Origin of the sequence: Bradyrhizobium tropiciagri (assembly GCF_001189845.1) — a bacterium.
Lineage (GTDB): Bacteria > Pseudomonadota > Alphaproteobacteria > Rhizobiales > Xanthobacteraceae > Bradyrhizobium > Bradyrhizobium tropiciagri.
The window spans coordinates 1-45,718 of the sequence record NZ_LFLZ01000070.1; the positions used below are offsets into that span (position 1 = coordinate 1).

At 64.2% G+C, this 45,718-nt stretch carries 36 protein-coding genes, 1 tRNA gene and 4 pseudogenes; 19 read left to right on the forward strand and 22 right to left on the reverse strand.

The window, feature by feature from the left end:
• Positions 1-324 precede the first annotated feature (324 nt).
• Positions 325-615 (forward strand): hypothetical protein, encoded by a 291-nt coding sequence (locus tag AKN84_RS35685; RefSeq protein WP_050425127.1) that lies wholly within the window; start codon positions 325-327, stop codon positions 613-615.
• A gap of 267 nt (positions 616-882) precedes the next feature.
• Here the strand turns inward: AKN84_RS35685 and AKN84_RS35690 are convergent, their stop codons facing one another.
• The gene (locus tag AKN84_RS35690; protein ID WP_050425128.1) at positions 883-1,746 is read right to left on the reverse strand and encodes an alpha/beta fold hydrolase; all 864 of its coding nucleotides are present in this window, start codon (positions 1,744-1,746) and stop codon (positions 883-885) included.
• A 313-nt stretch (positions 1,747-2,059) separates the two neighbouring features.
• Here AKN84_RS35690 and AKN84_RS35695 point away from each other — a divergent pair.
• Positions 2,060-2,149: transfer RNA gene (locus AKN84_RS35695), tRNA-Ser, on the forward strand.
• Between the two features lie 63 nt (positions 2,150-2,212).
• Positions 2,213-2,625 (forward strand): annotated as a pseudogene (locus tag AKN84_RS35700) (GNAT family N-acetyltransferase); the annotation flags it as partial.
• A 153-nt stretch (positions 2,626-2,778) separates the two neighbouring features.
• On the opposite strand, the gene AKN84_RS35705 reads toward AKN84_RS35700, so the two are convergent.
• The 5 genes from AKN84_RS35705 to AKN84_RS46495 form a co-directional block, all read right to left on the reverse strand.
• On the reverse strand, positions 2,779-3,456 hold the full coding sequence (locus tag AKN84_RS35705; RefSeq protein ID WP_244485680.1) for a hypothetical protein: 678 nt from the start codon (positions 3,454-3,456) through the stop codon (positions 2,779-2,781).
• Between the two features lie 113 nt (positions 3,457-3,569).
• Positions 3,570-3,770 (reverse strand): hypothetical protein, encoded by a 201-nt coding sequence (locus tag AKN84_RS35710; RefSeq protein WP_050425129.1) that lies wholly within the window; start codon positions 3,768-3,770, stop codon positions 3,570-3,572.
• Positions 3,771-3,961: 191 nt separating this feature from the next.
• Positions 3,962-4,546 carry a protein-S-isoprenylcysteine O-methyltransferase gene (locus AKN84_RS35715; RefSeq protein ID WP_050425130.1) on the reverse strand — a complete coding sequence of 195 codons (585 nt, stop codon included), beginning with the start codon at positions 4,544-4,546 and terminating at the stop codon, positions 3,962-3,964.
• A gap of 364 nt (positions 4,547-4,910) precedes the next feature.
• Positions 4,911-5,450, reverse strand: coding sequence for an SGNH/GDSL hydrolase family protein (locus tag AKN84_RS35720; RefSeq protein ID WP_244485681.1), 540 nt, complete (start codon positions 5,448-5,450; stop codon positions 4,911-4,913).
• 126 nt (positions 5,451-5,576) lie between these two features.
• On the reverse strand, positions 5,577-6,290 hold the full coding sequence (locus AKN84_RS46495) for a hypothetical protein (protein WP_128971458.1): 714 nt from the start codon (positions 6,288-6,290) through the stop codon (positions 5,577-5,579).
• 363 nt (positions 6,291-6,653) lie between these two features.
• Between AKN84_RS46495 and AKN84_RS35725 the strand changes: the two genes are divergently transcribed.
• Positions 6,654-7,883 (forward strand): RBBP9/YdeN family alpha/beta hydrolase, encoded by a 1,230-nt coding sequence (locus AKN84_RS35725; RefSeq protein ID WP_050425132.1) that lies wholly within the window; start codon positions 6,654-6,656, stop codon positions 7,881-7,883.
• Between the two features lie 889 nt (positions 7,884-8,772).
• On the opposite strand, the gene AKN84_RS35730 is transcribed toward AKN84_RS35725, so the two are convergent.
• The 3 genes from AKN84_RS35730 to AKN84_RS35740 form a co-directional block, all read right to left on the reverse strand.
• On the reverse strand, positions 8,773-10,362 hold the full coding sequence (locus tag AKN84_RS35730; RefSeq protein WP_050425133.1) for an ABC-F family ATP-binding cassette domain-containing protein: 1,590 nt from the start codon (positions 10,360-10,362) through the stop codon (positions 8,773-8,775).
• 130 nt (positions 10,363-10,492) lie between these two features.
• A complete protein-coding gene (locus AKN84_RS35735; protein ID WP_050425134.1) occupies positions 10,493-11,812 on the reverse strand; it encodes an Hsp70 family protein in 1,320 nt (439 codons plus the stop codon).
• A 155-nt stretch (positions 11,813-11,967) separates the two neighbouring features.
• Complete coding sequence (locus AKN84_RS35740; RefSeq protein WP_050425135.1) at positions 11,968-14,343, reverse strand: glucose/quinate/shikimate family membrane-bound PQQ-dependent dehydrogenase; 2,376 nt, start codon at positions 14,341-14,343, stop codon at positions 11,968-11,970.
• Positions 14,344-14,683: 340 nt separating this feature from the next.
• On the opposite strand from AKN84_RS35740, the gene AKN84_RS35745 reads away from it, so the two are divergent.
• On the forward strand, positions 14,684-15,433 hold the full coding sequence (locus AKN84_RS35745; protein ID WP_050425136.1) for a class I SAM-dependent methyltransferase: 750 nt from the start codon (positions 14,684-14,686) through the stop codon (positions 15,431-15,433).
• On the opposite strand, the gene AKN84_RS35750 is transcribed toward AKN84_RS35745, so the two are convergent.
• Both AKN84_RS35750 and AKN84_RS35755 read right to left on the reverse strand, forming a co-directional pair.
• Positions 15,430-15,909: an SRPBCC family protein gene (locus tag AKN84_RS35750; RefSeq protein WP_050425137.1), complete on the reverse strand. Its 480-nt coding sequence runs from the start codon at positions 15,907-15,909 to the stop codon at positions 15,430-15,432. The genes AKN84_RS35745 and AKN84_RS35750 overlap by 4 nt on opposite strands.
• A 7-nt stretch (positions 15,910-15,916) precedes the next feature.
• A complete protein-coding gene (locus AKN84_RS35755; RefSeq protein WP_050425138.1) occupies positions 15,917-16,873 on the reverse strand; it encodes a LysR family transcriptional regulator in 957 nt (318 codons plus the stop codon).
• A gap of 100 nt (positions 16,874-16,973) precedes the next feature.
• Between AKN84_RS35755 and AKN84_RS35760 the strand changes: the two are divergent.
• A pseudogene (locus tag AKN84_RS35760) lies at positions 16,974-18,154 on the forward strand (MFS transporter).
• Positions 18,155-18,177: 23 nt separating this feature from the next.
• Positions 18,178-19,212: an aldo/keto reductase gene (locus AKN84_RS35765; RefSeq protein WP_050425139.1), complete on the forward strand. Its 1,035-nt coding sequence runs from the start codon at positions 18,178-18,180 to the stop codon at positions 19,210-19,212.
• 36 nt (positions 19,213-19,248) lie between these two features.
• Here AKN84_RS35765 and AKN84_RS35770 read toward each other — a convergent pair whose 3' ends face one another.
• The gene (locus AKN84_RS35770; protein WP_050425140.1) at positions 19,249-20,151 is read right to left on the reverse strand and encodes a helix-turn-helix transcriptional regulator; all 903 of its coding nucleotides are present in this window, start codon (positions 20,149-20,151) and stop codon (positions 19,249-19,251) included.
• Between the two features lie 310 nt (positions 20,152-20,461).
• Between AKN84_RS35770 and AKN84_RS35775 the strand changes: the two genes are divergently transcribed.
• The 3 genes from AKN84_RS35775 (at position 20,462) to AKN84_RS35785 (ending at position 24,679) form a co-directional block, all read left to right on the forward strand.
• Positions 20,462-22,102: a flavin-containing monooxygenase gene (locus AKN84_RS35775; RefSeq protein WP_050425157.1), complete on the forward strand. Its 1,641-nt coding sequence runs from the start codon at positions 20,462-20,464 to the stop codon at positions 22,100-22,102.
• A gap of 141 nt (positions 22,103-22,243) precedes the next feature.
• On the forward strand, positions 22,244-23,437 hold the full coding sequence (gene acmB / locus AKN84_RS35780; protein ID WP_050425141.1) for a methyl acetate hydrolase AcmB: 1,194 nt from the start codon (positions 22,244-22,246) through the stop codon (positions 23,435-23,437).
• Between the two features lie 57 nt (positions 23,438-23,494).
• Positions 23,495-24,679 (forward strand): PLP-dependent cysteine synthase family protein, encoded by a 1,185-nt coding sequence (locus AKN84_RS35785; RefSeq protein ID WP_050425142.1) that lies wholly within the window; start codon positions 23,495-23,497, stop codon positions 24,677-24,679.
• A 48-nt stretch (positions 24,680-24,727) separates the two neighbouring features.
• Here AKN84_RS35785 and AKN84_RS35790 read toward each other — a convergent pair whose 3' ends face one another.
• Together AKN84_RS35790 and AKN84_RS35795 are read right to left on the reverse strand one after the other, a co-directional pair.
• Positions 24,728-26,095 carry a sensor histidine kinase gene (locus tag AKN84_RS35790; RefSeq protein ID WP_050425158.1) on the reverse strand — a complete coding sequence of 456 codons (1,368 nt, stop codon included), beginning with the start codon at positions 26,093-26,095 and terminating at the stop codon, positions 24,728-24,730.
• Between the two features lie 5 nt (positions 26,096-26,100).
• Complete coding sequence (locus AKN84_RS35795) at positions 26,101-26,775, reverse strand: response regulator transcription factor (RefSeq protein WP_050425143.1); 675 nt, start codon at positions 26,773-26,775, stop codon at positions 26,101-26,103.
• A 328-nt stretch (positions 26,776-27,103) separates the two neighbouring features.
• Between AKN84_RS35795 and AKN84_RS35800 the strand changes: the two genes are divergently transcribed.
• The 4 genes from AKN84_RS35800 (at position 27,104) to AKN84_RS35815 (ending at position 30,513) form a co-directional block, all read left to right on the forward strand.
• A complete protein-coding gene (locus AKN84_RS35800) occupies positions 27,104-27,682 on the forward strand; it encodes a class I SAM-dependent methyltransferase (protein ID WP_050425144.1) in 579 nt (192 codons plus the stop codon).
• 10 nt (positions 27,683-27,692) lie between these two features.
• Positions 27,693-28,352: a DedA family protein gene (locus AKN84_RS35805; protein WP_050425145.1), complete on the forward strand. Its 660-nt coding sequence runs from the start codon at positions 27,693-27,695 to the stop codon at positions 28,350-28,352.
• A 353-nt stretch (positions 28,353-28,705) separates the two neighbouring features.
• A complete protein-coding gene (locus AKN84_RS35810; RefSeq protein WP_430649961.1) occupies positions 28,706-29,473 on the forward strand; it encodes a UDP-2,3-diacylglucosamine diphosphatase in 768 nt (255 codons plus the stop codon).
• On the forward strand, positions 29,473-30,513 hold the full coding sequence (locus AKN84_RS35815) for a glycosyltransferase family 4 protein (RefSeq protein WP_050425160.1): 1,041 nt from the start codon (positions 29,473-29,475) through the stop codon (positions 30,511-30,513). Before AKN84_RS35810 ends, AKN84_RS35815 begins: the two co-directional genes overlap by 1 nt.
• Here the strand turns inward: AKN84_RS35815 and AKN84_RS35820 are convergent, their stop codons facing one another.
• From AKN84_RS35820 to AKN84_RS35830, 3 genes and pseudogenes are all read right to left on the reverse strand, one after another.
• Complete coding sequence (locus AKN84_RS35820) at positions 30,514-31,644, reverse strand: threonine synthase (RefSeq protein ID WP_050425146.1); 1,131 nt, start codon at positions 31,642-31,644, stop codon at positions 30,514-30,516.
• 6 nt (positions 31,645-31,650) lie between these two features.
• The gene (locus AKN84_RS35825) at positions 31,651-32,310 is read right to left on the reverse strand and encodes an HAD-IA family hydrolase (RefSeq protein WP_050425147.1); all 660 of its coding nucleotides are present in this window, start codon (positions 32,308-32,310) and stop codon (positions 31,651-31,653) included.
• Positions 32,311-32,327: 17 nt separating this feature from the next.
• Positions 32,328-33,487, reverse strand: a pseudogene (locus tag AKN84_RS35830) (alanine racemase).
• 101 nt (positions 33,488-33,588) lie between these two features.
• Between AKN84_RS35830 and AKN84_RS35835 the strand changes: the two are divergent.
• Positions 33,589-34,518 (forward strand): LysR substrate-binding domain-containing protein, encoded by a 930-nt coding sequence (locus tag AKN84_RS35835; RefSeq protein WP_347337382.1) that lies wholly within the window; start codon positions 33,589-33,591, stop codon positions 34,516-34,518.
• On the opposite strand, the pseudogene AKN84_RS35840 reads toward AKN84_RS35835, so the two are convergent.
• Positions 34,496-36,540, reverse strand: a pseudogene (locus tag AKN84_RS35840) (acetoacetate--CoA ligase). The gene AKN84_RS35835 and the pseudogene AKN84_RS35840 sit on opposite strands and share 23 nt — an antisense overlap.
• Positions 36,541-36,726: 186 nt before the next feature.
• Here AKN84_RS35840 and AKN84_RS35845 point away from each other — a divergent pair.
• Positions 36,727-37,728, forward strand: a complete 1,002-nt coding sequence (locus AKN84_RS35845; RefSeq protein WP_050425149.1) for a glycoside hydrolase family 3 N-terminal domain-containing protein — start codon at positions 36,727-36,729, stop codon at positions 37,726-37,728.
• A gap of 376 nt (positions 37,729-38,104) precedes the next feature.
• Here AKN84_RS35845 and AKN84_RS35850 read toward each other — a convergent pair whose 3' ends face one another.
• A complete protein-coding gene (locus AKN84_RS35850) occupies positions 38,105-38,536 on the reverse strand; it encodes a hypothetical protein (RefSeq protein WP_050425150.1) in 432 nt (143 codons plus the stop codon).
• Between the two features lie 612 nt (positions 38,537-39,148).
• On the opposite strand from AKN84_RS35850, the gene AKN84_RS35855 reads away from it, so the two are divergent.
• Positions 39,149-39,712, forward strand: coding sequence for a helix-turn-helix domain-containing protein (locus tag AKN84_RS35855; protein ID WP_244485682.1), 564 nt, complete (start codon positions 39,149-39,151; stop codon positions 39,710-39,712).
• A gap of 14 nt (positions 39,713-39,726) precedes the next feature.
• On the opposite strand, the gene AKN84_RS35860 is transcribed toward AKN84_RS35855, so the two are convergent.
• The 3 genes from AKN84_RS35860 to AKN84_RS35870 all read right to left on the reverse strand — a co-directional run bounded on the left by AKN84_RS35860 (position 39,727) and on the right by AKN84_RS35870 (position 41,720).
• On the reverse strand, positions 39,727-39,975 hold the full coding sequence (locus AKN84_RS35860) for a hypothetical protein (RefSeq protein ID WP_050425152.1): 249 nt from the start codon (positions 39,973-39,975) through the stop codon (positions 39,727-39,729).
• A gap of 133 nt (positions 39,976-40,108) precedes the next feature.
• Complete coding sequence (locus AKN84_RS35865) at positions 40,109-40,828, reverse strand: Crp/Fnr family transcriptional regulator (protein WP_050425153.1); 720 nt, start codon at positions 40,826-40,828, stop codon at positions 40,109-40,111.
• A gap of 181 nt (positions 40,829-41,009) precedes the next feature.
• On the reverse strand, positions 41,010-41,720 hold the full coding sequence (locus AKN84_RS35870) for a Crp/Fnr family transcriptional regulator (protein ID WP_244485683.1): 711 nt from the start codon (positions 41,718-41,720) through the stop codon (positions 41,010-41,012).
• Between the two features lie 545 nt (positions 41,721-42,265).
• Here AKN84_RS35870 and AKN84_RS35875 point away from each other — a divergent pair.
• Both AKN84_RS35875 and AKN84_RS35880 read left to right on the forward strand, forming a co-directional pair.
• Positions 42,266-43,864 carry a flagellin N-terminal helical domain-containing protein gene (locus AKN84_RS35875; RefSeq protein ID WP_050425155.1) on the forward strand — a complete coding sequence of 533 codons (1,599 nt, stop codon included), beginning with the start codon at positions 42,266-42,268 and terminating at the stop codon, positions 43,862-43,864.
• A 378-nt stretch (positions 43,865-44,242) separates the two neighbouring features.
• The coding region (locus AKN84_RS35880; RefSeq protein WP_162240924.1) for a chemotaxis protein CheA at positions 44,243-45,718 on the forward strand (1,476 nt) is incomplete at its 3' end.

The following is a 45,718-nucleotide window of genomic DNA, read 5'->3' on the forward strand; positions in this document are numbered from 1 at the left end:
GCTCGGCGATGCGAAGCATCGTCCGGAGCAATCCGGGTGAGGGTTCTCGCTCCCTCGATAGACCATAACCCCTCACCCGATTTGCTGCGCAAATGACCTCTCCCAAGGGAGAGGTGAACCTTCGACGCCGTTCCAGCTAAACCTAATCTCATCAGGCTTTAGGCGTAGTGGAAAAGACTTGGAGCACCGCCCCGCTTGTTGACGCAGCGCTAACTGTGGCCCCTGCGCTGCCCACGAAGACGCCTCCGGATCGGCGTCGGAAGTTCGTGGTAATCGACGGCGTCAAATCTTAAGATAAGCTCGCCTCAGTTGGCGGCTTTACCCATGAAAAAAACGCCTCTCATTCTGATGATTCTCAACGGTCTCGTATGGGGCGGTTTATCTTGGGTGGGCTGGAAACTCATGACGGCCAAAGAGGCGCAACATCTAGCCGGCTACCCAAACACGGACCAAATCGGTTACTTCTTTGCCGCCCCACTTTTGATGCTCACAGCATCTTTGGTGCCTGTCGCTCTATTGGGGCAAACCAAATGGTCAACAATAGCCAACTGCTGGGGTTTCCTCACCCTGTTTGCTGTCCTTCCTTATTTAGTTCCGTACACGGGCGGCGTCTAAGATTCAGTGGCCTGTTTCGGCATAGCTAGTGGCCTATTTCGGCCAGTCCCCCCTTTTTCAAGGGGAGGCAGGAGCGTGCGCAGCCCGGATCGCGGTAAGGTTGACCGGTTAGGTTAAGATCGGCTTCGCGTTGCCGTTTCGGCACCGGCCGCTACCGTGGACCGTGTCGCTCCCGCCGACCGGCGAAGCCGCACTTCCCGGCCAGCAATACTGAAAAGCGGCACGGGACCGCCAGTTTTTGTCGCGTCCTGGCGGTCCCACCACTTTCTACCTCCAATTGATCCGTTCGAAGAAGCCGGCGATCTCGGCCGCCGCGCGATCGGGGTCCTCGCGATGCGGGAAATGCCCGACATCGGGAAACATCTTCAGGTCCAGATTGGAGAAGGTCTCGCCCAGCCGGTCGGTCCATTCATAAGGAAACAGCGGGTCGTGCTCGGCCCAGCGGATGCAGGTCGGCACCGCGATCGGCGGCAGTGCAGGCGCTTCCCCTTGCATCATCTTGACGCGCCCCGCGTGTGAGGCGCGATAATGCGCAAAGCCGCCGGCGAGGTTGCCCGGCTTGAAGAAGTTGTCGGCGAAGTCCTCGATCACGTCGTCGAATGCGGTCTTGCGGTGCGTCCAGTTGTGCAGGAAATGGCCGATGTAGGTGCGGCAGCTGTCCCTGTTGGCGCCGACCAGCGCGGGCGCCATCTCCATCTGGTGGAACGACTGGTACCAGATGTGGTTCAGCCGGTCGGGCGCCGCCATCCGCGGCCCGATGCCGGGATAGACGAAATCGAAGAACATCAGCCCGGCGATGCGCTCGGGCGCCTTGCGCGCCAGCGGCTGCATCACCGCGCCGCCGACGTCGTGGCCGACCACGCCGGCCTTGTCGATGCCGAGCGCATCCAGCAGCGCCAGCATGTCGTCGGTATGCTGATCGGGGCCGTAAGGGCCTTGCGGCTTGTCGCTGTCGCCGAAGCCGCGCAGGTCGGGCGCGATCAGGGTGTAGCGGTCGGCGAGCCGCGCCATGACCGGCTTCCAGGTCAGCCAGAACTCCGGCCAGCCGTGCAACAGCAGCAGCGGCGGGCCGCTCCCGGTCCGCGCGACGTGGAACGCCGCGCCGTTGGCCCGAATCGTTGCATGATCCATGGTCCGCTCCTGCCTGCTTTGGCTAACGCATGCGCTGACCGAACCCGCAGTGTCCCGCTAGCGCCTTGTTTCCGCGTACTTTCTCACGTCGGCCCGGTGTTTCGGTGGTACGAGGCGCCAGATCATGATGCGTTTCCACGGAATCGCATCATGATCTCATCTCCTTGTTTGAGCATGATCTTTCGGAAAACCGGTTTCCACTTTTCCGGATCATGCTCTAGTGACGGAAATATTATTGCAGCGCCTTGTCTGTCCCGCCAACCTCGCCTAGAACACGCCCCGACCGCGGGTGGCGCAAATCACCCGGGCCACTGGAGAGGTGGCAGAGTGGTTGAATGCACCGCACTCGAAATGCGGCATAGGTGCAAGCCTATCGGGGGTTCGAATCCCTCCCTCTCCGCCACTCGCCAACTGTCCAGCCCGGACACATAGGTAACGGAACGTACCTAAGACATGGGTGACAATCTCGCCCCGATCGGCCGGCATGGGCGGACCGTTCGAGGCCCGCGCGGCATGGGGGATGTTTTGCCACGACCTGGCGTGCTGGCTCCTGTTCGGCCATGGCGCGCTGATGATCGAGCTCACGGTGTCGAAGCAGTGCATCGGCCAGGTCGGCATCAACCACGGGGCCGCTGTTTCCGGAGCAGGAGCTCGGCTGGCTGCTTATGACGGGCATGAGGGACACGGCTACGCCACCGAGGCGGCGCGTGCATTGCGCGACTGGCCTTTGCGACGCTAAAGCTGCCGACGCGGGTCAGCTACGTGGCGCCTGACAATGCGATGTCGGCCGCGGTGGCGAAACGGTTGGGCGGCGTGCCCAATCCGTCGGTGCCGAGGGAAGATCCCGACGATCTCGTCTATCGCTATCGGGCGCGCTGAACGGTCAGTTTCGCCATCCCGTCACGTCAGGCACGTTCTGCAACTTGTCGGGATTGTGGGTCACATAAACAGCAACGATCCACTCGCCTTCGACCTGCAAGGCGGTCGCTTGGACAAGGTCGTCCTCGATGGTGATGAAGCCGTGCGAGAAAACTATTGATCCGAAGCAGCCAACTGCGCCGTTTGGCGTCCGCCGTTCAACTCTCTCAACTGGTTCACGTATTCCTCAGGCTTCAACAAGTGGAATGGAGCCTTCAGACCCATGAAGTTAGCTATGCGACCAATAAAGGCCGTGCAATTGGTCGTTTCCGCATTCCAAACAGGCGAGGTCGCCTGGAGGTGCTTGATGTACGCGAAAACCTTCTTCGCGTCGGCCTCGCTCAAGTACACGCGATAGCTGGCCGTTAAATACTGCTCGTCAAGGTCACCGTAGCTCGCTCCGGTCTCGGAGGGCACCCAGGTAAGATGTCCCAGCACATAAGGCAGGACATCGCCCGCCGGGTGCAGCCCCGCAACTTCGACCTGCTTCTCGCTTGTCTTGCCGTACCAAACAAACGCATGCCCATAAGAAGCCGCCGTGCGGGCACGAAAGTCGACGTAGTACGGCCCTTTGGCCGAGGACCTTCGAACCGGCTTCGCGGCTGCTCCCGAAGCGGGACCGTTTGAACCCGTGACGGCCGTTGCCACAACCGATCTCGTCGACGGCTTACGCGGCTTGTCCTGCTGCTGCGGCGCTTGATCCGTTTGCGCAGCCAATTGCTGCGCATTGCCGATGCCGGCTCCCAAAGTCACGGAAGCCACGACGACACCAATTCCGGCAAGCAGCCGCAAGCCGCCCCGTTTCCGCTTGGATTCTGGCACGTTCAAGCCCTCACAAGGGAAGCCAAATCTCAAGCAGCGCCTTCAGCAAAGCTGAAGGGTGCACTGCTTGAGCGATCCTCGAGCTAACCCTTCGTTACGATCGGGGCAGGAGCTTTTCCAACCGGGTACTTGCCGACCGGGTACTTGCCAACCGGATACTTGCCGATCGGCATCTTGCCAACCGGAGCCGTTTCCGTAACCGGCTGCGGATGAGGGAGGTCTGCCGCGCTGGCAGCAGCCACGAAACCGAACGTCGCAACTCCAGCAACCAAGAACTTCAACATCGTGATCTCCGAGATGGGTAGCGTGAAACATGAACAGCTTACCCTCTAACGGCTACGGCGTAATTAACGCTCTCGCAAAGCTGGCGCTTGCGCGGTCGTTTCCTTGCCGAGTGTGGCAAAAACGGCACGGGGTTTTTGGTTTGCGTGAGTATCCGGACGTGAGTTCGGCGAGACCAGTCTTGTAAGCCGGCTTAGAACAGCTTCGGCAAAAGGCGTCCGGTCCGGGCCATGTACTCGCGATACTCGTCCCCGAAGGCTTCCAGCATCATCTGCTCTTCTCTGGCAATCCGCCCGAAGAACAAGATTCCGAATCCGATCAGGCCAGCGAATCCAGCCACCCAGTTCGGCAGGAGCAATGCTTGAGCAACAGCCCAAAGCCAGAATGCGGTATACATAGGATGACGAATTCTCCGATAAACACCGTCTGTGATCAGGCGATGATTTTCCCGCACGTCGAGACTTACGGACCAATTCCGACCCAGAGCTCGATGGGTCAACCGGAACATGACCAGCGCCAAAACGGCGACGAAACCACCCAGCCAGGCTTGAGCCGGCCGGAAGGAGTATGCTGCGAAATGAGGCAGGGCCGTTGCGATATAGATGAGCGGCACAATGCCAAGACCCGTGAGCGATATCAGCAGCAGGGTGTTTTCGCGCCTACCTCGGCCGGTCCTTGCGACTTTTTCACGGCGAGAACGACGCGCGTATCTGTAGCGGATGAGGTACCAACCGACCGCCATCATCACGAACACGAACTTGGCAATACCGGGTGTCATCGTAGACCACGCGCGTGTTTCGCTGGCGCGCCATCTTTGCCGATCATCGAAAGGGTACCATCCTTGGCGAGCGTCTGAGATCTGACAAAAACAGGTCCACAGACCGGCATGAGGTAATCATACAGGGCCTGCGGGTCGTTTCCACCGATTAGTTGGCAGTCCGACAGGTGGATCCAGGGCGGATGCGTTGCCGGGTTCGCTCCTTTGAGACGGTCGGACCGTTATGATCGCATTCAGCTGTCTCAAATGGCAGCCGTTGAGAAGAGCATCGACGGAGGCATTCTTGTGGGTTCCCGTGTCCGGCCAATGGTCTGCGACCGAGGGAACTGCCAACGCCACACCGGTCGGCATGGCAAAGCTCTTTCTATCTCGCGCGCGGCGAAGCCACGGTGGCTCTCCGATCTATCTCCAACACTCGCGGGAGCAACTGCGACGCTATGAAGGCATGCCCGGCATCCGTGAGGTGAATGAGGTCGAAAGCGTAATACTGCGCAGGAATCTCTTCGTCGTACAAAATGACTTTGATGGCGCGATCACGGAGCCGCCGCTCCATCGCAGCGATGTTGGCCGCCCGCTGCTCCTTCGTGACAAGGAAGCGCCTGTCGTTGCCTCCAGGCTGCAAGATTACGATGTCGGTTCCCTTTGGCACGTCGCTATCAATGCGCTTGAGCATGCCGGCGGTGGTGTCAAAGGGAACTCCGGCATTGGCGACGCTCGCGTTGACGCCCTTTTCTCTCAGCAGGGCTTCCAGCTTGGCCGGGTAAGCGCCTTGCTTCCCAACGTACCAGCCCTGGGTGTTGCTTGCGCCGACCGCCACGATATGAATCGGCTTTGCGATGGCTGCGCCCACGGTCGCCACGCAATACATGGCGATGGCGACTGAAAGTTTTCCAAATGGCGTCACTGACTGCCTCTCCCCGCTTGAAGTGCTAAAGAAAAACAACGCCGACACCGGGCTCCTGCAGGGACCGAATTTAAAGCCTCACATTTTGCGTCAACACCAACTTCAAACTGTCTTTTGGGCGGTATGCTAAGAGTTCGTCGAAGGTTGGGCTGCTGGTGAAACCAGGTTCGAGGGACCCGGATGTCTTCGTGGGCGCGCGACAGCCGATCCGATTGCCCTTATCTTTCGTATAACCATGCTATGCAACGCCGCGTCTTTATCGATGTTGAAGTGAGTGATGTTTACATCACGAACATAAAAGTTCGTCAGCTCGCCGCGGAAGCCGGGTCCGCGACTTATTCTAACGCTTTCATTTTTGTACAGATTCAGAACGCGCCCTACATTGGCCGATGCCATATGCGACGACGTTCCGTCGAATGGAACAACTAAAGCAACCGGCACGCCCATTTGGCCAAGGTACCCTGCCATGGACATCACGGCATCTGCACCAAGGGAGTGTCCCACCAGTATGATAGGCCCGCGCTGGCCGGCTCTATATTTCACGATGATGTCGTCGGCGACGCTTCTCCATTGGGTGTGATTTGCGACAGCCGCGGCAACGCCAGCCGCTTGCAGCTGAGCGGCAAGGTCGTCCATGCCCAAAGAAAAGACGTTCAATAGCCCGCGGAATAAATAAACGTGCGCCGCATAGGACTGCAGTCGAGCGGGCGAATTTGTCGATCTAAGCGCCACCGCCGTTCCGGGCCTCGCTTGAGCCCCGTTGTTTGAAAGCAAGCTGCTTGCAAAAAGAACCGTTAAGCCGGCGCACACGAGCGCCGCGCTGTAACGCAATCTCTCCATTGTCAGAATCCTCGCCACCTCAGGTCGAGCCGCATTAAATCAGAGTTACGAATCGTGACAATCATGAACGGTTTCGAAAACCGCGTTGAGGCGCGCAATTGGCTCACTGTCGCGGATCTGCCACACTGGCCATCAGGTCCTCCACGGTCAATGCTCCAATCATCCTGCACTATTTTGCTCGAAGCCAAACTCAACGAGTGCGACCCCGCGCACGAAGTGGTAATTTTATAGGCCGAGATCCGCATCATCCATGTCGGGTTCACCAAGGACTGCGGTTAACAAGGAGTGCCGCCAAAGTGTCCATGTATTTCCGTTTTACAGAATGAATGCCGGTCAATATCTTTACAGAATTCGAGTTGCTGGATGATCCGACGACGGCACGTCTTCCACATTGGTGGTTACGATCCAATCACCCCCGAAGAGCAGGTCGAACGCTTGCGGCGCTCGCTCTCGAGCTTCCAAAAGATTTGGGGTGCCTCTTCACGGCTGTCGGAAATATCGAACGCGTCTGCAATCGGTGCTTCATGCAGCCTGGAAGCATGGGGGCCAAACTGGAAAACTCACGTCACCTTCGAAATGCTTCGCTGGGATGATCTCATCCGGTGCGATTCGAAAGTCGGCTTCGTGCCTCGTCTCGTTCAATCCTTGAAAGCGCTATTCGATTTCATCGTAACGGGAACGATATTCAGATATGCGGTCGCAAGCTGGAAGTATGCTGTCTTTTTCATCTTTCCATATTGCTGTTTGCTCCTGATCGCATTTTGCAGCGTGGGACTGTCATTCCTGTTGATCAGGCTCATACACGCTTCATTTTGGATAGAACTACTGCTTGGATTTTCTTTGTCGTTGGCGATCTTCGTCGGCGCAATGCTCTGGATCGGACCAAAGCGCAGGATAAATCACATTCTCGATGATGCCATTTTCTCCCACCAATTTCTTTACGGGCAGAAAAACGAACTTGATAAGCGGCTCGACGCTTTTGCGAACCGGATATCAAGAACGGTTGGGGCCGCAGAAGTTGATGAAGTTCTGATTGTTGGCCACTCCCTTGGCGCAGCACTCTCAATTGCAGCGGTGGCGCGCGCGCTGAAATCGGATCCTCCGCTCGAAACGTGTGGACCCAAACTATGCATTCTCACGGTAGGCGCCACTATTCCTAAATTCGCGCTGCATCCGATGGGCGGCCAAATACGGGAAGCGGCGCAACTCGTGGCCGGAGCGCCGGCGATAGACTGGGTCGAATACCAGGCACGAGATGACGCAATCAGCTTCTATCGCTTCGACCCCGTCACTCTGAAACGTGTCAGTCGAGACCATTCAGGTGGCCACCCGAGGATTCGGCGCGTTCAAATACATTCAATGGTAAGTCCGATGCGCTTCAGGCGTCATCGCTTCAACTTCATGCAGATCCATTATCAGTTTCTGATGGGAAACGATCAGCGCTCGGCTTACGATTTTTGCATGATTACTTGCGGACCGCTCGGCTTCGACGTCGCGACTTCACCGTCTGGAGCGGTCGGGCTGTTCGAGGCGGACGGTTCGGTGATGACGACCGAAGTTGATGATCGGCTGGATCCGTCATGTCGAGACTAGCTTGGCCGGTCGCCAGCTGCCTTTGCCGGCATCAGGTTGGTTGAGCGGGACAGCCTGAAGACCTTGCGCGGCTATGTTGGCTTGTGATGCTGGCGCCCGGTATGGCGCGTAGGCGTCATGATAAACGATTGCCATCAGGATGCGACCGCCGCCGGTTCCGCTCGTGTGCATGATGTCCTCTGCTGCCATTGCAGAGGTTGAGACAATGCAGCGCGTCGAAACGACCTTTCGTCCGGCGGATATTGCTCCAGTTGACCGCCGCTCCGGCTGGCGCGGAGGCCGTGGGCTCCTCTGCATGAGGTTGTTTTCGATATTTTGGCGGGAGCCGGGCCGGTAACCTTAATTTTCCGTTTCGATTGTCGATAAAATTTTATCGATTATCCTCCTGGCCATTGAGCGGTGTGACGAACCGCACGATGAGTGGCGGAGAGCCGAGTGGCTCGGCAGCCTCTCTGAAATCGAAGGGTGGGCAGAGCGCAGTGCCAGCCACCTTTCGGGCTGTCCGGCGGCGGCCGGCGGGGCAAATCAATTTTGAAATGCATTTGATTGCCAGGTTGCGGCGCATATCGCGCCGCATGATGCTTCACAATTGGGATGTTCCAAATGACGTTCGCGCATTTATTGATCGCGGTCGGTGTCGGCTTTTTGCTGCTGGCAGGCTTCGTCGCATTTGCCCTATGGCGAAACGCACTCCATTCGACAGCGCGGATTTAGCAGCAGGCGAGATTTGACTCCGGCGGCCTCGCTCATGGGGGTGAGTGAAGCCTGCGGGGATGGCCGCACCGCCGCGCGGCCTGACAGCCGAGCACCGCGCCTACAACCTGCCCCAAGGCGATGCGTGCTCGGCTGTTCATTTTCCGATCAACCTTGGTCGGTTGATCCCTCCGCATCACTTCCGCGAAGCGAGCTCGAACCTGCGGGTGATCGCGATCGCCTCGAGGAAGGCCTCGTCATGGCTGACCACCAGCAGCGCGCCGTCATAGGCGCGCAAGCCGGCCTCGACTGCTTCCATGGATTCGATGTCGAGATGGTTGGTCGGCTCGTCGAGGATCAAAAGCTGTGGCGGCCTCACGCCACCCAGCACGCAGGCGAGGCCGGCGCGGAGCAGCTGGCCGCCGCTCAGGCTGGAGACGATCTGCAGCGCCGCATCGGCGCGAAACATGAAGCGCGCCAGCGCGGCGCGGCAGGCGTTCTCGCCGGCATCCGGATTGATGCGCCGGAAATTATCCAGGATGGAGGCCTGTGCGTCCAGCAGGCTGACCGCCTGATCGAACATCGCAAAGCGGGTCATCACCTCGACGCTGCCGCGCGCCGCGGTCAGCTCGCCGCCGATGAGCTTGAGCAGCGTCGTCTTGCCGGCGCCGTTGGGGCCGACGATGGCGACGCGCTCCGGGCCTGAGATCGAGAAGCTGAGACCATGCAGGACCGGTGTTTCCGCGCTGTAGCCGGCGTCGGCGGCTTCGATCCGCAGCACCATCCTGCCCGCGGGCAGATGCGTCGACGGCAGCTGCACCGAGAACGGCTGCAGCACCTCGATGCGTTGGCGTGCGGCGGTGGCAAGTTCAAGCGCTTGCGTCCGCCGCCGCTCGGCGAGGCGAACGGTCTCGCCACCGCTATCCTCGCTGCGATCCCTGCGCAGCCCGGCAGCGATCCGCGGCAGATCGCCCTTGGCGCGCTTCTTCGCGCCGGCGCCATCCTTCCGCGCCTTCCGTTCAGACGCCTCCCTTGCCTTGCGGTCGATCTCGGCGACGCGCTTGTCGGCATCATCCAGATCGTGTCGTGCCGCCGAGAGCTCGATGGCCTTGCGCGCGCGGTACTGGCTCCAATTGCCGCCATAGCGCCTGGCTTCCAGCGAGGTCAGCTCGACGATCGCGTCCATGGTCTCCAGCAGTTCGCGGTCGTGGCTGACGATGATGGCGCCGTGCCGCCAGCCGGCGAGCAGGTCGATCACCGCCTCGCGTCCGGCGCGATCGAGATTGTTGGTGGGCTCATCGAGCAGCAGGAAGTCCGGCTCTGCGAAAGTCAGCGCCGCGAGGCGCGCCCGGGTCGCCTGCCCGCCGGACAGCATCACGAGCGGCGTGTCGAGCACGTCGGGCAAATCGACGCGCGCGAGCGCAGCCGCGATCCGCGTATCGAGCGTCCAGTCGACATCCGCAAGCTCCTCAGTCGTCGCAAGCCCCTGTTCGGCACGGCGCAACGCGGCCAGCGCGCGGCGCGCGCCGAACAGATCGATCACGCTTTCAACCGGATTCACCTGAACCGTCTGGTGCAGCATCCCGACGCGTCCCTGCACCGAGACCGTGCCGGCGTGCGGCGCGTGCCGGCCGGCGATCAGGCCGAGCAGCGTCGTCTTGCCGACGCCGTTGCGGCCGACAAGGCCGGTTCGTTCGGGACCGAAGCTAAGATCGATGTTAGAAAGGAGAACCCGGCCGTCAGGCGCGGGCAGGGTCAGATGGGAGAGCGTGATCGATGCTGGCATGGATATCCCCGCGGGCAAGGCTGATGGGCATTGCGATCGGGGTGAAATCCATGGTCGTCGGCATCCTCAGGGATTAATGATTGAATTGATGTAGTCGCGTATTGCGCCGGGATCAAGGCGTGCGGCGCCGTCACGCCGCTTCGGCGAAGGTCCAGCGGTCGGGATCGGCCGTGTGGCCGATCAAGGCGAGACCATAGGCGATCGATTCGAATTGATCCGCCGAGGTCAGCCGCGCTTCGCCGAAGCGCTCGGCGAACAGGCGCTGCACGGCCGGCACGAACGAGGTGCCGCCGGTCAAAAACACCTTCTCAACGTCGCGCGCGGTGATGCCGGATTTCGCCAGCGCTTCGTCGACCGTGGCGCCCAGCCGCTCGATGTCGTCGGCGATCCAGGATTCGAAATCGTCGCGCGTGACGGTGGCGCCGATATCGATGCCTTTGCGGGCAAAGCGGAACTCGACGCGGTCGTTGCTCGACAGCGCGACCTTGGTGTCGGACACGGCGCGATACAGTGCGAAGCCGAGATCGTGGTCGACGATGGTGATGAAATCGTGCAGCGGCGCCGGATCGAGCGCGGTGCGCGCCAGCTGCTGCAGTTCGCGCAGATCGCCATTGCCCCGCATCATCGCGAGCTGATGCCAGCGCGCGAGGCTCGAATAATAGTGATTGGGGATCGGCAGCACCTTGTCGAACGAGCGGTAGTTGGTGCCCTTGCCGAGCCGCGGCGAGACGATGTGATCGACGATGCGGTAGTCGAAGGTGTCGCCGGCGATGCCGATGCCGGAATGTCCGAGCGGCTCGGCGCGCAGCACGCCGCCCTTGCGCGAGAAGCGCATCACGGAGAAGTCGCTGGTGCCGCCGCCGAAATCGGCGACCAGCACGGTGGCGTCGTGGTCGAGGCTGCGCGCGAAGGAGAACGCCGCGCCGACCGGCTCGTAGACATAGCGCGCATGGCCGGCGCCGAGCCGCTCGAACGCCGCGCGGTAGCGCTGCATCGCGAGCTCGTCATTCGGATTGCCGCCGGCGAACTTCACCGGGCGGCCGACCATGATGGTCGGCGCGCCGAGGTCGAACCCTTCGCCGGCATGCCGCGTCAGCGTGCGCAGGAACGCTGCGAGCAAATCCTCGAACTTGTAGCGCTGGCGGAAGATCTGCGTGGTGTTGAAGGCCGAGCTTGCCGCAAACGTCTTGAACGACTGGATGAAGCGATGGATCGTGCGTCCTTCGAGAAACTGCTCGATCGCCCACGGGCCGCCCTCGGCGCGCGGATGCAGGCCGGCGCCCGGCCGCTCCTCCCAGAAGCACAGCGCGGACACATAGACGCTATGCGTGCGGCCACCATGATCGAATCTGACGGCTTCGACGCGGCCATCGCCATCGGACAGTGCGACCACGGTGTTGCTGGTGCCAAAATCGACGCCAATCGAGACGGCGGGCGGGGCGCTCGACATGTCATGCTCGGAATTTGATGTGAAAGGGGGCGGACCTTTAGCGGCTTTGGCCTGACTTGCCAACCCTTGCCGAGGTCGCGGAACTCATTTTGAGCGCAACGTCTCATCACCGCTGCGTCATCGCGGCGGCGAGTTTTGTCGCATTCTGGATGAGTTCAGTCCTTCAATGCATAGGCAATGACATAGTCGCCGCGTTTGGTGCCGAACGAGCCGTGGCCGCCGGCCGCGGTGACGACATACTGCTTGCCGCCAGCCTCGTAGCTCATCGGCGTCGATTGCGCGCCGGCGGGCAGGCGGTCTTCCCAGAGCACCTTGCCGTCACGCACGTCATAGGCTCGGATCGTGTACTCATAGGTCCCGGTGTAGAACGCGACGCCGCCGGCGGTCGTGATTGGCCCGCCCAGCATCGGCACGCCCATCTTGAACGGAAGCGGCAGCGGCGTGGTGTCCCTGATGGTGCCGTTGGGATGCTGCCAGACGATCTTCATCGTCCTGAGATCGATCGCGGCCATCGAGCCCCAGGGCGGCCGGTAGCACGGCACGGAGAGCGGCGAGAGGAAGCTCGATATATCGACGCCAAACGGCGTGCCGTACATCGGCTGCGTCCCGACCTCGCTGCCGACCGGCTTCTCGGCGGTTGGCGCCGGAGGATTTTGCGGGCCACGTGGAACGAGCTTTGAAGCGAACGGCAGCGACATCGGATTGGCGATCGCGATCTGTCGCACGGGGTCGATCGCGATGCCGCCCCATTCGAACATGCCGAGATTGCCCGGGAAGACCAGCGTGCCCTGTAGCGACGGCGGCGTGAACGTGCCTTCGTAACGCAGCCGGTGGAACATGATCCGGCACAGCAACTGATCGAAGATGGTGCCGCCCCACATATCGGCGCCGGTCAGCTTCGCCTCCGGGCGGAACGTCAGTTCGGAAAATGGCTGCGTCGGCGCGCTGCGATCGCCGGGCGCGGGCCCCTGCGGCACCGCACGTTCCGGCGCGGGCACGATCAGCTCGCCGGTCCTGCGGTCGAGCACGAAGATGTTGCCCACCTTGGTTGGCTGAATGATCGCGGGGATCACGCCCTTGTCCGTTGTCACATCGACGAGGCTCGGTTGCGAAGGAACATCCATGTCCCAGAGATCGTGATGCACGGTTTGGTACGACCAGGCGCGCTTGCCGGTGTTGACGTCGAGCGCGACGATCGAGCTGGAATAGCGTTCGACCAGCGCATCGCGATTGCCGCCCCAGATGTCGGGTCCGTTGTTGCCGGTCGGGATGTAGACCAGGTTCAATTTCGGATCGAACGAGGCCGTGATCCAGGAATTCGGCGAGCCATTAGTGTAATGCCGCGTCGGCGACGGCAGTGCGTTCTCGTCCGCCGCAGCGGAGTCCCAGGCCCAGGCCAGTTTGCCGGTGTAGACATCGAAGCCGCGGATCACGCCCGACGGCACCTCGACCGCGTAATTGTCGATCACCGCGGCGGCGACGACCAAAATCTTGTCGCTGACGACAGGCGGTGACGTCGGCTCGAAGAAGCCGGCGGTTGTGATCCCCATCCCCTGCTGCAGGTCGAGCACGCCGTGATCGGCAAAACTCTCGCAGAGTTTGCCGCTGTCGGCATCGAGCGCGATCATGCGGCCGTCATTGACCGGCAGGAAGATCCGCCGCGGGCACTCGGCAGGTGCCGGGCTGCCGCTGGAGTCGACGGCGCCCTGCGCAGTCTCGTGATAGGAGACCCCGCGGCAGGTCATGTGCTGGAACGTCTTGTTGTGCACGAGCTTGGGATCGTAGCGCCAGCGCTCGGTGCCGGTCTTGGCGTCGAGCGCGAACAGCACCTGATGCTGCGAGCAGAGATAGAGCGTGTCGCGCACCTTGATCGGGGTCACCTCGAACGTCGTCTCGCCGGAATCCTCCGGCGTCTTGACGTCGCCGGTGCGGAAGGTCCAGGCGACCTTGAGGTTGGCGACATTGTCGGGCGTGATCTGCTTCAGCGGCGAATAGCGCTGTCCGAATTGCGTGCGTCCATAGGCGCGCCAGTCGCCATCCGGCTGCGGGTCGGCTTCGCTTTGCTGCACGGAAGCGCCGGCCTCCGCGATCGTGCCGTTGATGTCGTGATAGCTCGTCAGCAGCCCGGCCACGAGGACGGCTGCTGCCGCCACGACGCCGATCCAGAGCGGTGCCGTCGCGCGCGCGTAGGATACCGGCTCGCCTCGCGTCAGGGCGCGAACGATGGCCGGCGTCAGCAGCCAGAGCGCCATCGGGAAGATGATGTCGCCGCGCGCCGCGAGCGGCCACCAGTCGAAGCGCACCTCGTGGACGGCCCAGGCCAGCGTGCCGACCAGCACGATCGCAAACAGCCACAGCGCGGAACGGCGCTGCATCAGCAACAACGCCGCCGTGGCGAGGATGCCGACGCCGAGGACAATGTAGAAGACGGATCCACCCAAGGCGGCGAGCCAGATCCCGCCGGCCGCGAGGACCAGGCCGATCAAGGCGTAGACGATAGCTGTGATGAAGACTGCCCTGGATCGCGGCATGGTCGCTCCGGTGCGCAAGAGGGACCGGGCTTGTCGTGCAAGCGCAACAGACCGTGTCCGCCTTCAAGGACTGTGGTTCAGTCAATCGCAACTTGCAACCTGGAACTGCGGCGTGGATGCGCCACAAGCGCGCAAAGTTGCCATGCGAAACCCGCCGGAGAAAAATCGTTCAAAATGCAACGCATTGTTCGACGAGGGGCAACCGGCCCACTGTGCTGACGCAAAGGTGAGGGAGCTTCAGCGAATTTTGACTCGACGCGCCCTTCCAGTCCCTTGCAGGCGCTGCTCTATACCGTCGGGCAGATTTCACCGCTGAAAGCTGGCGCGCAGGAGAAGCACAATGACACTGAACCCTACAGCCAAGAATTATCGCGTCGCGGTCGCTGCCTACGAGGCGGGCCGGCCCAGCTACCCCGCGGAGATCGTCGCGGCACTGCCGCTCCAGACCGCGCGCTGTGTCGTTGATCTCGGCGCCGGAACCGGCAAGTTCACCCGGCTGCTGCTTCCGCATCTATCCGAGACCGCCCGTCTGGTCGCAATCGAGCCCGTCGCCGAGATGTCGGCGAAGCTCGCGACCGAGGCAGGGGTCGAGGTCATCAACACGCGCGCCGATGCGATCGGACTTGAGACCGGCAGCGTCGATCTCGTCACCTGCGCGCAGGCCTTTCACTGGTTCGACAATGAAGCGTCGGTTGCCGAGATCGCGCGGTTGCTGCATCCCGGCGGGACGCTTGCGCTGGTCTGGAACAACCGGGATGACCGCGCGCCATGGGTCGATGCGTTATCCGTCATGATTGAAAAATACGCCGGGGATACGCCCCGGCAACGCTCCGGTCGCTGGCGATGGATCTTGAAGGACCCTCGCTTCGTGCTCGAGAAGGAGATCGTGCAGGACCATCCGCACCGGATGGCGCGGTCAGGGGTCTACGAACGCGTCGTGTCGACGAGCTACGTTGCGGCGCTTCCGGATGCCGAAAAGGCTGTCGTTCGCGACAGGACGGATGAGATTCTGCGCGAGGCGGGTCTCGGCGATGCAGAGGAAGTGGTGTTCCCCTACGTCACGTGTCTTTATCTGCTGAAGCGGGTCTAGATTGCCTCTTCGACGGCCTGCTTCAGGCGCGGCAGCGTCATGCGCCAGTAGAACGCGACATGCTTCGCGCCGGACTCGGCACCGATTTCCCATCCATTGCCGCGGCGGACTGGCGACGGCGGCACCTTCTGGGTGACGGTCAGTATTGTCTCGCCGCCGTCAGCCGCGAGCGTCATCGTGATCGTCGCATAGGATTGCGGGACGTCCGGCAGGCCGGAGACCTGTGACCAATAGGCGTATTCGAGCAGCATTTGCGGTTCGACGCGGATCACGCGGCCCTTGTCGTGATAGCGCTTCGCGCCGATCTCCGCCTCGATGGCGATCGGCGCGCCGATCTGCCAGTCGGTCCTGAAATGCGCGTTGCGCCAGGTCTCGCCCGCTTTGGGATCCATGATCGCGCGCCACACCTGCTTTGGATCCGCGGCGATGCGGATCGACTCGGTCACGGGCTGCAAGGCCAGGGGGACGTCCGTCATCACATCCTCACTTGCCGCCCGTGATCTTCCATTTTCCATCTGCGCCACACCGCAACGCCGGATCGCCGATGCGGATGTGTTGCGCGAGGAAATCGATGAAGGCGCGCACCCGCGCCGGCAGCGGACCGGCGTGGCCGACATAGACCGCGTGGATGTCCTCGCGGTCGCCGGGATTGAGGTTTTGCAGCACCGGCACCAGGCGTCCGGCCTCGATGTCGGGGCCGATGTGGAACAGCGCCAGCCGCGCCACGCCGATGCCGCCGAGCGTGAGCTGGCGCGCGGTCTCGCCGTCGCTGGCGCGCGCAACCGGCGGCGGCAGTGCTTCCTCGATCTTTTCGGCGCGGCGAAACGGCCAGCCGCGGATGCTGCGCGGAAAGGTCCAGCCGATGCCGCGATGCGCGGCGAGGTCGGCCGGGGTCTTCGGCGTGCCGAAGCGCGCGAGATAGGAGGGCGCGGCGACCACTGCCATGCGGCTGGTGCCGAGCTTGCGCGCGATCAGCCGTGAGGCGCCGAGCGGGCCGGCGCGGATCGCGACGTCGGCGCGCTCCTGCATCAGATCGACCAGTGTGTCGGTCAGCACGATGTCGAGCGTGATGTCGGGATGCTCGCGCATGAAGCGCGGCAGCAGCGGCATCACATGCAGCATGCCGAACGGGATGTTGCTGTTCACGGTGAGATGGCCGCGCGGCACGCAGGAGGCGGCCTCGCGCTCGGCCTCGTCGATGTCGGCGAGGATGCGCTGGGCGCGCTGATAGAACGCCTGGCCCTCTTCGGTCAGTTGCAGCTTGCGCGTGGTGCGGTTGACCAGCCGCGTGCCGAGCCGCGTCTCGAGCCGGGAGACCAGCTTGCTGACGCCCGACGGCGTCTGGCGCAGGCTGTTCGCGGCGGCGGTGAAGCCGCCGAGGTCGACGACGCGGACGAACACGTGCATCTCGCCGGAGCGGTTGGTGTCTATTCGGGCCATCTTGAATTCACATCACAAATGATTGGATTGCGGCCATTCTAATCCTTCCGCGCCCGGACCGCTATGTCGCATTGCGGAATCCTCACCTCCGGAGCGACACATGCCTCTCGCAGTCCTTGCCTTGACCGCCGGTGCCTTTGGCATCGGCACCACCGAATTCCTCATCATGGGGCTGTTGCTGCAGGTTGCGAGCGACATGCAGGTATCGGTATCCGCGGCGGGTCTGTTGATCTCCGGCTATGCGCTCGGCGTGTTCGTCGCGCGCCGATTCTCACGCTGGGCACGCGGCGGATGCCGCGCAAGGCGGTGCTGCTGGCGCTGATGGCGATCTTCACGCTCGGCAACGCTGCTTGCGCGCTGGCGCCGAACTACGAGCTCCTGATGGCAGCGCGCATCCTGACCTCGCTGGCGCACGGCACCTTCTTCGGCGTCGGCTCGGTGGTGGCGACCAGCCTCGTGCCGGAAGACAAGAGGGCGTCGGCGATCGCCACGATGTTCATCGGCCTCACGGTCGCGACCCTGCTCGGCGTGCCCTTCGGCGCCTGGTTCGGCCTGATGCTCGGCTGGCGCGCGGCGTTCTGGGCGGTGGCTGTCATCGGCGTCGTCGCGTTCATCGTGCTGGCGGTGCTGGTGCCCGGTCATGTCGGCGCGAACGACAAGCCGGCGCCGCTGCGCGAAGAGCTCGCCGTGCTCGGCCGCCCGCAGGTGCTGCTCGGGCTCGCCATGACGGTGTTCGGCTTCGGCGGGTTGTTTGCGGTCTTCACCTATGTGCAGCCGATCCTGACGCGGCTCACCGGATTTTCCGACGCCGCGGTGTCGCCGATCCTTTTGGTGTTCGGCGCCGGGCTTGCAATCGGCAATGTCGCGGGTGGACGGCTCGCCGACAAGGGACTTGCGCGTGCGTTGCTGGTGTCGCTCGGCGGTCTCGCCATCGTGCTCGTCGCGCTGGCCGCGGTGATCTCGATCAAGGCATTGGCGGTGGCGCTCTTGTTCGTGCTCGGCATTGCCGCGTTCGCGACCGTCGCGCCGCTGCAGCTTCGCGTCCTCGAAGCCGCCGGCGTGGAAGGGCGCACGCTGGCGTCGAGCCTGAACATCGCGGCCTTCAATCTCGGCAACGCGCTCGGCGCGTGGGCCGGCGGCGTGACCATCGATCGCGGCCTCGGTCTCGGCGCGCTGCCGCTGGTCGCGGCCGTCATCACTGCGATCGGGCTGCTGCTCGCGCTGTGGAGCCTGCGCCTCGATCGGCCGGTCGTGCTGGCCACGCAGTGCCCGGCGGAATGAACAGCATCACGGGGAGTATGGCCATGGAATACCGCAATCTTGGAACATCCGGCCTGAAGGTCCCGGTGCTCAGCTTCGGCACCGGCACCTTCGGTGGCCAGGGACCGTTGTTTTCGGCCTGGGGCCGCAGCGACGCCAGCGAGGCACGGCGGCTGATCGACATCTGCCTCGAGGCCGGCGTCAATCTGTTCGACACCGCCGACGTCTATTCGAACGGCGCGTCGGAGGAGATCCTCGGCGCCGCGATCAAGGGCCGCCGCGATAAGGTCTTGATCTCGACCAAGACCGGCCTGCCGATGGGCGACGGCCCGCTTGATGCCGGCACCTCGCGCTATCGCCTCATTGCCGCGGTCGACGCCGCGCTGCGCCGGCTCGGCACCGATTACATCGATCTGTTGCAGCTTCATGCCTTCGACGCCTTCACACCGGTCGACGAGGTGCTGCCGACGCTCGATACACTCGTGCGCGCCGGCAAGCTGCGCTATGTCGGCGCCTCGAATTTCTCCGGCTGGCATTTGATGAAATCGCTTGCCATCGCCGAGCGGCACGGCTGGCCGCGCTACGTGGCGCATCAGGTCTATTATTCGCTGGTCGGGCGCGACTATGAGTCCGAGCTGATGCCGCTCGCACTGGATCAAGGCGTCGGCGCGCTGGTCTGGAGCCCGCTCGGCTGGGGCCGTCTCACCGGCAAGATCAGGCGCGGGCAGAAGCTGCCGGCGAACAGCCGCCTGCATGAGACCGCACAGTTCGGGCCGGCGGTCGACGACGAGAAGCTTTACGCGATCGTCGATGCGCTGGACGCTGTGGCCACTGAAACCGGCCGCACGGTGCCGCAGGTCGCGATTGCCTGGTTGCTTACGCGCCCCAGCGTGTCATCCGTCATCATCGGCGCGCGCGATGAGGCGCAGCTGCGCGACAATCTCGGCGCGGTCGGCTGGTCGTTGTCGCCAGACCAGATCGCGCGTCTCGACAAGACAAGCGCGGTGATGCCGACCTATCCCTACTATCCCTACCGGATCCAGGAAGGCTTCGCGCGGCTCAATCCGCCGCCGGCGTAGACCGAGCGCCGGCAAGCCGCAGCGCGCGGTTCAGGCTCACGCCTCGAGCGTCCTTTCGCACACTTGCCGGCGGTACTCCGCCGGCGTGACGTTCATGTGCTGACGGAATACACGATTGAGGTGGCTCTGATCGGCGAAGCCTGCGAGCAGCGCGATCTCCTTCAGCGCCACGCGATCCCTGCGCAGATGTTGGCACGCATGCTCGACCTTGCGTCGCAGGACGTAAGTATGTGGCCGCATGCCGTAGTGGACGCGGAACTTGCGCGCGAACTGCACCGGGGTGCAATTGCAGATGGTCGCGAGCTCCTCCAGCGTGATGTTCCGGAAGATGTTCTGCTCGACATAGTCCTCGATCAGCCGTGCATGCGCCGGCCTGAACCTGCCCTGCGCGCAGGGCAACTTGAACTCGATCGCGGCGTATTTGCGCAGGATGTGCACGCTGGCCTGCAGCGCCAGCGCGTCGTAGCAGAGGCGGCCGCCGGGGCCGCCCGCGGCGATTTCCTGAACCATCTGGTCGTTGATCCAGGTCAGCATTGGATCCTCGACCTTCAGCAAATCGTGAAGCTCGACCGCTTCGGCGTCGCGGTCGAATGCCTCGCTCGCGGTCTTCGTCATCAGCGTCGGCGAGATGTAGAAATGGCTGACCTCGATGTCGTGCTTCCAGCGCCAGTTCGAAGGCTCGGCCCGCGTCATCAGCGTCGTGACGCCGCGGCCGACCTGATCCTGCTTCCATGCGCCGGTGACGCGGCGGTTCATCGACGTGACGCCGTCGCGATAGATCACGATCAGGTAGTTTTCCGACGGCGGGACCCAGATGTCTGATGGCGCGTAGCGGAAGATACGCAGCCGGAAATCGTTGCGGCCGACCGCCAGGCTGTCCAGCTTCATCTCGCCGGGAGCGTAGCGCGGCAGTTCCTCGACCGTGATCAACTGGCCCATCGCGCGAGCCTCCTCCCTGGAAACCATCGGCGGTTGACCGCTTCTTCTTGTTCTTCTTGGCCAGACGGCTGAGCCCAGAATAGGCCGGTTTCGCCATTTGCCAAGGAGACCAATGGCCGATCGCGATTGCACGGCCGCGTTCCAGAGATTGTCGGTTTCATCCAAGCCCGGGAGTCCGCAAGGGCCATAGCCTCCTGTGCGTCCCGGCAGCTCCATCCATGCCGTCGGGGCCCAGATTGGCGCAACGCACCGTCATCCCGCGATGCAGCGGATGGGAAAGGGCGTGCGAGGAACCACACAGGAGGAAACCATGACCGCGACCGCAATCAGGTCCAACGGAAGCAACGGCGCGCACGCGACATCCAAATTCGACGCCGTGGTGATCGGCGCCGGCGTTGCCGGCCTTTATCAACTGTTCCGCCTGCGCGAACAGGGCCTGAACGTCAGGGCTCTTGACGCAGGATCGAGCGTCGGCGGCACCTGGTACTGGAACCGGTACCCCGGCGCACGCTTCGATTCCGAAGGCCACACCTATCAGTATCTGTTCTCCGAGGAACTCTACAAAGGCTGGAGCTGGAGCGAGCGGTTTCCGGGCCAGCCGGAGATCGAGCGCTGGCTGAACTATGTGGCCGACCGCCTCGACCTCAAGAAGGACATCCAGTTCCAGACCACGGTGAAGAGCGCGCATTTCGACGAGGCGACGCAACGCTGGCAAGTGACGACGGACAAGGGTGAAGTCATCGACACCCAGTTCCTGGTCACCTGCTGCGGCATGCTCTCGGCCCCGCACGTGTCCTTCCCGGGACAGGAGACGTTCAAGGGCAAGCTGTTCCATACCGCACGCTGGCCAAAGGGACCGATCGAGCTCGCCGGCAAGCGCGTCGGCGTGGTCGGCAACGGCGCGACCGGAATCCAGGTGATCCAGTCGATCGCCGGCGAGGTCGGCCATCTCAAGGTGTTCATCCGCACCCCGCAATACATCATCCCGATGAAGAACCCGAAATGGGATGCGTCGGATGCCGAGGCCTACAAGTCGAAGTTCAAATTCCTCACCGAACGGTTGCCGAAGACGTTCACCGGCTTCGAGTTCGACTTCGAGCACGCCTGGGCCGACCTGACGCCGCAGCAGCGCCGCCAGGTGGTCGAGGATTGCTGGAACGACGGATCGCTCAAATTGTGGGTATCGTCCTTCGCCGAACTGTTCTTCGACGAGGCCGTCAACGCCGAGATCACCGAATTCGTGCGCGAAAAGATGCGCGAACGGATCAAGGATCCCAAACTGTGCGAGCAACTGATCCCGGCCGATTACGGCTTCGGCACCCACCGGGTGCCGCTGGAAAGCAATTTCCTGGAGGCCTTCCATCGGCCCAATGTCGAGATCGTTAGTGTCAAGGATAATCCGATCGCCCGCATCACGCCCGAGGGCATCCAGACCGCCGACGGCACGGTGCACGAATTCGACGTCATCATCCTGGCGACCGGCTTCGATGCCGGCACCGGCGCATTGACGCGGATCGATATCCGCGGCCGCGATGGCCGTTCGCTGAAGGAGGATTGGGGCCGGGATATCCGCACCACGATGGGTCTGCAGGTTCACGGCTACCCGAACCTGTTCACCACGGCGGTGCCGCTCGCGCCTTCAGCCGCGCTTTGCAACATGACCACCTGCCTGCAGCAGCAGGTCGAGTGGATCGACGACTGCATCAAGTACATGCGCGGCAACAACCTGAACGTCATCGAGCCGTCCAGGGATATCGAGGATCAATGGGTCGCGCATCACGATGAGACCGCCAACGCGACACTGATCGCGAAAACCAACTCCTGGTACCTCGGCTCGAATGTCGAGGGCAAGCCGCGCCGGGTGCTGTCCTATTGCGGCGGCGTCGGCACCTATCGCCAGAAATGCGACGAGGTCGCCGCGAGCGGCTATCGCGGCTTCGCCATGCAGTAAGTCCGATTGCAATTGGACCTCGTAGCCCGGATGGAGCGAAGCGTAATCCGGGACCAGTGACACCGGCTGCACCAACCCCGGATTTCGCTTCGCTCCATCCGGGCTACGCAGGTCAACATCACAAAAATATGGAGGAAAACAATGAGCACGAACTTCAGTGCGGCTGCAGATGCGATTCTCGACGGCGTCGTGACCTCAAACCCGCGCGTCCCCGGCGTTGTTGCGATGGTGACCGACCGGCATCGCAACATCTATGAAGGCGCCGCCGGCAAGCGCCGGCTGGACCAACCGGCCGACATGACGGCCGACAGCGTGTTCGCCATCTTCTCGACCACCAAGGCGATCACGGGCACCGCCGTCCTGCAACTCGTCGAGGAGGGCAAGCTCGATCTCGATGCGCCGGCCAAGACCTATGCACCCGACATCGGCAAGCTTCAGGTGATCGAAGGCTTTGACGACAAGGGCGAGCCGGTGTTGCGCGCACCGAAGCGCGACATCACGACCCGCATGCTGATGGTGCATAGCGCCGGCCTCGGCTACGACTTCATCAACCACACCTACAACCGTCTCGCGCAGGAGAAGGGGCAGCCGAGCGTCATCACGGCGTCGAAGGCGTCGCTGATGACACCTCTGCTGTTCGATCCGGGCGAGCGGTGGGAGTACGGCACCAACATGGATTGGTGCGGCCAGATCGTCGAGGCGATCACTGGACAGCGGCTCGGCGAGGTCTTCAAGACGCGGATCTTCGAACCGCTCGGCATTCAGGATACCACGTTCGAGCTTACCGACGCGATGCGCCGCAAGCTCGCCGGCATTCACGCCCGTAACGCCGACGGCTCGCTCACGCCGATGGATTTCGAGCTGCCGGCCAATCCGGAAATCCACATGGGCGGCCACGGGCTTTACGGCACCATCGGCGACTACATGCGCTTCATCCGGATGTGGCTGAATGACGGCGCCGGCGAGCACGGCCGCGTCCTCAAGGCCGAGACCGTACGGATGGCCGAGAAGAACCACCTCGGCAACAACAAGGTCACCGCGATCACCGGCGTGATCACGTCGCTTGCCAACGACGCCGAGTTCTTCCCGGGCCAGTCGAAATCCTGGGCGCTGAGCTTCATGATCAATGACGAGCAGGCTCCGACCGGCCGTCCCGCCGGCGCGCTCGGCTGGGCCGGTCTCGCCAATTTGTTCTACTGGATCGATCGCCAGAACGGTTTTGGCGGATACTGGGCGACGCAGATCCTGCCGTTTGGTGATCCGACATCCTTCATCGGCTACATCAATTTCGAGACCGCGTTCTACGAATCCCTGCGGCTGCGCAAGGCGGGCTAGCCTGACGATCTTCGTGTTCGTCTCGCCGTTCGAGGCGAACTATGGTTAGATGGCGCGATGTCGAACGAGTACATGTCGTCGCGCCAGCATCCCCCAGCCGGGCCGAGCTATCGGCGCGGCTGGGTCGATGACGCCGTCTCCGCGATCGAGGCGGATCAGTGCCGGACCGCGGATACGCATCTGATGCGGCTGATCGTGCCGGCGCTTGCCGGCATCGATATCTATCTGAAGGACGAATCGACGCATCCGACCGGCAGCCTGAAGCATCGCCTGGCGCGGTCGCTGTTCCTCTATGCACTGTGCAACGGGCATATCCGCGAAGGCACCGCCGTGGTCGAGGCGTCGTCGGGCTCGACCGCGGTCTCCGAGGCCTATTTCGCGCAGATGATCGGCGTGCCGTTCTACGCGGTGATGCCACGCACCACGTCGGCCGAGAAGATCGCCGCGATCGAGCACTACGGCGGCAACTGCCATCTGATCGACGACGGCCGCGCGCTCTACGCCGAGGCCGCCGCGCTGGCCGCGCGTCTCGGTGGTCATTACATGGACCAGTTCACCTTCGCCGAGCGCGCCACCGACTGGCGCGGCAACAACAACATCGCCGAATCGATCTTCACCCAGCTCAAGGGCGAGCAACGCCCGATGCCGGAATGGATCGTGATGGGCGCCGGCACCGGCGGCACCTCGGCGACGATCGGGCGCTATCTGCGCTATCGCCAGTTTCCGACCCGGCTGTGCGTCGCCGACGTCGAGCATTCCGCGTTCTTCGACTGCTTCCGTACCCAGGACCGTTCCCATGTCTGCGAGCGGCCGTCGCTGATCGAGGGTGTCGGCCGGCCGCGCTGCGAGCCGTCGTTCGTGCCCGGTGTGGTCGACCGCATGATGAAGATCCCGGATGCGGCGTCGATCGCGGCGATGAACGTGCTGTCGCGCCTGCTGCGCCGGCTGGTCGGCGGCTCAACCGGAACCAACTTCCTCGCACTCTGCCGTCTGGCGTCGGAGATGCGCGACGCGGGCGTGAGCGGATCGCTGGTCACGCTGATCTGCGATTCCGGCGAGCGGTATCGCCAGACCTATTACGATCCGGCGTGGCTGCAGTCCCGCGGGCTCGATCCGTCGTCCTACGAAGCGCAGTTGAACGCGTTTCTCGGCAGTGCGCATCCGCTCGGTTTCACGGTGGACGAAGTCCGGAATCCAAGCGACGCCGCAGGCGCGAAGCTCCGCCCGAATGATATCGCATGAACATCGATCAAGTCGCCGGCCTGATCCGTCGTTCGGTAATCGGCCCGATCAGCAGGACGGCTGAACCTTCGGGAACACCATGCGCATGCAGGCGCCGCCGGACGGCGCCTGATCGACCTCGATCCGGCCGCCATGCAGGCGCATGATGGACTGCACCAGGTCGAGGCCGAGGCCGGCGCCGCGCCCGCCCGGATGCAGCCGGCGGAACGGCTCCAGGATCTGCTCGCGCTCGTCGGGCGGGATACCGTCGCCGTCGTCGCAGACCTCGATCCAGCCTGATGTCGTCAGGCGGACCAGGATCGTGCCGCGCCGCTGCCCGTGGTCGATGGCGTTCTGCACGAGGTTGGTGAGGGCACGTTCGAGCGAGGTCTGGTCGCCGCTCACCACGATGGTCTCGTCCTCGTGTTCGAAGGACATTTCATATCCTGCCGCGAAGGCGAGCGGCGCGAGGTCGAGCACGACTTGCCGCGCGACGCCGACGAGATCGACGGGGCCGAACGTGTCGGCGCGCTGGTCGAGCCGTTGCAGGTCCAACAGCTGGCCGGCCATGACGCTCAGCCGGGTCGCGTCCTCGAGCAGATGGGTCTTCTCCGGCCCGGCCTGCAGTGAAGCCACCCGGGTCGAGAGGATCGCGATCGGCGTGCGGAGTTCGTGGGCGGCATCGGCCAGGAAGCGGCGGTGACGCTCGTAACCCTTGTCGAGGCGGTCGAGCGCGGCATTGATGGCCTTGACCAGCGGGGTGATCTCGATCGGCACCTTGTCGAGCGGCAATTGAACGCCGCGCTGGTCGATGTCGATGCGTTCAGCCTGCGCCGCGACTTGCGCGAGGCCGTTCATGGCTCGGCGCACCACGAATGGGGTCGCGACCAGCGTCGCCAATGTCATCAGCACGACGATCGGCAGGATCATGTTGAGGAACAGCAGCGGCGTGCTCTCCAGCGCGCGCCACATCGAGAGCTGGCCGTATGTGCCGGTCAGGATCTGGATCCGGCCTGCCGAGGTGTCGACCCATTTGACGAGGCCCGCGGGGCGCGCGGCTTCCGCGGCGTTCCATTTGAGCCGCGCCTCGCTCACCTGATCGAGGCTTGATGCAATCGGCGCGAATTGCGCGGGCACCGCTCCCTCGGAGAGCTGGTGCCCCGCGCCGTCGCGGATCACGAACCAGAGGTCGGCATGCTCGGCGCGCAGGGCTGCGAGCTCCGGCGTCCGGCGCAGCGTCAGTTCGCCCGTTTCATCGCGCATGATGGCGTCGCGCAGCGTGTCGAGCGTGCTGCCTTCGTACTCGCCGATCAAAAGCCCGGCCCGCAGCAGCCCGATCGCGGCCGCTCCGATCAGCAAGATCAGGAGGGTCAACGTGACGGCCTGCAGGCCCGCGAGCCGCCCGATCAGCCGCCAGGTGAGGGATCGCGGTCGCAGCACGCTCACGGTGTCTCTCGCAGCACATAGCCGAGGCCACGAACGCCGTTGATCGCGACGCCGGCGTCGGCTTCAGTGAGCCTGCGGCGCAAGCGCGACACATGGGTGTCCAGCGCATTGGGCTGCACGTCGTCGTCGAGGCCGTAGACAGCCTCCATCAGCGCGGAGCGCTGCACCATGCGTCCCATCCGATGTAGCAGCGCCTCGAGCACCAGCCGTTCGCGACGCGGCATCTCCAGGGGGCGTCCGTCGACGCTGGCCTCGCGATGGGCGAAGTCGAACGACAGGCGGCCGATCCGCGCGGCATGCTGCTGCACATTGGCGGGCCGGCGCAGCAGCGCGCGCAACCGCGCCAGCAGCTCCTCGAACGCAAACGGCTTGCCGAGATAATCGTCCGCGCCGCAATCGAGGCCCGAGATCCGGTCCGCGAGCTCGCCGCGGGCGGTCAGCACCAGCACCGGCACCGTGTTGCCGCTGGCGCGCAGCTTCGGAATCAGCGACAGCCCGTCGCCATCGGGCAATTGCCGGTCGAGCACGATCGCATCATAGCTGCCAGCCGCGGCAATCGCCTCCGCTTCCGACAGGTCAGGCGCGTGATCCACCAGCATGTCGTGGCGTGCGAGTGCCGCACGCAGCGCTGCGACCATTTCCGGCTGGTCCTCCACCAACAGCACGCGCATTCGTCGTCTTTATCCCTGCATCGGGTTCGTCACTCGATCTGCCGGCTTTATGTCCGATTCATTGCGGCAACCTTGCGGTTTGCTCCGCGCCAATGCGTCGCGGCGTGAAATTTCGCACGCGCGTCCATTCGCGACAGGCTGGCGCAAGCTTCGCATGAGACAGAGGCCTCGATCGGAGCGGGCCGAATCGTCCCGTCGCCGACCGACACGCTCAACTGGCGGGAGCCTCCGACACATGGCGCCTGCAATGCGAAAGATACGGGAATGGCCTTGTCAACGAATTCGCGGCGCGAGATGCGCAACGCGCCCAGCGTGCGGGAGCTCCAGCATGTCGGCTGCTGACATCCTGCCGTTCTTCCGCGCCTGGGTGCGCAATCCGATGCGTGTCGCCGCGGTCGCGCCGTCCGGGCCCGCCGTCTCGTCCCTGATGGCGCAGGAGATCACGGCGGACACCGGTCCGGTGATCGAGCTTGGCCCCGGCACCGGCGTCTTCACCTGCGCGTTGCTGAAGCGCGGTGTGAGGCAGCAGGATCTCACGCTGGTGGAATACGGCTCCGAGTTCATCCCGCTGCTGCAGCAGCGCTTCCCGGGCGCCCGGGTGCTCTGGATGGATGCCGCCTGGCTGTGGAGGGAGAGGCTGTTTGAAGGGGCACCGGTCGGCGCGGTCGTGAGCGGGCTCGGGCTTCTCATCATGCCGCCGGAGAAGGTCACGACGATCCTCGATGCCGCCTTCCGCTATCTCCGCGCCGACGGTGCCTTCTACCAGATCACCTATGGTCCGCGTTGTCCGGTAGCAGACGCGATCCTGGATCGCCTCGATCTGCAGGCGAGCTGCATCGGGCAGACGTTCCGCAATCTGCCGCCGGCGTCCGTGTACCGGATCAGCCGCCGCCATCCCCACGCTTGATCGAGGCGTCATGGACACGTCGAGCACGATCGCAATGTTCCTGCACTTCGGTCTGGTGGGTGTTGGTTGCCTTGCCGTTGCCGAGAAGTTCATCCCGCTGCTGCCGTCCTATGTGCTGCTGATGCTGCTCGGGCTGACGGTCTCCGACGGCACGACGCTCGCGATGACCATCCTGGCGACCAGCGCCGGGTCGGTCATCGGCGCGATCGGCTGGTACGGGCTCGGGCGTGCGCTCGGCTCGCGGCGCATCGAAGGGCTGGTCACGCGTTACGGCAAGTTCGTGCTGCTGCGCCCCTCGCTCTACCAGCAGCTCACCGACGCCTATCGCGGCAATCATTTCTGGGTGACGCTGATCGGCCAGACCCTGCCCACGGTGCGGATCTATCTGGCGCTGCCCGCCGGCGTGCTGCGGCTGGAGCCGCGCGCTTTCGTGATGGCGACGGCGATCGGCACCGTGATCTGGAACATGCCGTTCCTCACGCTGGGCTATGCGCTGCGCGGCAGCGGCCATGATCCGGTCAGCCTCGGCTTCTGGGTGGTGGTCGTCCTGATCGCTGTGGAGGTCGCGCTCTTCCTAGGCTTCCGTTTCTACAAGCGCTCGCTCGCGCCGCGGCCTTTCGCGAAGCCGCGAGCTCTTCCTTCACGCTTGCCAATGGAGGAAAGCGCATGAGAGGCCTGCTGTCCCGCCTGCGGCCCAGCTCGCACACGCTCGAATGTGCCGCCGCGGCATTGCTGGTGCTGGCCGCAAGCTATCAGTTCGGCGTCGCGGCATCCGGCGGGCGATATCGCGCGGCCGAGTTCGCGCTGCTGGTTCTCGCGGCAGGGATCTATTGGCACCGCTCGATCTTCCGGCGATGCGCCAGCCGCGATGTCACGCGCGTGCTCGCGGGATTGGCGGAGGCCATGGCGACGGCACTGCGGCCTGATGGCAGCGAAGCCGACCGAAACGTCCCGGTCCCGATCGGCGGCGATCGCGCCGGCGCGGTGCGGCTCTCGTCGCGGCATCCCGCCAGGGTCAGAAGCCTGTTCATCTCCGACGTCCATCTCGGAACCAGAGGGTGCCAGGCCGAGCGACTGATCGACTTCCTTCGACATCACGATGCCGAGACCGTGTTCCTGGTCGGCGACATCGTCGATGGTTGGTGCCTGCGGTCGAGCTGGTATTGGCCCACGGCGCACAATGCGGTCGTGCGCGAACTGATCGCGCTCGCGCAGCGGGGCCGGCGCATGGTCTACATTCCCGGCAATCACGACGAATTCCTGCGCGACTATGCCGGCGCGGCGTTCGGCGGCGTCGAGGTCGTCGAACGGGCAATCCATCGTGGCCTCGACGGCCGCGACTACCTCGTCGTTCACGGTGATCATTTCGATCTCGTGGTGCGGCATGCGCGATGGCTCGCGCTGATCGGCGATGTCGGCTATCGGGCCGCGCTGGCCTCCAATGTCTGGCTCAACCGGATCAGGCGCCAATTCGGGTTCGGCTATTGGTCGTTCTCGTCCTGGGCGAAGTTGCGGGTCAAGAATGCGGTCAACCACATCGGCCGGTTCGAGGAGGTGCTGTCGTCCGAGGCCAGGCGCCGCAACGTTCAGGGTGTGATCTGCGGTCACATCCACCACGCGGCGATGCACGATGATTTCGGCGTGCGCTACATCAATACTGGGGACTGGGTGGAGTCCTGCACCGGCGTGGTCGAGCGCTATGATGGGCAGTTTGAAATCGTCCGATGGACGGATCCGCAGCCGGCGTCGAACGCGGCAGGCTTGGTGCCGCTCGCGGAGGCGGTCGCCTGATGCGTGTCCTGGTGGCAACCGACGCCTGGCGGCCGCAGATCAATGGCGTGGTCCGCTCGCTCGAATATCTCGCCAGCGAGGCGCCGTCGCTTGGCGCGGAGATCAGCTTTCTGACGCCGGCCGATTTCCGCACCGTGCCGTTGCCGGGCTATCCGGAGATCCGGCTTGCGCTGCCGTCGATCGGGCGCATCGCGCGCGCGATCGACGCAGCGCGCCCGGACTCGGTGCACATCGCGACCGAAGGTCCGATCGGCTGGATCAGCCGCCATGTCTGCCAGACGCGCGGCTACCCGTTCACGACCAGCTACCACACCCGCTTTCCCGAATATCTCGCCGCGCGGCTGCCGGTGCCGCTGCGCTGGAGCTACGCGGCGCTGCGCCGCTTCCATAATGGCGGCGACGGCATCATGGTCGGCTCGCCGTCGCTCGAGCAGGCGCTGAGGGCGCATGGTTTCCGCAAGCTGATGCCGTGGTCGCGCGGCGTCGATGCCGAGCTGTTTTGTCCGCGCGCCGAGCCTCCGCACGCTTTCCCGGCGCCGGTGTTTCTTTATGTCGGCCGCGTCGCGGTCGAGAAGAACCTCGATGCCTTTCTCGGGCTCGACCTGCCGGGATCCAAAGTCGTGGTCGGGGATGGGCCGCTGCGCAGCAGCTTGCAGGCGCGGTTTCCGCAAGTTCATTTTCTTGGCACGCGGACCGGGCGGGCGCTCGCCGATGTCTATGCGTCGGCCGACGTCATGGTGTTTCCGAGCCTGACCGATACGTTCGGGATGGTGCTGCTCGAGGCCTTGGCCTGCGGCGTGCCGGTCGCCGCGTTTCCGGTGATGGGGCCGCTCGATGTGATCGGAAAATCAGGCTGTGGATGTCTCGATCACGATCTGCGCCGCGCGGCGCTCGGCGCGCTGCGCGTGCCACGCGAGAAATGCCGCGCCCACGCTCTGACCTTTACCTGGCAGGAAAGCGTGCGGCAGTTCCTCGACAATATCGGGCGGGCGCACGCCTCGCCGGCGCGCGCGGCCGTCGCGGGAGCGATTGCAGGCTGACTAGCTGCCCAGCAACTCCGTGATCAGCCCTGCGGCCTTGATCCCGGTGCCGCTGATGATGACGACGGTGCGCTCCGCCGGCCGGATCGCGCCGCGCGCCTTCAGGACGTCGAGCGCGGCGGCGGCCGAGGCCGAGGTCGGTTCGACGAACAGGCCGCTCGACGCCAGCCGCTTCAGTGCGGCGACAATGCCGTCTTCGGGAATCGCGACGGTACCGCCGCCGCTCTCCTTCAGCGCCGCGACCATCTGCTTCAGCCGCAGCGGATGCTTGATCGCGGTGCCTTCGGCGATGGTCTTGCGGACTTCGCGATCGACCGGCGTGTCGACGCCGGCGGCAAAGCTGGCATCGACCGGCGAGCAATTGAGCGGTTGCGCCGCGAACAGCCGCGGCAGCCGCGTGATTTGCCCGGCCGCCAGCAATTCCTTGAAGCCAGTGTAGCAGCCGAGCAGGCTGCTGCCGGCGCCGACCGGCATGATGACATTGTCGGGCGCGGTGAAACCGAAATCTTCCCAGATTTCATAAGCCAGCGACTTGGTGCCTTGCAGGAAGAAGGGCTGCCAGTTGTGGCTGGAGTAGAAGATCTGCTTCGACTGGCGGATCGCTTCCGCTTCGGATTCCTCGCGCGGCCCTTCGACCAGCTGCACCTCGGCGCCGAAGGCGTGCATCTGCGCCACCTTCATCGGCGACGTCGTTGCCGGCGCCAGGATTTTCACCCGCGTGCCGCCCGCCGCGCCATAGGCGGAAACCGACGCGCCGCCATTGCCGGAAGAGTCCTCCAGCACCGCATCGACGCCGAGCTGACGCAGGAACGACAGCATCACCGTGGTGCCGCGATCCTTGAAGCTTGCGGTCGGGTTGAACCATTCGAGCTTGAAATGCGGCCGCAGGTCGTCCCATTCCTTCTCGACCGCAGGCGTGCAGCCTTCGCCCATCGTGATCGGCTGCCTGATCTCGACCGGCAGCGCCGCGCGATAGCGCCACAGCGACCGCGTCCCGCGATCGATCTCGTCGCGGGAGATGCCGGGCAGCGGCGTCACGAGCAGCGGCTTGCCCTCGTCGGAGCACCAGCGCGGCACATCAAGCGGGTAGAGTTTGCCGTTGAGCGGGTCGATATAGCTGGGCGAAGGCATCTCGATTCAGTCCTCAAGGGGCGGGCCGGACAGGTCGTGTCCAAGCACAAAAGCCGGCAAGGTCGCAAGGCTGTCGCGGACCATGATCGGGGCGGGCGCCCCTTCCGGCAGGTTCATTGCGGCCCGATTATGCCACCAAATCGGCAGGTGCACACGTGCCGTTCCGAACAGGTCATAGGCCGATCCCGCGACGAACAGGCATCGATTTGCCGGGACCGGCAGTTCGTCGAGCGCGAGCTGGTAGGGTTGTGGCTGCGGCTTGTAATAGCCGGCGCGTTCGGCCGTCACGAACACGGTGAGGGGGACGCCGAGGCGGTCGGCGGCGATGCGGCCGAGCTGCTCCGAGCAGTTGGTCACGACGCCGAGCGCGACGCCGGCATCGTGCAGCGTTTGCAGGACATCGCGAACCTCGGGCCAGGGATCGAGCTCCGCATAGCGTGCGCCAAGCTCTGCGGCCCGTTCGAACGGCAGCCCGACATTGCGCGCCGCCTCGCCCACCAGATCCTCATAAGAGCGATAGCGCCCGGTCGCATAGGTGTTCTTGAGATACTCGGCGCGCCAGCGCAGCCCGGCTTCATCGGAGCCGGCGACCTTGTTCCACAGCGTCCAGCTATCGAGCAGCGCGGTCAAGAGGTCGAACAACACGGCGTCATAGGCTCGCCTCATGGGCTGCGCTCCGTTTCCTACCATCCGCGAAACCGCTCCCATTGCCTGACGGTGTCGGAGCCGGCAGCGACGACATGATAACGGTCGTGCTGCGCTCCCGTCGCGCAGGCATGGTTCGGCAGGATCCGCACCTTCGCGCCGACCGGCAGCGTCACCTGCGGTGCGGTGCTGCCGGGCCGGACGGCGATGATGCCGTGCTCCTGATTGGTCTCGGTCACGATCAGGTCGGGATAGGGGCGTCCACCGATGTCGCAGACGATGCCGTAGCCCTGGTCGATCGGCTGCTTCGCGGTGCCGCGATCGCGCGACAGTGCCATCCAGCCCGCATCGATGAAGGTCCAGCCGCGATCGGCGCGATGGCCGATCACCGTGGCGAGCACCGACAGTGCAATGTCTTCGACGGCGCAGACGCCGATCCCGGCCATCACCAGGTCGAACATCACGAAGACACCGGCGCGCACCTCGGTGACGCCATCGAGCCGGCGCGCGAAATGCGCCGTCGGCGTCGAGCCGACGCTGACCACGGGGCAGGGCAGTCCGGCTGCGCGCAATGCCTCGCGCAGGCGACCGCGGCGGCGCGCTCCTGCTCGGCGGCCTGCTCGAGTGCCTTAACGCTGCGGCAGGAATAGGATTCGCCGGCATGCGCCATGACGCCGCGCAACTCGGCGCCGCCTTGATGCAGCGCGCGGCCGATCTCGACCAGCTGTGGATCGCTTGCGCCGACCCCGGCGCGATGTCCGTCGCAATCGATTTCGATCAGCACGGGAATGCGGTCGTTCGTTGCGCGGGTCACCGCGGTGACGGCAGCCGCCTGCTCGAGACTGTCCAGCACCACGGAGAGGTCCACGCCCTGCCGCCGCAGTGCGGCCACCCGATCGAGCTTCTGCGGCGCGATGCCGACGGCGTAGAGGATGTCTTTCACGCCTGCTGCGGCAAAGACCTCGGCCTCCTGCAGGGTCGAGACCGCCGCCGGGCCGCCTGCGCTGTCCATCACGGCGCGCGCCGCCGGGATTGATTTTGCCGTCTTCAGATGCGGGCGCAGCGGCACGCCGAGCCGCGCCAGCCGCGTCTTCAGGCGGGCGATGTTGTGCAGCATCCGGTCTTCGTCGAGGACGAGGCAAGGCGTCTCGATCCCGGCAAGCGGATGCGGCGCGTTCAGGACGGGGGCTGATGACATGCGGCGAGACTAGCCGTTTCTGCGCTAAGTACAATTTACCGAATGTCACTACTATATTAAGTCTAGACTTAATGATTTCGACCGACGACATCCGCTTCTTCATGGCCATCGCAGCGGCCCGGTCGCTCGCGGCCGCCGCGCGGGCGCTCGACGTGACGCCATCGGCGGTCTCGCAGCGGCTGCAGAGCCTCGAGCAGCGGCTCGGCGTTCAGCTGGTCAGCCGTTCGGCCCGGCGGCTGACGCTGACCGATGAGGGCGAACTGCTGGTGCTGCGCGGCGGCACGCTGCTCGACGAGGCGACAGAGCTGACCGAAGCGCTGCAAGCGCGTCGCGGCACCATCGCAGGCCATCTGAAGATCCTTGCGCCGCTCGGCTTCGGACGCCGCTACATCGCCCCGGTCGTTGCCGCCTTCCGATCACGTCATCCCGAGGTGTCGATCGAGCTCGAACTGTCCGATCGGCCGGGGCGTGCCGCGGTGAGTGCGTGGGACGTCATGATCCACATCGGTGCGTTGAAGGATTCCACGCTTCGCCTGCAGCGTCTTGCGCCGAACGAACGTTTTCTCTGCGCCTCGCCAGCCTATCTGAAGCGCTGGGGAACGCCGGCGCGTCCGCAGGATCTGCGCTTGCATCAGTGCATTGCGCTGCGCGAGAACGAGGAAGACGTGACGCTGTGGCGGTTCTCCCGCAAGCGTGCCGCCTCGGAGCCTGACGTCATCAGGATCGAGCCGATGCTGTCGAGCAATGACGGCGAGGTCGTAAAGGCCTGGGCGCTGGCGGATCACGGCCTGATCGTCAGGTCGGAGTGGGATGTCGCCGAGGATCTCGCCGCTGGCCGGCTGGTCCGTGTGCTGCCGAACCATCGCCTGCCGCCGGCTGACATCGTTGCGCTGCTCAATCCGGGCCGCAGTGGGCGGCAGGCGCACGCAGGCCTTCGTCGAGCACCTGCGCGCCGCGCTTGCGCCGCCGCCGTGGCGCGGCAGGCCGCATTGACCAAAGCGCGATCGCTTACGCGGCGCCGGCCCGCTTGAGCAAATAGTTTTTGGCAAAGTCGAGATACCAGTCGAGGCAGCGGGATTGGCCATCGCATCGCGGTTGATGACCTTTTCGACGGGGTGGCCGAGCAGCAGCTTCTTGACCGGCAACTCCTGCTTCTTGCCGGACAGCGTGCGTGGAATCTCCGCCACCACGAAGATGTCGTTGGGCAGGAAGCGGCGCGACAGCCCGGCCTCGACCGCCTGGTTGATCTTCGCCTTCATCGCCGCATCGAGGGCGACGCCTTCGCGCAGCACCACGAACAGCGGCATGTAGCTGTCGCGGCCGAGATATTCGAGGTCGACGACCATCGAATCCAGCACCTCCGGCAGCGCCTCGATCGCCGAGTAGAGCTCGCTGGTGCCCATCCGCAAGCCGTGGCGGTTGATGGTGGCGTCGCTGCGGCCGTAGATCACGCAGGAGCCGTCGGGGTTGATCTTGAGCCAGTCGCCGTGCCGCCATACCGGGCCGCGGCCGCTGCCGTCGAAATTGTCGGGATAGGTTTCGAAATAGCTCGACAGATAGCGCGCATTGCCGGGATCGTTCCAGAAGCGCAGCGGCATCGAGGGCAGCGGCTCGGTGCAGACGAGCTCGCCGACCTCATCGATCACGGCGCGGCCTTGCTCGTCGAAGGCTTCCACCGCGCAGCCCAGCAAGCGGCATTGCATGATGCCCGGCGTCTGCGGCAATTCGCGATTGCCGCCGATGAAGGCGCCGGCGAAATCGGTGCCGCCGGAAATATTGGCCCACCACATGTCGGCCTGCGCGGCATTGCCGTTGCGCTTCGACAGCGCGGCGAAGCGCTCGTTGAACCAGGCTTGCGTATCGGCTGAGAGCGGTGAGCCGGTCGAGCCGAGCGCGCGCAGGCTTGAGAGGTCACCGACGGCGGCGAGATCGATCTCCGCCTTGGTGCAATTGGCGAAGAACGCCGCGCCCGCGCCGAAGAAGGTCGCCCTGGCGTCGGCGACGAAGCGCCACAGCGTGGTCCAGTCCGGCTTGTCCTTGGTGCCGCCGGGGCTGCCGTCGAAGATGCAGCAGGTGGTGCCGTTGAGCAGGCCGTTGGCCTGGCAATTCCACATGATCCAGCCGGTCGAAGAGTACCAGTGGAAGCGTTCGCCGAACGAGTTCGGGTGGTAGCTGCAACCGAGGTCGTTGTGCAGCGTCGAGAGCGGCAGCGCCACCACGATGATGCCGCCGTGACTGTGCAGGATCGGTTTCGGCAATCCCGTGGTGCCCGAGGAATAGACGATCCAAAGCGGATGATCGAACGGCAGCCATTCCGGCTCGAAGGCGTCGATGTCAGCGCCCTGGCCTGCGAGGATCGATGACAGCCGTGTCGCTGGTGGCGCCACGTCGCTGTGCAGGATGACATGCTCGACCGTCGGCAGTGCGCGCCGCAGCTCCTCGATCACGCCTTGCCGGTCATGGCGTTTGCCGGCATAGGTGACGGCGTCGCAGGCGATCAGCACCTTCGGCTCGATCTGCTTGAAGCGGTCGATCACCGCGGGCGCCGCCATGTCGGGCGCGCAGACGCTCCAGACCGCACCGAGGCTCGCGGTCGCAAGAAACGCGATGATGGTCTCCGGGATGTTCGGCAAGTATGCCGCGACGCGATCGCCGGCGCGCACGCCCTTGGCCTTCAGATGCAGCGCCAGCGCCGCCGATTGGCGCTGCAGCTCGGGCCAGCTCGTCTCCGAGAGCTTGCCGTCTTCGCCGCTCGCAATCAGGGCCGGCAGGCCGGCGGCATGCGCCGGCGCGACATGGCGGAACACCTGGCGCGCATAGTTCACCGAGGCGCCGGGAAACCACACCGCGCCCGGCATCTTGCGTTCGGCCAGCACCGCGGTATGCGGCGTCGGCGAGCGCAGGTCGAAATAATCCCAGACGCTCTGCCAGAAGCCATCGATATCGGTGACCGACCAGCGCCGCATCGCCTCGAAATCCGCAAACGCAAGGCCGCGGGTCTCCTTCAGCCAGTCGCGGTAAAGGGCCATTTGCGGGACGTAAGGTGCGGTCATGAGCGGTTTCCGGAGTTTCTTGTGTGTGGCAGACGCCAGTGAGGCGTGCCGGCGTGTCTTAACATAGGGATGCGATCACGGGGAACGCGGTCGCGCCGCGGCTTGCGTCATATTCTTACCGCCGCGGCCGCGTGCTATTCCCTTGGGTACGCGCTGATTCCATGCGTATCCGACAAGTGAGCGGCCATGTCCGTCGGCGAACTCTTCATCCTTGGCTTCTACGGCAAGGTCGTTCCGCGCTGGCTGACGGAGTTTGCCGCGCAATTCGGGCTCGGCGGGGTGATCCTGTTCGATTACTCGTGCCAGACCCGGCAATACGACAACAACGTCGCTTCGCCCGCGCAGGTGCAGTCGCTCTGCGCCGAGATCGCGGCGCTGCCGTCAGGGCCGCTGGTCTTCATCGACCAGGAGGGCGGTCTGGTGCGCCGGCTCAAGGATGGCCTCGGCTTCCAGCCGCTGCCGAGTGCGAAGGATTTCAATCTGCTCGCGCCGACGGAGAAGCAGGCGATCCTTGGCGCAAGCTATGACGAACTGTGGCGGCTCGGCATCCGCTACAATTTCGCGCCGGTCATCGACGTCGACTATAATTCCGACAACCCCAATATCGGCAGGATCAAGCGGTCCTATTCGTCCGATCTCGGCGAGGTCGAGGCCAATGCGCGGCTGGTCGACGCCGCGGCGCGGCAGGCCGGAGTTGGTCTTTGCCTGAAGCATTATCCGGGCATCGGCGGTGCGTTCGTCGATTCGCATCTGGAGTTCATGGACATTTCCGATGCGCTGCGGCCGGAGCAGGAAGAGCTGTTCTACGCGTTGGCCCCGGATATTTTCGGCGAGGCGGTGCTGGTCAGTCACGCCATTGTCCGCCAGTGGGACCCGCATCATCCGATGACCCTGTCACCGGCCGGGATCGGCCGGCTGCGCCGCCGTCTGCCCGAGACGCTCTTGATCACCGACGATATGCAGATGCAGGGGCTGCAGAAGGCGCTCGGCACCAGCGCGGCCAGCCTGCAGGCGATCGCCGCCGGCATGGACATGATCTGCATCGGCAACAATCTGTTCGACCAGGAGCAGGCGATGGCCGGCATTGCCGCGGCGGTCGCGGGTGCGGTGCAGGACGGAACGCTGGATCAGGCCGCGGTGCGACGATCGATTGCGCGCGTGCAAAAGCGCAAGGCGCTGCTCGCCTGATGGCGTTGAACCAATTTTCGCGCGGTGCGACCACAAGAGACGGAACCAATTTCATTACCGCGATTTAACAAAGGCGCTCATCGGGGCTAACAACCATGAAGATGCTCAGGCGTCTCTTCCGATTGACCTGGCTACGCCGCGTCGCACGCAGTTCAGCCGATTTTCCACCTGCCTCCATCGATCCCGACGAATTCAGCCGCCTGCTTTGCAGCGGGCGCCGCCAGGATCTGCGGATATTGGCAAAGCGGCTGAGCGAGCGCCCGCGCGCTCACGCATAGGCAGCGCATTGGATCAGAGGTGAGCCGGTTCTGACTGAACCAGAACCGATAAGTCCGGCGCGCGGCCGCGACTTCAACTCCGATCTCGGCGCGATGCGCTACTGCTTCGCTTTTTCGTGCTTGCCGATCCCGACCGCCTTGTAGTCGTAGGTCGGATAGAACTCGGTGCGATAGGCGCCCCAGGCACTGCTCTCGATGACGCGGTTGACCTCGCGCAGCCGTGACGCCGGCAGCCGCAGGGTCACCACCTGGCCGGCGCCCATCATCACGTACCAGCTGACCACTTCGACACCTTCGGGCGGAAACGCCTTGTAGAAGCCCTGCCGCTCGAGTTGCGCATTGAGTTCGCTGAGCGGGCGCGACTGATCATGCTTGAAGAAGATCGTGATCATGATCGTGTTGTCCTGGGCCGGCGCTGCGTCACCGGTCGGCGTGGTCTGGGCCCGCGCACCGGCGCTGACCAGCAGTGCCGAGGCGAGCGCCGCGATCATCATCCAGGATCCATTTCGCCCGCTCCGCCCTCGCTGCATTGTCGCACCCTTTTTGTTGGTCGAGAGTTGTTGGCCGAGAGGCGGCGATCATCGCGGCGCGTGCCGGGGCTGTAAATTGACATTCGCCTGACCCCGCGTCCGCCGGTTCAATGTGAACCGCCTCATACGAACGTGGCCCAACGTGCGGTAAGCCGATGCGATCCCGTGTTTAGAGGGATGATCGATGTCGACCCGGCGAATGGCGTATTGGTGGTTCAGGTTCGTTCTTTCGGGGCGGTTCCTGCAGAAATTCCTCCGGCTCCGGCGCCCGTGATGTCGAAGGCGCGGCGCGCAATCCGGCTATCTCTGACGTGACAGCAGGTGTGGGATGCGTCCCGCGAAAAGCCGGGACGGTAAGAATTCACCTGTGGGGCCATCGGGACGAAGCAACCCGTCGTCCCGTAAGAATACTGTAATTCGACTCAAATATGCGAGATTCGTTGCCAAATCAGCGGTAATCTGCGCCTGCTTGGCAGGCTGGGGCCCGAGGTCACAGTTGCGTCACCCGTAGTTTTACGGAGTCCCGTGTTAACGCGGCCACAAGTTCACCTTCGGTAAACCATACTTATGACGCAACATGACAATCGAGCCGAGGCGCGCCTTCCGGCATGGATGGGCGGAACCGCGGCGCTCGAGGGGCCGCAGGCTGAGGTTCATGGGGCCACCGCGCCGCGACCGCAGGTCACCACCGACGCCGGTGCGGCCATCGTCCGGCAGTTCAACGGGCCGGTGACGGCGCTGCTGCTCTATATGAACGAGCTCAAACAGCACAGTCAGCAGTTCGCGCACGCGCCCGGCAACGGCGTCTATCTGCGGCAGGTGATCGAGAACGCGCTCGAACAGACCGAGCGGGTGTCCGCGATGCTGAAGCAGATTTCGGATCTCTACCCGAATGCTGTTCCGGCTGCCGACCTCAGGCCGCAGGGTGACGACAAGCCGGCTGGCGTCCGGTCACCCGATGTCATGTTCGCGCCGGAGGCTGGCCGCAAGCCGCTGACCAAGCGCGAGCGCGAAGTGCTCAGCCTGATCAGCGACGGCTATTCCAACAAGCAGGGCGCGCTGCGGATGAACATCAGCCCGCGCACCTTCGAGAGCCATCGTGCCGAGGCGATGCGCAAGCTCGGCGCGCGCAACACCGCGGATCTGGTCCGCAAGGCCCTGCTGCACTCCGCCTGAGCGGCGACCGGTTGTCAGAAATCGTCTTCTGCGGCGAAGTACAGCCGCGGCGCGAGCCGCGCGGCGGGAGCAGCCGTCTTCGGTTCGTCCGGAACGATCGTGACCACCCATGCCGCCGTTGCGCCGGACCTGCTTTCGACGATCGCACGCACCCGTCCCGTGACCGTCGCGCCGGCGGATCTGACGGTGGCGGGCCGGCCGTTGAACTGGGCCATGCGGAAGCGCCGGGCTTCCTTCCGGTCGGTCGTCTCGTACGTGAACATCGGCTCCCCCGTGCGTCCACGCGACTTTGCGGAAGCAGCGTTATCCGACGGTGAAAATCCTACGCCGTAGAAGTACGGCTTGCGCGACGGCCAGAACGTTTTTCGCGAAACGGGGACCGTTTGAATCCAAACGCTAGCCGCTGGTTTCCTTGCAACTCAGCAGCCCCGCATACTGCGCCTTGACCGCGGCGTAGCACTCACAGGCGGTCCTGATCAGTCCGTCCGCGTTGGTGATCTCGATGTGGCCGCGGCTGTAGTGAATGAAATTCGCCTGTTGCAGGGTATGCGCGACCAGCGACACGCTGTTGCGGCGCGCGCCGATCATCTGCGCCATCGCCTCCTGCGTCAGGACGATCTTGTTGCTGCCGGAGAGGTCGCGCGTGTGCAGCAGGCATCGCGCCAGCCGCGACTCCACGGTATGCGCGGCGTTGCAGCCCGCCGTCTGCTGGATCTGGGCGTAGACGGCGAGCCCATGCCGGAGCAGCATGGTGCGAAGCGTCGGGCTCTGGCAGGCAGCCGCGCGCAACGGCTCGAGCTCGACCGTCGAGGCGAGGCCGGGCACCAGCACCGTGGCGTTGTTCAAGACCCGCCCCTCGACCAGCGGGGCGAATGCGCCAAAGATGCTGTCGCGGCCGACCATGGCGACCTGGACGCGCTCGCCCCTCGCCAGCTTGACCACCAGCGAGATCACGCCCTTGTGCGGCATGTAGGTCCGCTTGAGCATCTCGTCGGTCTCGATCAGGACCGAATCGGCAGCGAGGTCGACCGTCCGCAGGTGCGGCCGGATCAGCTCAAAATCGCTCGCAGAGAGCGACGACAAAAAACCGTTGGGTGATCGCGGAACCGTATCCAAAGCAACCTCCTGCCTCCCGGCAAAGCTTGTCTCTGGTCACCAGGGCTGACGCGTGCAGCCAGACGTGCTCGCAACTTATTCTGGCACGTCTGGGTTCCAATGGAAACACATCCCGGTTCCATTAGGAATACGCTGATCGCCGCGGCCTCACATTATCCGCGGCGACATGAGGTCGGTGCGATCAATCTTCGGGCCCGATCAATTGTTCGGCGTGCGCCTTGACCGTCGCATAACATTCGCACGCCGCCTTCCGCAGGCCGTCGATATCGGTGATTTCGATATGGCCGCGGCTGTAACGCAGGATGCCGGCCTGCTGAAATCCGTGCGCGACGATCGAAACCGCATTGCGCCGCACGCCGATCATCTGCGCCAGCATCTCCTGGGTCAGCGGCAAGGCTTCGCTGCCGCACAGGTCGCGTGCGCGCAGCAGCCAGCGCGACAGCCGCGCCTCCACCGGATGCGAGACATTGCAGGCGACGGATTGTTGCGTCTGCGCCATCAGCGCCTGCTCATAGAGCGCAACCAGCGTCCGGAACTCGGCGCTGCGATCGGCGGCCTCGCGGAAATCCTCGGCCCGCACCACCGACGCCGTGCCCGGCACCACGACAATCGCGTCGGCGAGCAGCGGCCGCTCATGCAGGGCGGCGGACGCGCCGACCGCGCCATCGCGACCAATGGTTGCAATCTCGACGGATTGCCCGTCGGACAGATTGATCATCATCGAGACCACGCCGCCGTGCGGGAAGTAAACCCGCTGCACCGGCGCGCCGGCATCGGCGAGCGCCGTTTCCTTGGTCAGGTCGGCGGTTTCCAGAAGAGGATGAAGTTGCGCGTATTCCGCTGGGGGAAGTGCTTGCAACAGACGATTGGGCGGGCGCGTTACCGCGGACATTGGAGCTCCTGCCGAGGGCGGGAGCACTACGGTCTCGCATCACCTACTCTTGGCGTGTGGAGTGCGACCATAGCTTGCCTGTCCAATAGCACAAGGGTTGTAGTGCGAACCCTATACCCTCTAGGGGGCAGACGGTGGACATTGCATCCGTCTGCGCGGCGATTCGAACGACGCGCATCCGGCAGAGAGGTTGCGGCATTGTCTCGCATTTATTGATTTGCATTAACTCTAATACGCGCCCGAGCGTGCGTCGTCATGATCGCCGTCCCGCCTTTTCGAAGTGCCCGGCCGGCGCCGCCGGCATGCTGCAAGTCCCGCAAAGGCGAGGACAAATTCGCCGCCACGAGATTGATCCGGTGGCGACCAGGTCCCGCTCAACCCTGCGCCGGCGCCGGCGGCCGTAGAATTACCGGCAAAGCCGTTCTGGGTATTTGTACGGAGCAGCCCTTTAACGAACGGGTAGCGCGGACGGACCAGTGTGGCACCGGTCGCCGTGCGAAATTTACGGCGTCGCGTCAATCGTGTTCATCCAGAAGGGTATCAGTATGTCCGGCATCGTCCTCTCGGCATCGGTCCGTCAAAATCTGCTTTCGCTGCAGTCGACGGCCGACCTGCTCGCCACCACGCAGAACCGCTTGTCCACCGGCAAGAAGGTCAACACCGCGCTCGACAACCCGACCAACTTCTTCACGGCGCAGTCGCTCGACAACCGCGCCAGCGACATCAACAACCTGCTGGACGGCATCGGCAACGGCGTGCAGGTGCTGCAGGCCGCCAACACCGGCATCACCTCGCTGCAGAAGCTCGTCGACAGCGCCAAGTCGGTCGCCAACCAGGCCCTGCAGGCCGCAGTCGGCTATTCCCAGAAATCGCAGGTGACCACCGCCACGATCACCGGCGCCACCACCGACGACATCCGCGGCACGCCCACCTACAGCAACGCCACCCTCGCCGGTACGGCAGTCAACAACAATCAAACGTCCACTCAGCCGATCACGGCGGCGACCAAGCTCGTCACCGCGGCTAACTCCGATACCCTGGCGGCGACTCCGACCGGTACGATCAGCGTCAACGGCAAGTCCATCACGTTCTCGACCTCGCAGACCACGTCGACGACCGATGCGTCCGGCAACGTGACCCTCGGCACCGGCGCCGGCAGCAACCTGACTGTCGGCGACCTGCTCACCGCGATTGACGGCATCACTGGAACGGGCACCGCCTCCACCGTGTCGGCCGGCGCGCTCCAGATCAGCACCGGAACCAACCAGGACCTCAACATCTCCGGCTCGGGGCTCGCTGCGTTCGGTCTCACGGCTGGAACCAAGGCGCGCACAGTGGCAACGGCATCGCCGCTCGACGGTCTGACGCTGACGATCGGCGCGACCGGCAACGGCACCCAGACCAACATCACGTTTGGTAGCGGCGCAGGCCAGGTGAAGTCCCTCAACGACCTGAACAGCAAACTGGCGGCCAACAACCTGCAGGCCTCGCTCAGCGCGGGCGGTGCGCTCACCATCAGCACCACCAACGATGCTGCGTCCGCGACCATCGGCACGATCGGCGGTACGGCAGCCGCTTCCGGCAAGCTGTTCAACGGCCTCGCGGGCAGCGCCCCGGTGCAGGATCCGGGTGGCCTGTCGAACCGCGCCAACCTGGTCAATCAGTACAACAACATCCTGGACCAGATCACCACCACTGCCCAGGACGCCTCGTACAACGGCATCAACCTGCTCAACGGCGATCAGCTCAAGCTGACCTTCAACGAGACGGGCTCCTCGACGCTGAAGATCCAGGGCGTTACCTTCGATGCCTCCGGCCTCAACCTCACCAAGCTGACCGCCGGCACGGACTTCATCGACAACGCTTCGGCCAACGCCACGCTGAAGACGCTCAACAGCGCGAGCGGCCTGCTGCGCACCCAGGCTTCGACCCTCGGTTCGAACCTGTCGATCGTGCAGATCCGCCAGGATTTCTCGAAGAACCTGATCAACGTGCTGCAGACCGGCTCGTCCAACCTGACGTTGGCCGACACCAACGAGGAAGCGGCCAACAGCCAGGCGCTGTCGACCCGCCAGTCGATCGCGGTGTCCGCGCTGGCGCTGGCCAACCAGTCGCAGCAGAGCGTCCTGCAGCTGCTCCGCTAAGCGTAGCTGCAACAGACATCGACTATCGAGGCGGCGGGGGAAACCCCGCCGCCTTTGCTTTCTGCGCGATCGACCTTCCGCCCGGCTTCAACCAAAGGGCGATCCGGCTTTGATGCAGGCCGACGCCATGCCGCGAATGTTTCGCTCGGCTTAGCGGCTCCGCGATTTCATTTGATTCAAATTGCGATGACCGATGGAACGGCCTCTTTCCCGTCGGGGTGGTAGTTGCCGGAGACTGGCCGTGACGTCGTGCTGCATCGTCTGATCGCGTGACTCCTCGTCCGTATTTGCACGGACGGCAAAATTAACGTCGCCGTGAAGGCGGAGGAGTTATCGATGCGAGGCGAGCGTTCCGCAGCACCTTGAGGGGACCTATCCATGGACGATCTGTTGCGCGAGTTCCTGACGGAGAGCAGCGAGAGCCTGGATACGGTCGACAACCAGCTGGTGCAGTTCGAGCAGGATCCGAACAACGCGAAGATCCTGGACAACATTTTCCGCCTTGTGCACACCATCAAGGGGACGTGCGGCTTCTTAGGATTGCCGCGGCTGGAAGCGCTGGCGCATGCCGGCGAGACCTTGATGGGCAAATTCCGCGACGGCATGCCGGTGAAGGCGGAAGCCGTGACGCTGATCCTGTCCTCGATCGACCGCATCAAGGAGATCCTGGGCGGGCTCGAGGCGACCGAAGCCGAGCCCGAGGGCAACGACCGCGACCTGATCGATCAGCTCGAAGCGATGGTCGAGCACGGCATGGCCGCGATGACTGCCGGCGAGGCTGCTGAAGAAGATGTGCCGGTCGTCGAAGCTCCGTCCGTGCAGGCTGATATGACCGAAGGCACGCTGGTGGTGCAGACGCTGGAGCGCCCGTTGCGTCCCGGCGAGGTCTCGCTCGACGAGCTCGAACGCGCCTTCCGCGAGACCGAGACTGAAGTGGCTGCGCCTCCGCCCGCCGCGAAGGCCGTTGCAGCCGCTGCGCCCGCCGCCGAGCCGGCTGAGGCCGCGAAGAAGCCGGCCCGCAAGGCCGCCGCCGAGGATGTCCAGGAAGGCGACAAGATCGCCAACCAGTCGATCCGCGTCAATGTCGACACCCTCGAACACCTCATGACCATGGTCTCCGAGCTGGTCTTGACCCGCAACCAGCTTTTGGAGATCTCCCGCCGCAACGAGGACACCGAGTTCAAGGTGCCGCTGCAGCGGCTCTCCAACGTGACCGCCGAGCTGCAGGAAGGCGTCATGAAGACGCGGATGCAGCCGATCGGCAATGCCTGGCAGAAGCTGCCGCGCATCGTCCGCGACCTCTCCGGCGAACTCGGCAAGCAGATCGAGCTGGAGATGCACGGCGCCGACACCGAGCTCGACCGCCAGGTGCTCGACCTGATCAAGGATCCGTTGACGCACATGGTGCGCAACTCCGCCGATCATGGGCTGGAGACCACCGCCGAGCGCCTCGCGGCCGGCAAGCCGGAGCAAGGCACCATTCGCCTCTCCGCCTATCACGAAGGTGGCCACATCATCATCTGCATCGCCGACAATGGGAGAGGGCTCAACACCGAGCGGATCAAGGCCAAGGCGCTCCAGAACGGTCTCGTCACCGAGGCTGAGCTGGAGAAGATGACCGAGGCCCAGATCCACAAGTTCATCTTCGCGCCGGGCTTCTCGACCGCAGCGCAAGTGACCTCGGTGTCCGGCCGCGGCGTCGGCATGGACGTGGTGCGCACCAATATCGACCAGATCGGCGGCACCATCGACATCAAGAGCGTGGCCGGCGAGGGCGCTTCCGTCACCATCAAGATCCCGCTGACCCTGGCGATCGTCTCGGCCCTGATCGTGGAAGCCGGCGGCGACCGTTTT

Excerpts from the sequence above, each read along its gene's own strand:
- AKN84_RS35735 (WP_050425134.1), bottom strand. The coding sequence starts at position 11,812 with ATGTCGAGCGCCCCGCCCGCCGTCTCGATTGGCGTCGATTTTGGCACC.
- AKN84_RS35795 (WP_050425143.1), bottom strand. The coding sequence starts at position 26,775 with ATGCGCGTGCTGTTGGTGGAGGACCAGCCGGAAATGGTCGCAGCGCTG.
- AKN84_RS35825 (WP_050425147.1), bottom strand. The coding sequence starts at position 32,310 with ATGAGGCGAGCCTATGACGCCGTGTTGTTCGACCTCTTGACCGCGCTG.
- AKN84_RS35685 (WP_050425127.1), top strand. The coding sequence starts at position 325 with ATGAAAAAAACGCCTCTCATTCTGATGATTCTCAACGGTCTCGTATGG.
- AKN84_RS35750 (WP_050425137.1), bottom strand. The coding sequence starts at position 15,909 with ATGACGGACGTCCCCCTGGCCTTGCAGCCCGTGACCGAGTCGATCCGC.
- AKN84_RS35820 (WP_050425146.1), bottom strand. The coding sequence starts at position 31,644 with ATGCCTTCGCCCAGCTATATCGACCCGCTCAACGGCAAACTCTACCCG.
- AKN84_RS35725 (WP_050425132.1), top strand. The coding sequence starts at position 6,654 with ATGATCCGACGACGGCACGTCTTCCACATTGGTGGTTACGATCCAATC.
- AKN84_RS35730 (WP_050425133.1), bottom strand. The coding sequence starts at position 10,362 with ATGCCAGCATCGATCACGCTCTCCCATCTGACCCTGCCCGCGCCTGAC.
- acmB (WP_050425141.1), top strand. The coding sequence starts at position 22,244 with ATGAGCACGAACTTCAGTGCGGCTGCAGATGCGATTCTCGACGGCGTC.
- AKN84_RS35805 (WP_050425145.1), top strand. The coding sequence starts at position 27,693 with ATGGACACGTCGAGCACGATCGCAATGTTCCTGCACTTCGGTCTGGTG.
- AKN84_RS35785 (WP_050425142.1), top strand. The coding sequence starts at position 23,495 with ATGTCGAACGAGTACATGTCGTCGCGCCAGCATCCCCCAGCCGGGCCG.
- AKN84_RS35745 (WP_050425136.1), top strand. The coding sequence starts at position 14,684 with ATGACACTGAACCCTACAGCCAAGAATTATCGCGTCGCGGTCGCTGCC.
- AKN84_RS35855 (WP_244485682.1), top strand. The coding sequence starts at position 39,149 with ATGGGCGGAACCGCGGCGCTCGAGGGGCCGCAGGCTGAGGTTCATGGG.
- AKN84_RS35765 (WP_050425139.1), top strand. The coding sequence starts at position 18,178 with ATGGAATACCGCAATCTTGGAACATCCGGCCTGAAGGTCCCGGTGCTC.
- AKN84_RS46495 (WP_128971458.1), bottom strand. The coding sequence starts at position 6,290 with ATGGAGAGATTGCGTTACAGCGCGGCGCTCGTGTGCGCCGGCTTAACG.
- AKN84_RS35850 (WP_050425150.1), bottom strand. The coding sequence starts at position 38,536 with ATGCAGCGAGGGCGGAGCGGGCGAAATGGATCCTGGATGATGATCGCG.
- AKN84_RS35870 (WP_244485683.1), bottom strand. The coding sequence starts at position 41,720 with ATGTCCGCGGTAACGCGCCCGCCCAATCGTCTGTTGCAAGCACTTCCC.
- AKN84_RS35740 (WP_050425135.1), bottom strand. The coding sequence starts at position 14,343 with ATGCCGCGATCCAGGGCAGTCTTCATCACAGCTATCGTCTACGCCTTG.
- AKN84_RS35835 (WP_347337382.1), top strand. The coding sequence starts at position 33,589 with ATGGCCATCGCAGCGGCCCGGTCGCTCGCGGCCGCCGCGCGGGCGCTC.
- AKN84_RS35690 (WP_050425128.1), bottom strand. The coding sequence starts at position 1,746 with ATGGATCATGCAACGATTCGGGCCAACGGCGCGGCGTTCCACGTCGCG.
- AKN84_RS35775 (WP_050425157.1), top strand. The coding sequence starts at position 20,462 with ATGACCGCGACCGCAATCAGGTCCAACGGAAGCAACGGCGCGCACGCG.
- AKN84_RS35770 (WP_050425140.1), bottom strand. The coding sequence starts at position 20,151 with ATGGGCCAGTTGATCACGGTCGAGGAACTGCCGCGCTACGCTCCCGGC.
- AKN84_RS35755 (WP_050425138.1), bottom strand. The coding sequence starts at position 16,873 with ATGGCCCGAATAGACACCAACCGCTCCGGCGAGATGCACGTGTTCGTC.
- AKN84_RS35800 (WP_050425144.1), top strand. The coding sequence starts at position 27,104 with ATGTCGGCTGCTGACATCCTGCCGTTCTTCCGCGCCTGGGTGCGCAAT.
- AKN84_RS35875 (WP_050425155.1), top strand. The coding sequence starts at position 42,266 with ATGTCCGGCATCGTCCTCTCGGCATCGGTCCGTCAAAATCTGCTTTCG.
- AKN84_RS35845 (WP_050425149.1), top strand. The coding sequence starts at position 36,727 with ATGTCCGTCGGCGAACTCTTCATCCTTGGCTTCTACGGCAAGGTCGTT.
- AKN84_RS35710 (WP_050425129.1), bottom strand. The coding sequence starts at position 3,770 with ATGTTGAAGTTCTTGGTTGCTGGAGTTGCGACGTTCGGTTTCGTGGCT.
- AKN84_RS35715 (WP_050425130.1), bottom strand. The coding sequence starts at position 4,546 with ATGACACCCGGTATTGCCAAGTTCGTGTTCGTGATGATGGCGGTCGGT.
- AKN84_RS35815 (WP_050425160.1), top strand. The coding sequence starts at position 29,473 with ATGCGTGTCCTGGTGGCAACCGACGCCTGGCGGCCGCAGATCAATGGC.
- AKN84_RS35860 (WP_050425152.1), bottom strand. The coding sequence starts at position 39,975 with ATGTTCACGTACGAGACGACCGACCGGAAGGAAGCCCGGCGCTTCCGC.